Consider the following 55,917-nt stretch of genomic DNA (forward strand, 5'->3'; position numbering starts at 1 on the left):
TGTTTCGAAGGCTGAAAGGATACCGGCGCATCTTCTCAAGGTTCGAAAAGCTGGACGTCATGTACCGCGCTTTCCTGAATTTCGCCCTAATCGTCGATATGATTAAGTGTTAACAGGCCCTAGCTTGTTGAGACGCGCAGTCCATGCCGCAACCCTGTCTGCCTCTTCACGTTCTGCCCGGCGTTTGGCCTCAGTTTCTGTGCGGGCGGCGACTATTCGGGCGGCAGAAATGATCCCCTCAGAAATGCGCGTGGCGTTTTCGGTCGCGGCACGGAGTTCGTCTTGGAAGAGCGCATCGCAATGCTCCCTAAAGGCGGCATTTTCCTCCTCGAATTTGCGACGCTCTGCATCCAAAGTAGCTCGCTCTTCTTCGATCGCTGCCAGGTTTGCCGCCTGTTCTTCTTCCAGATCTTCAAGATGTTGCTTCTTGTGTTTTGGGTCTGGGTACTGAGCTGGCTCAAATGAGGCAAGGGAGTATTCGAGGCCAAGCGGCTTCATTGCGTCGGCATAACACCGGCGTAGACGTTCGAAACTGTTGTATTGGCCGAGCACATTGTTGGACGACCAGCTTAGTGTCTTGGTGCCAATTTCATGTTCCCACTCTTCGCAACGTTGTGCGAATTCATCATCCGTTTCTTCTTTTTTCTTTCGATCCGGCTTTCGCGACTTTTTCAGGTAGGTTGGGCAGATCGCGAGGTGAACATGTGGTGTGGTCTCGTCCCCATTATAGATGGCGGAAACGAGATCATCTCCGAACGTTTCCACGATCCATGTCTTTGTCAGGTCTTTCCAAGCCGCAAGACGTTCGGGGTTTTCATCGCCGGGCGCTTCGCCATTCGGCCGGAAGTATTCCGGTGATGCGCCCAAGATGATGGTGCAGAAAGGGGAGCCGGAGCTGTTCTTGAAGGTCGGTTCAACCACATCTTTCATATAGGTATTTACATCATTCAGAATATGCGCGCCGCTGCCAATCCAGACCTCATTGAGATGTACGCGATCAAGATCGATTGCGGACCAACCATCAGGGTTGCGCTTTGTCTGATGCAGGGTAGCACCTTTTAGGTTGGCCCTTGAGGCCTGACGAAAATTGGTGACGATGGTACCTGTTCCAGCAAGTACGCGCTCCTTCTTCTGGCGGGGGACACGCGCTCCGCGTGGCTGTCTGGTACGTCTCGCCATGTTTCCAACCTCAACAAGAAAGTAGCAAATCAGGGTATCGGAGTTTATTGCTCATAATGAAACTCCGACCAAGTCAAAGTGTCAATGAGGATCATGGGGAACAGCTGCGCAGCCTCCCCCCGACACCCCCAAACAGCGGCAAACAAAGTTTGACTGCTGGTCAGGGCAGGCCCCGACACCTCTGCGTTTCGCGCCGATCCGTGCCAGATCGCAGTTGGCATATAGAGAATATGGAAGGCTAGAAACCACTCACGGTATGTGTCTGCCGGCTGTGAGTCGTTCACACTTCCACCACATAACTTGGATCAAACCCGGTTTCTTCCCCCGGATATCCTCGCTGGTTTATGACAAACCGGATCGACCCGTGATCACCATTGCCGGTCCAATTTTCACCTTCATGCGAATGACCGCAAACCCACGTGTAGATGTCGTAAGCCTTGATTTCCTCCCAAAGATCGCAAGCAAAGCCGTTGTTCATAGCCCGCTTTTGATCGCCGCCGATGGTGCGCCATGGCTCTATGAGCTGTCGCACTGGCAGGTGATGGGTCATGACAATTGTCGGGCCATCGTGGGGTATGCGCAAAGCCTCGATTATCGCGGCCTTGTCTAGGCGGTGGCGCTCCAGCATATCATCAACGGTAAACCGCGTCTTCGGCGCAGTACGGATCGCGCGATAGTCCTGCATGTAGGCAAACACCATTAACCGGGCGAGATACTCGAAGAGTGGATAGAGCGTCAGATCAGTCCAAAGCGTCGCACCGATGATGCGAGTGCCCGCGATTTCTGTCGTCGCGCCATGCAGCACGCGGATATCGAGTCCTTCCGGGCTAAAGGCCTCAAGCTGGCGTTCCTCATCTGCCATCAGCTCTGACCAGACCGAGCCATATGGCTCATGGTTGCCCCAGATCACGACGACAGGGCAGCCGTATTTCCGGGCCGCACATGCAGGAATTTCGAGATGTCGCCCCATCGTATGCGTGTCGCCCGCAATGAGAACCCCGTCCACCGGCGCGGGCAGATCGGGAAGATCAAAGCCTTCCCAGAATTCATCATGCAGGTCGCTCCAGACCAGAAAACGTGCCATGGCTCCTACTTTCGCATGATCGCTGGACAACGCTTTGGGTCGATCCATTGCTTGCCGTCTTTGGGCGCCCCCCACGGGTTGCCAAATTGCTTGTCGGCTGGGACATCATCAATTTCCAGATCACAGGCATTCACAGCACGCCTGGCGCGCTTGTGCTCGGCTTTCTTGAAGGCTTTGTCGCTTGCAGCGGTGGTCATTCCACAGATGGATGTCTTGCGATAGGATCGGGACATCTCAGAACTCCCTCGCATTATGTTCAACATCTGCCCAGTGCTTATTCTGGGGCAGCGATTTGGCCCGTCGTGCGAGATCCTCAAACCGCACGGGCATGTAATCCCAGACATCGACACCTGCGTTGACGCTGTTGCTGGATCCTTTCCAGTTCTTGTGCACATGGCCAAAGATCTGCAGCGCACCACGTCGGGCGCGGTTCCAGGTTATCATGGGATAGTGACACAGGGTGTGCATCTGGTTGTCAGGGCCATCTTTGACCTCGGCCATATGAGAGATGCTGTCCCATGGCAGGGCCAATGTTGGCTCAAGATCGTGATTGCCGACAATCAGGTGCTTCTCCGCGCCGGGCAGTTTGAAGAACAGTTTGGTCAGCCATTCGCGATCCTTTGCCTTCTGTCCAAAGGCGAAGTCACCAACGATCCACAGGGCATCCTTGGGGCCGACCATGGCCCATAGGTTCTGCATCAAAACCGCATCCATGTGGTTTGCTGAACGGAAGGGGCGGTCACAGAACTTGATGATGTTCTCGTGCCCGAAATGTGGGTCTGCGGTATACCAATTGGTCATGTCTTTAACTCCGTCATGTCCGCCCGTTGTGTTTGGTGGCGGCGGCGTCAGAGACAGTGCGAGGATGGGGGATCATCGCGTGGCGAACAGCTCAAAGCCGCCCGCCATTTTTTTGCGGGCGCTAAAATAGGGTGATATCTGCGCATACTTTGATCATGCGGTCCTCATACCGGCTTTGTGCCGGTCTGGCTACGCAAAATCACAGATCCATGTCCGAGGCTTCAACCTCCTCGTCGGTCAGCGCGTCCACAATCTGCCGATCCAATTCTTCGGTGTGCATCCGGCCGAGCTCGTAGTCTTCCAGAGAGAAGTTGATAGAGGTCATGCCGGGCTCGCCACGATAGCTGACCTTGAATATGGCAATGCAGCCCGGTTTGATCAGCTTGTCACGCGGATATTCAAACCGATACTCGACGGTGTTGCGATAGTGCTGAGCTGAGCCGCATAGCTCATATTCAGTGATCAGCTTGCCGCCTGAACGGGTCGTTTCCTCACGCCTGATCGGCCCAAGCGCATCGAGATCAGGAATGAATCCGTCTGTGCTCCAGGCATAGGTCAGCACCATGTCGCGCCCGTTGATCTCGACCCGAGAGGGCGGCCCGTAGGTCTCCTCGATCTGGGCTTTCAACTCCAGCGGTTCTGGCAGTTCATCACTCGGCTGGCGAATGCTGCGATAAATCGCCATGGGACGCTGCTCCATCACATCCGAGGACAGGCGGGCTGTCACCTGATCCTGCGCTGCTTTGGCTAGGCGTCCATTGATGCCGACATCGCCGATCCGGGTGAAGAGCTGATAGGTGAACTCAAACACCGCGCCATCAGGGGATTGAACCCGCAGAACTTCGCTCTCGCTGGTTGGGGCAACGTCGCTGCGTTCGGCGTAGACGGCAAGAACATCATCAAGAGGATCACCCGGCTGCAGACCAAGGATCGCGTAGGGATATGGGCGCTCAGCAGGTGCAGGCATGGCTGTCAGGGTGTCTTCTGCAAAAACAGCGGAAGCAAACGAAAGGCTAAAACCAAGCGCAAATGAAAAGCGGATCATGCAACGGACTTTCTAATATAGGAAAAGGATGAGGTGTCACCTTCAAAGGCTTCAAGGCGCAGGCCTTTCAGAGCCCACTGAACCTCAATGGTCAGTGCAAGCACTTCGGACAAAGCGACTTGCGCTTCGCGACAGCGGGCGTATCCCGGCTGGCCGGAATTGCAGGCCAACATGTAAGTGAAATGTACGACGTCACCATGTAGGATCTGTTCAGCCAATGCTTCGGAAACAGGGAGATCTGAGTGGAATACGGGAAGCGTGCCAAAGGCCTCACGTATCTCTGCAGATTCTACTGCACCGTGACGATGGCCGGTGATCAGGCCAATGATGTGTTCGGGGCAATCAAATTGTTCATTGATGCTCTGTGATGAGAAGCGCGCCTCTATCGAACCTGTTGCGGGCACGACAATCAGATCAGCCTTCGCAAGTGCCATCGAAAGGGCGCCTTCAGGATAGACCTGTGTATCTATGAGAACGATGTCAAAGCCGCGCGTTGCGGCAGCCGCCAGAGAATCTTCCACGCGCTCGTCTGTCGGGCATTCAACCAGCTCCAATTGAGGCGACCGAAACCGGCAAGCCTCCATTGCCGCAATCCATGTTTGCAGTGTGGAAGGGTCCTGACACTTGGGACCCCTACAGACTTGGCTGGTGCAATCCATCACCATCACACGCTGGCCCAAGGCCAGAAATCCCGACGCCAACGCCATAACCGCCGTTGTCCGCCCAGAGCCGCCCCTAGCTGCATGAATGGTGATGGTGTGCATACTGCATGTCCTCAGAGTTGTTTCCAAGGCCAGTATACCACCCCCATTTTGGGGGTAAACCCAAAATGGGGTTAGCGGTTCCGTTGAACCATCAGGCGGAACGAATATTGGCAGGAACTGTGCACACCATCGCCTACAAGCAATTGCTTTCTGAGCTTGTTTCAGCTCGCGCAAGCGTAGGTTTGTCTCAGGCCCAACTGGCTCGGCGCATAGGAAAGCCGGCTTCATATGTGGGTAAATATGAGCTTGGAGAACGGCGTCTCGATGTTATTGAGCTTTTGGTTATCTTGACCGCATTGGAAGTCGATCATAACACCTTCATTTGCAAGCTACGACCAAACTTGCCAGCCATGCTATGAATAGGCGTTTGTACTACTTGATGTTGCGAATGCTCGCGAAATCCAGGATCACAGTATTCGGTTGTCGGAGTTCGAAGCCTACCATGTCGGGGCTTGCATTCGTTTGATACAGGCTTGAAAGAGTTGCAGCATTCATCCGCGCACTGCTTGCTTGATCTGTGATCCGGAAGAATAGGCTCGCAGGTTGCAACCGGTCCAGTCAAGCACCAGAAACCAACAAATCCAATGGAAGATTTGAGGGGACGGCCCTTCTTCTCAACTGCTTGGGTTTTACTGGAAATGAGTGGTTTGAGCGCATTCGCATCGGCTGGAAAACTCCAAGTGTTAACCGTTTGCTTTTGCGTTTTGCCGTCGTGAATAAGGGTCTGAGGCTTGATCCGTCCTCGCATCGCCCAAAACCAGTTCGTGTAAGTGGTCACAAGCTTTGGCGCCACGGTCTCACCCGCCGCTTTTGGTAAGGTGGCCGTCACAGTGCGTAACCCCATTGATTTGCGACGATAATAGTCATACCGCGCACGCATATAGCTATAGGTGGTTGTACGGCGCTGTTCCTCACCCGAGCCGATCCCGCTGTAACGCGTGATCGCATCAACAAACTGTCGCACACCTGGCACCTTGTTGTCGGTGAACCGAGACGATGGCGTGTAGCTGATCCATGTCACACCACCAGACGGATCCTTGATAAGAGGCATCAAGGCAGGATCAGACTGTGGCCGCCTAAACGCAAACAGAAACCGAACCAGAGCCACCGTTGAGAATACCCGGGATCGAGCAAGTCCAGGTTCACGATGAATTTGGGATGGGCTTCGGAAAAGCACTACGTGCCTTTCTCAGGCAAGATCCAAATGTCATCATGGTGGGCGAAATTCGAGACGAGGAGACGGATGAGATCGCCTGCCGCGCTGCACTTGTTGGACGATTGGTGCTCTCTACCCTGCACACAAACTCGCCTGAAGACGCAGAAGCTCGTTTGGTGGATCTCGGCGTTCCGAAATACATTGTCGTGTCTGTTCTACGCGGCGTCCCGGGGCAACGACTTGACGTTGGCGAAGGCGGAGAACGCAGGCTTTCGGCCCGTTTGCATGTACCGGAGCTTTCCCAGAGCTTTCTCTGTATTCGGCACCTCTTGGCCCTTTTTTATCGATCTACTGGAAGGTGTATTGGCGTTTTGCGGGCGTTCTGTCAATTCGGCGAGGCCGAATTTGGTGAGGCGGGCGTCTGGTGGTGGCGCTCAAGAGTCCGACTGTCGATGGTTGTGATTGTTCTTGTTTGCCGCCGGGGTGTATCCATAGACTTTGCCGTTGTTGTTCCACGCGTCTTTGACCAGCATTGTTTAACGTTTACGTAATCAACCTATTCTGTTCCATGGATGCTGATGGCAGACCGGCCATTTTGGACTGGCCGGGTTCCAACAGGCGTAAGCCGGTAGTCTAAGGATTGGGCAAAGTCGTTGAACGTTCGATAATCTTATGTGGTAGAAAGATAGTAGACTTCGTCACTTGGCCGCCCATAAGCGCCAACAACACCTCCATTGCTTTCACGCCGATCGCATACCGAGCCTGGTGCACCGTCGTCAGTTCCGGGCTGAAAATGTGCGAGAAGGAAACATTGTCGAACCCTATCACGGAATAGTCACGAGGGACGTTGTAACCCGCCCCCTCAAGCCCGCGTATCACGCCCATGGCGGATTCGTCATTGGCGCAAAACACGGCTGTCGGCTTGGTGGGTTGGCGCATCAATGCTGTGGCGGCTTCTTTACCGTCCTGAAACTCGAAGCCACCCTGAATTTCACACATATTGCCAGACAACCTGGCGTCCCGCATGGCTCTTTCATATCCTGCACGACGATCATTGGTCAGTTGATTGCCCTCGGGCCCAGTCACATGCGCAATCGAGCTGTGGCCAAGCGAGATCAGATGCTGAGTGGAATCGTAAGCTGCGGCTTCGTTGTCTGTTCCGACATGGGGCAAAGTATACCCGGCAATGCGTTCAGATATCGTCACCATTGGCGTATGTTCGGGCAGCATATCCGCAGGTGGGGCGACGCCGTTCAACAACAGTGCCCCATCCGCGCGCCCATTGCGCAGGTTTTCAAGAATGTTTGTAAACCGTTCGGGCTCATTATTGGTGTTTCCAATCAGAATCGTCAGTTTTTCGTGTGTTGCGATTTTCTCGATTCCAGACAGGATTTCCGAGAAGAACGGGTTAGAGATGTCGGGCAGTATAACCAGCACTGTACCTGACCTGTTTCGACGCAACATTTGGGCGGCTGTGTTGACGCTATAGCCCGTCTGTGTAACCGCGTCGAACACCGCCTTTCTTGTGTTTTCTGTAACAAGTTCAGGTGATTGCAGCGCGCGACTAACAGTTGCCGTCGACACTTTGGCAACGCGGGCAACATCCCTGATGGTCGGTCTTTTGCGAGAAGTTTTTTCCATGGTGCACGGATCGTAGCAGGAGTTTGAGAAATATGTAATGCTTTACATGATCAATGAAAACGATTACAAAAGCCCTCACGCAAATATTCAACGCGTGACCGGGGAGAACTATGAAGCTAGGCGTTAACCTGCTTTGTGTTGGTGGCATGATTGATGGGCAACAGCTCCAAGCCTGCCAGATAGCCGTAGATCATGGCTATGATGGTGTGGAGATACCTGTTCTTGAGGGCACCCCCGACGACTATGGTCAACTGGCAAAAAAGCTTGACGATCTGGCCCTGCAACGGACCTGTACAGCTATTATCCCGCGCGCGGATGCCGATCCGACAAGTGCCGACCGGGAAATTCGTGCACGCGGGATCACGCATCTGAACTGGATTGTGGATTGCGCCTCAGCGCTTGGCGCGGAAATCATCGGGGGCCCGTTTCATGCGCCGATCGGCCGCTTTACCGGCACGGGGCCGACCGAAGATGAATGGCAACGTGGGGCCGAGGCGCATCATAAAATGGCGGAACGCGCGGCCAAACAAGGTATGCGCTTGGCGCTTGAGCCGCTGAACCGCTTCGAAACCCACTTCCTGAACACCGCCGCGCAAGCCCTTCGGTATATCCAGATGATCGACCATCCTGCGTTCGGGATCATGTATGACACTTTCCACGCGCATATCGAAGAAAAGAGCCAACCAGAGGCGATCAATGCGCTGTCAGGGCATATCAATGTGCTTCACGTTTCTGAAAATGATCGGGGCATTCCCGGAACCGGCCAGATTGATTTTGATGCGATTTTCCGCGCGGCAAAGCAGACGGGCTTTGATGGTTGGGTTGTGATGGAGGCGTTTGGCGCAGGTGTTCCCGAACTTGCTGCTGCAATGCGGATTTGGCGACCCATGTTTGAAAGCCATGAAAAACTGTTTCGCGACAGCGCAGCGTTCATCCGAGAAAAATGGGCACGCGCATGACCGAAGAAATCGTTTTTGAGATGCGGGACATCTCCAAAGCATTCCCGGGCATCAAAGCACTAGACTCCGTCAGTTTTGCCGCCCGAGCCGGTGAGGTTCATGCGCTGGTCGGAGAGAACGGTGCCGGCAAGTCAACACTGATGAAGGTGCTATCGGGCGTTTATCAGGCCGATCAGGGCGAGACATTTCTGTTCGGCAAGAAAGTCAAGTTTTCGCACCCGCTTGAAAGTCTCGCCCATGGGGTCGGCGTGATCTATCAGGAGTTCTCCTTGCTACCGGATCGAACCGTGGCAGAGAACATTTTCCTGGGGCGCGAGCCAACGCTGCGTTGGGGCGTGTTGGACTCAAATCGCATGCGACGAGAGACGCAGGATGTGCTCGCCTTGTTTGGCGACCGGCACCAGTTCGAACCAGATACACTGGTCGGCGAACTTGACGTGGCTCAGCAACAGACGGTTGAGATCGCCAAAGCACTATCATTGAATGCGCGCGTTATTGTCATGGATGAACCAACAGCAGCGTTGAACGATACGGAATGCGCGCTGTTATTTCAGTTGGTCGATGATCTGCGCGTGCAAGGCCGGTCCATCGTTTACATCACCCACCGCATGCGCGAGATTCGCAGGCTGGCGGATCGGGTCACGGTCATTAAAGACGGTAAGGTCGCGGCCTCGTTCGATGAGGTGCCTGAAACCGGGAAAATCGTCGAGGCGATGGTGGGGCGAGATATTGGGCACTTTTACCCTGAGCCAGCGAACCCTGACGAGGTGGGTGAAGTGATGTTGGCCGTACGCAACGGTGAAAACGACCGGTTGTTCGACATCAACCTCGACCTGCGTGCAGGCCACATCACCGGATTTGCAGGCGTGCAGGGTGCGGGTCGGACGGCCCTGGCGTTCGCCCTGTTCGGCGCAGAGCCCTTTGTCCGTGGCGATGTTACGATTGACGGGCAGCCTGCCACATTGACCAGCCCTCGGCAGGCGGCAAAAGCTGGTATCGCCATGTTGCCGGGAGATCGGAAAGCGGATGGGTTGGTATTGATGCAGTCGGTGCGTGACAACGGCATGTTGTCTGCGCGCGCGTTTTCGCCCGCGCTTGGGCACCCGGACGAAACGCCGATTTCATCGCTTGATCAGATGGACCGTGCCTTTGATGCGTTTGATCTGCGCGCCGCAAGTTACGACGCCGAAATTCAATCCCTGTCGGGGGGCAATCAGCAAAAAGCCATCGTGGCGCGCTGGCTTTCGCTGAAACCAAAAGTTCTGATTTTTGTCGAGCCAACTCGTGGGATCGACGTCAATACCAAGGCTGGAATTTACGCCCAAATGCGCGAACTCGCGCAAGCGGGTGCTGCTGTCATGGCAATTTCATCGGACCTGCCCGAGGTTCTGGGCATCTCAGATCGTGTGCTGGTGATGAGCGATGGGAAAATCGTTGCGGAATTCGGGCACGGCGCCAGCGAAGCCGAAGTCATGCACGCTGCGACTGAAGCACATTTGGAGCTGGAGGCCTCATGAAGCGCTTTGGACACAAAAACCTGTCGGCTCTTGCGCCATTCCTGTTGTTGTTGGTCGCGATTGCGATCTACGTCACAGTGGCAATCATCACCGATCAAACCCAATACCTGACGGCTGAAAACCTTCTGGGGTTGCTGGGTCGGTCAATTGCCCTGGGGATCACCGCAGTCGGCCAAACCTTCGCCATTTTGATCGCATCAATTGACCTGAGTGTGGCAAATCTGATCTCGGTCTCGGCGGTTTTGGCGTCTGCAATAATGTCCGGCGATCCGGCAATGATGCTGCCTGCTGTTGCCACGGTACTAGTGGTTGGCGTCGTCGTCGGCCTGATCAATGGGCTTGTGATTACCCAGTTCGAGGTCAATCCCCTGATCGCCACCTTGGGAATGGCTTTGGTGTTGCAGGGCCTGCTCAGCGCGGCGTTCAACAACTTTGCCGGTGCCGTTCCCAATGAGTTTCAGACCTTTGCCTATGGGCAGGTCGGCGGCCTGTCAGTCAGCCTGCTGTTCCTTCTTGGTCTGACGATTGCGGCATGGGTTTTCCTGCGATTCACGAAGCCCGGATCGAACATTTATTCCGTTGGCGGCAATCCTGAAGCCGCAAAGCTTGCGGGTATGCGGACAACGCGAGTGGTGATCACGGCACACATCATCTGTTCAGTTTGCGCAACGATTGCCGGGCTCTATCTGGCAAGCCGATTGCAATCCGGCGCCCCTTGGATTGGTCGGGATGGCGTTTACGATCTTGAATCCATCGCGGTGGTGGTGATTGGCGGAACAGCCCTTTCCGGCGGGCGAGGGGGCGTCTGGGGCACGTTGATGGGCGTGATGATTTTCTCGCTGATCGATTCGATTTTCAACCTTGCGGGCGTTGACGCCTTCGCGAAGCAAATCTTGCGCGGGGTTATCATCGTTGCAGCAGTCGCGATCTATGCGATGCGCAGCCGGAGGATCGAAGCGTGATGAACCGGCTTAAACATATAAACCCGGTCTTTCTTGTGTTGTTACTGCTTTTTGTCGCTATCGCGATATTGTCGCCTTATTTCCTGCAACCCGCCGGCTACATGAACTTTTTTAAACGTGCGGCCCCGATAGCGATACTGGCGGTCGGTCAGCTCTATGTCATCAATTCTGGCGGTTTCGATCTGTCGGCGGGCGCTTTGGTAACGCTTACCGTAATTGGCAGTTCGATCCTTCTTGACGGAGATGCCAGTGCGACCTGGTGGGTGATCCTGGTTGTGCTTTCCGCAGGTGTCGTGGTCGGGACAGTAAACGCTCTGGTCGTGTCATGGCTGAAAGTGCCATCAATCATCGCCACACTGGGGATGATGATCACGTTGGGAGGGATCGCCCTAACTTGGTCTGGCGGCGCGCCACGAGGTTACTTGCCCGAAAACTTCCGTTTCTTTGGTCGCTACCTGATAAAAGATCTGCCAGTCATCAAAATATTGCCCGTCGCGGTCATCGTGATGGTGGTGATCTGTGCCGGAATGTGGTGGCTGCTGCACCGCACGAATTATGGCAAGCGACTGGTCGCAATGGGGGACAACCCGAAAGCCGCGATGTTGGCCGGGGTTCCCCTGACGCAAACACGGATCATTGCTTTTGTCATGTCATCGGTTTCTGCCGTTATCGCGGGGATATTGCTTGGCGGCTTTGCAGGCGTCTCGACGGATGTTGGCGTCGGACTTGAGCTGCAAGCCATCACAGCGGCCGTGATCGGTGGCGCTCAGCTGTTGGGAGGGCGCGGGACGGTCGGCGCCACGATTGCGGGCGCACTTGTATTACAAGCCATGTTCACGTTGCTCAATATTCTGGGTTTTCCGAAGCCCATCCGCGATGTGGTGCAGGGGCTAATTCTGATCTCGGCGGTGGTGATCGCCGGATATCGACGACGCCGGTCCGGGGGATAGGCGCCCAAACACACTACAGAGGAGGAAACGAAATGTTTAACAAATTTTCTGCGACAGCCCTAGCGGCGCTAGCGGTGGCACTGCCCGTCCAAGCGCAGAATTTCGACGACCCGGTCGAGTTCGCAAAACAAAACGACATGTTGGCGGCCACTGCCAACGGAGCCGCTGAAACGCCTTGGTTGCAACACTATGGCGACGTCATGGCGGATACGTCCGCGTTCAAGAAAGACGGTCCGCACACGATCTGTTTTTCGAACGCTGGCGTAAACAACCCGTGGCGTGTTGTAGGATGGAACACCATGCAGGCCGAAGTGGATTTGCACGACAACATCGCCGACTTCGTGGTCACCGATGCAGAGGGATCGGACGACAAGCAGATTGCTGACATTGAAGACCTGCTGGCAGGTGGCACATGCGACGCATTGATTGTATCTCCAAACACTACCGCCGCTTTGACGCCAGCCGTTGAAAAGGCCTGCGAGCAACTGCCCGTTATCGTATTCGACCGTGGTGTGAATACCGATTGCCCAGTGACGTTCATCAAACCGGTCGGTGGCTATGGCTTCGGCATTCAATCTGGCGAGTTCATTGCAGCAAACGCGCCCGCTGGTTCGGACGTATTAATGCTGCGGATCTTGCCCGGTGTCGACGTGTTGGAGACCCGCTATTCGGCAGCCAAGCGCATCTTGGAAGAAGCTGGCCTAAACATCGTTGGTGCCGAGTTCACCGACGGCGACCGTGCCAAAACCAAGGCCATTGTCGAAGACTATATTCAACGCGGAAGCCAGTTGGGCGCGGTCTGGATGGACGCGGGCGCAACGTCAGTCGCCGCAATCGAAGCCTTCGAGGATATGGGACTAGATGTGCCGATCGTCACCGGCGAAGATCAGCAGGACTTCTTGCAGAAATGGCAAGAGATCGGGATGAACACCATTGCGCCAACCTACCCGACTTATCAGTGGCGCACGCCAATTCTGGCCGCGCTGAAAATTCTGGACGGCGAAGCGATCCCAGGGCCTGAGTGGAACCTGCCACAACCCGCCATCACAAACGACAATCTTGCAGATTTCGTGAACCCCGCGATGCCACCGCTGCATTACGCAGCGTGCGGCTGTGAAAACATGCCGGACTATCCGGCACGTTGGGGCGGCAAGTAATCGTCTGAACTTGTCGGGGCGTTCTCTGAAGGCCCCGATAAATCACACTTTCATGGGAGAACCATATGCCGGGTGCAATCAAAGGGCCTGCTATTTTCTTGGCGCAGTTCGCTAGCGACGAGGCACCGTTCAACTCTCTTGGTGCGATAACGAAATGGGCAAGCGATCTTGGCTATGAAGGGGTGCAAATCCCTGCGTGGGATGCGCGTTTGTTTGACTTGGACCGCGCAGCCGAAAGCCGCCACTATTGCGATGAGATTTCCGGTATCTGCGCGGACAACAATGTCCAGATCACCGAATTGGCAACCCATCTTCTTGGGCAACTGGTCGCTGTACATCCCGCATATGACAGTCAGTTCGATGCGTTTGCTCCAAAATCTGTTGCAGGAAACCCGGCGGCACGTCAGCAATGGGCGGTCGATCAGATGCTCAAGGCTGCCAAAGCCTCGCGAAATCTGGGATTGGATGTGTCAGCTTCGTTTTCAGGGTCACTGGCTTTCCCCTTTCTGTATCCTTGGCCACAACGCCCCGCCGGTTTGATTGAAGAAGCGTTCACCGAGCTTGCCAAACGATGGCGCCCGATACTCGACCATTACGACGAGCATGGCGTTGATGTCGCGTTCGAGCTTCACCCCGGCGAAGATGTGTTCGATGGTGCGACATTCGAATTGTTCCTGAACGCGTTGAATGATCACAAACGCTGCACCATCAATTACGATCCATCCCATTTTTTGCTGCAGCAGATGGATTATCTGGGGTTCATAGACTTGTACCACGAACGGATCTCCGCCTTTCACGTGAAAGACGCCGAGTTCAATCCAGATGCTCGGCAGGGCGTGTATTCGGGATATCAACCTTGGCTGAACCGGGCAGGCCGCTTCCGTTCCCTAGGCGACGGACAGGTCGATTTCCGAGGCATTTTCTCGCGCCTCGCAACATATGGTTATCAGGGTTGGGCGGTGTTGGAATGGGAATGCTGTCTGAAGCATCCGGAAACCGGAGCTGCCGAAGGCGCGCCTTTCATTCGCGACCACATCATTCACGTCACGGACAAAGCCTTTGACGATTTTGCAGGCGGTGACAACGACCCGGCGCAGTTGAAATCTATGTTGGGAATTTCGCGATGACTGGCGGATATCGTCCCCCCATTCGTTGGGGCATGGTCGGCGGTGGCGAGGGGGCCTTTATTGGTGGCGTGCACCGCATTGCCGCGCGACTGGACGGACAATTCAATCTCGTGGCCGGGGCTTTTTCGTCAGAATCTGAACGAGCAAAAAGATCAGGGGCGGCGCTGGGCGTCGCCGAGGACAGAAACTATGGAAGCTTTGAAGAAATGGCTCGCAAGGAAGCATCCCGTTCCGACGGCATCCAAGCCGTTTCAATCGTTACCCCGAACCATATGCACCTTCCTGTCGCCAGCGCTTTCCTTCGTGCAGGTATCCACGTGATTTGTGACAAACCGCTGACGACCTCAGTCCACGCAGCGCGTGAATTTCAAGACAAACACAAACACGCTGATGCCCTATTCGTGCTGACCCATAACTATCCCGGCACGCCGATGGTGCGGCAGGCCCGCGAAATGGTATCGCAAGGAGCGCTTGGCACGCTGCGCCATGTACAGGTGGAATATGCACAAGACTGGCTGACAGAGCCAGCGAACAGCGACAACAAACAGGCTGCATGGCGCACCGATACCTCTAAATCCGGGGCGGCAGGTGCGTTGGGGGATATTGGAACACACGCCTATCAGCTGGCCTGCTTTGTCACCGGACAGCGCGCCAATCAGGTGGCGGCTGATCTGACCTCATTCGTGCCGGACCGACCTGTCGATGATAATGCCTCGGTCCTTCTGAGGTTTGATAGCGGTGCGAAAGGCATTCTTTGGGCAAGCCAGGTTGCTCCGGGCAACGAAAACGCCCTGTCGATCCGTGTGTATGGTGACAAAGGTGGATTGGAATGGCGTCAGGAAGATCCAAACCGACTGTACTTCACGCCCTTCGGTGAGCCCAAACAAGTTTTGACACGGGGCGGAGGCGGAGCAACCGTTGCCGCAACCTCGGCAACCCGTCTGCCGGGTGGCCATCCAGAAGGCTATCTTGAGGCATTTGCGACGATCTATTCCGATATTGCCGATGAAATACGGCTGCATCGCAGCGGCCCAAGTCTGAGCGAACACTCGTTGCTTGTTAGTCTAGAGGAAGGCGTGCATGGGATGGCGTTTGTGGATGCTTGTTTGCGGTCCCCCACCACAAGCGGCTTGTGGGTCAAAGTCTAGTTGTCCGTTAAGCCGTTCAACGATGCGGTCCGCAAGCTCTCAGGAGTGGTGTTCAAGCGGCGAAGATATGGAATGTCTACACCCGTAAACTAGGGCTTGAATTCTTGCCGTGTACCAACGAATGGCCGCTTTCGAAGCAGCAGTGCGTGGTTCGACAGCCGATCCCCTAACTTCGTAACGAACCAATGGTCGGAATGCTTGGTCACCATAGAACCGTCACCAGGTCGATAGTGAAATGCGCGGATAGGCTCCTTGCACGACATCGGGTGAAAACGGTATCTGCACACCATTGATCTGATTGAAAGACCTGAAAACCTCGTGCCATGCTCGTAGCTAGACGCCAGATTCACCACTGGCCAATCACTGCCAAACAGAACACGGCTGGGGCCAAATTGCCTACAAACATGCGCGAGATACGGCTTCAAGTCTTCGGGCGCCCATCCCTCGCGGGCTTCCGTGGCCAGTCCTGACATCTTACAAAACACGTTTGGAAAGTCGGCAAGCTCAATCATTTGCGAGGCCCAGGGCTCGAACGCATCGTTACGGATCTCTGGTTTGGCGCAGTGGTCAATTACAACCCTCAGTTCGGGATAGCGGGTCAGGAATGCTTTCAGGTGATGAAGATGGCGCGGTGTGACCAGCGCATCGAAAGTCAAATCATTGGCGACCATGGCGTCAATCGCAGGACGCAATGTGTCGCGCAACATCCAAGCTTCGTCCTCGATGTCCTGAATCATTGGCCGCAGACCGACAAGTTTGGGGTGCCGCGCCAATCTCTCGATACTGGCGACAGCGGATTGCGCTTCCAGATCGACCCAACCGACGACGCTGACAATCCATTCATAACGATCCGCAAGTGTCAGCAGATAGTCGGTCTCGGCTTCGCTATCGGCCGCTTGAACGGCGATTGTTGCGTCAATGCCGCAAGCCTTCAGTATGGGTTCAAGGTCTTCTGGCAGGAAATCTCGATAGAGTGGCGTAAGGTCCGGTGTTAACCAGCCATAGTCACCACGATCAAGTTTCCAGAAATGTTGGTGGGTGTCGATCATCATGAGGTGACCTCGACAAAAGGGACTGTGGATGGAACCGGGGCATCGGGATGCAGCAGGTTCCGGTTCTTAAGCTCGTGCCAGAACTCTGTAGGAATGGTTTGCGTGACCCAGTTTATCGTGTCTGCAAGCTCTTTCAGGTTGCGTAATCCCGGGATGACGGAACAGACCTGTTCGTGCCCCAATGGAAACTGAAGCGCAGCCGCGGGAAGTGGGACGTCAAAGCTCTTGCAGATGTCCGAAAGCTCTCGGACGCGTTTCAGTATATGGTTAGGGACCGCGCCATAGTTCCAGGTGTCGCCGCCGACCAAACCGTTCTGACTCTTGCTGGGAGAACAAAAACTTAATGCCGCCACACAAATTCGGCTGTGCCTCCACAAGATGATCTTTGGAAGTTGCGCACTTTGCCAATTCGCTTTCCGCCTCAGGTTGTTGACAATTGTGACCACATCATGCCCCATGATCTCATCAACTATTTTGGCCGTATTTTGACGGTAGTGGAGGTTAACATGGAACAATTGATTGCTCAGATCGTAGGTGGTGCTATTGGCGGATCCGGGGGCGGAAAACTCGTCTCCGGCTCTAACATGGGTGGTCTTGGCAACCTTTTGGCCGGTGCGGTCGGAGGTGTCGGAGGCGGCCAGCTTTTGGGGGGCCTTTTGGGCGCAGCTGGAGGTGATGCGTCAACCGGAATGGATCTGGGCGCGATTGCCGGAAATCTTGTCGGCGGCGGCGTGGCTGGCATGGTCGTTCAGGTTGTCGTTGGAATGGTGGTGAAGAAGCTTCGTGGCTGAGTTTCACGTCTTGAAGGTCGCCATCAACTCGCGCAGGTTGGCGACCTTCATACGCTGATAAGCCTTCTTTCTGTGTGTGATCACGGTTGTTTCCGCAATGCCAAGCCGCGCGGCGATTTCATTGGCAGTGCGCCCCTTGATCGTCATCGCGGCGACCTCGCGTTCGCGATCTGTCAGTTCGGGATAGTTCAGCGCCAGCCGGACCTGAACATCATTTTCCTTCCACACCGTTTCTTTCAAGGTAAAGGCCACATGGCGTTCGGTCGCGCTGAGCATGAGGCCGAGCAACGCGGCCAGGCGGTCATATGAGCTTTCGGAAAATGGCTGGTTTTCTACCGCGCGATATAGGCTTACAGACAGGCCGTAGTCTGGTCGTCGCCGGATCAGCGAGAGGCGGGCGGCAATGCCCGGCTGTTCGTAGCAATCGCGCCGATATGGGAACGAGGTGATGCTGTCCGCAGTTTGTGCCGTCAAAAAATCCCCGGGATTTTCGGGCGAGGTCAACAAGGTCGCATTGCGGTCGGACGCAACGTGGCGCTCGTAATTCTTCGCCGCAAGTTCGGCCCGGCGGTTTCCCAACACGGACGCGGTTCCGATCAGCAAAGGCGTATCACGGTCCCCCATGCAGAAGACGGAAATCAGATCCGCATCTGCGGTGGATTTTCCGAACGCCATAAGAGCATCCAAAAAATCCTGATGACCGATGCAATCCAGCAGCGTCACAACCGCCGAGGTTGGAATCTCGGTGGTTGACACAGCATTGGTGATCTCTTTTTCCATCAACATGCGTTCAGTTTAACGTCAAACATGTCCGGGTTTCACTCGGCAAATGCCTTCTCAATGACGAACTGTCCCGGTTCGGAGTTTGATCCTTCGACAAAGCCGCGATCCTCGCAACAGGATTTCAACATTTGCAGCATTGCCATTGAACCACATATCATCACCCGATCCGTGTCGGGTGTCAGATCGCCACCGGCAAATTCCGCAAATCGCCCGTCTTTGATCCAATCGGTGATCCGGCCCGTGTTCGCAAACGGTTCACGCGTTGCAGAGGGCAGATGGTGTAGTTTGTTCAGCGCCATTTCGCCCAGAAATTCATGGTCATGAACCGATTGCACAAGATCAATTCCATATTGTAGTTCTGCAACTTCCCGGCAGGTGTGAAGCAGGAAAACCTCGTCGAACTTCTCATAAACCTCGGGATCACGGATGATGCTGGCGAAAGGGGCGATCCCTGTGCCGGTTGAGAGCAGAAAGAGCCTCTTTGCAGGCAGCAACGCATCAAACACAAGTGTGCCAACTGGTTTAGAACGCATCAGAATATGATCGCCAACCTTGATGTTCTGAAGGCGCGAGGTGAGCGGGCCGTCAGGCACTTTTATCGAATAGAATTCCAGATGATCCTCCCAGTTTGGCGAAGCGATGGAATAGGCGCGGACGAGCGGTTTTCCATCGACACGCAGGCCTATCATCACAAATTCTCCTGAGCGGAAACGGAATGAAGCCGGGCGCTCGGTTTTGAATGAGAAAAGCCTGTCTGTATAGTGCTTTACCTCTGTCACTTTGACTGCGTTAAAGCCTTTGGGTGGGTTCTGTGGATCAAGGTCCAACCCCGATAAATCATTCATTTTAAGTTTCCATTTTTACATCACGCGCTTTCACAATGAGCGATGAAGTTGTTTTCTCAATCCTCACCAATGAGGAATGCTAGCTGTTGCGAGAATCCTTAACCTCTGGGTGGAAAAGGAGACTCAGATGGTCGAAGAATTATTCCAGGATGTGATCCGCAAGCGCAGAAGCGTACGCAAATTCGAAGCCGGCAAGGTCGTTGATCGAAGCGCACTTGAACGCATCGTCGATTGCGGACGCTGGGCGCCTTCGGGGGCAAATACTCAGTGCTTTGAATTCCTTGTGATCGACAAGCCCGAATTGCGCGATAGTGTCACTGAGGTTTTTCTGCGTCAGGCTCAACGATTGGTGGACCACGCAAAAGGTTTCCCGGCTGTCAAAAAAACCTATCTGGCGAACACGGTTGCCATTGTGATTGTCTTGGGTGATCCGCGCTGGAAAGTTTGTTTTCCCCAACCTACCTCCGATGGCTGGGAAGAAGAATATCGCGACAACAACGAAGCCATCTACCTTTGTTCACTAGGGGCAGCCATTCAGAACATCCAGCTTGGCGTTGCAGCAGAAGGGCTGACCTCTGCTTGGCTCTCGGGTGGAGGTGAAGACATCACCAACAAAGAGCTCTCGGACCTGTTGGGGTACCCTGAGTGGATGAAAGCCTATGGGACCATCCCAATTGGAGTGCCCGCGGCCAGTCAGGACCGCCGTTATCGCCGTCCCTTATCGCAATGCCTGCACTGGAACGGCTATCAGCCCAGTCAGTTCCGGACGCATGAACAGGTAGATTTCTTCGAAAGTACATTGCGGCCTTTTGTCATGTACCGCGATCAGGAACGCCTTCAGGACTGGGACGACCGTGCCGAAAAACTTGGGGATTGGGATGCCGCGTTCACAAGTGGTGCACCAAACCCGACAGGAACACTTCAGCCAGAGGCTAACTTTTCCAAACCGCGCACGGTTGGTCAGGCGACAAAACGAAGACAACAAGACTAAGGAGATCGCGCATGTTTGCACGTGAGAATATCGAGTATGAACCGGTCGATCTGCCCGACCGGGTGTCGTTGACAGATGAAGAGATGCTGATTGAGGCGCAGGCCTTTTATGACAAGATGAAGCGCCGTCACACGGTGCGCGATTACACCGACCGGCCGATCGCGCGCGAGGTGATTGAAGACTGCATCCGAACCGCCGGAACTGCGCCCTCCGGCGCCAATCACCAGCCATGGCACTTCGTCGCGGTCTCGGACCCGGCCTTCAAGAAACGCATCCGGGATGCAGCCGAAGAAGAGGAGCGTCGGTTCTATGATGGTGGTGCCGGGGACGAATGGCTGAAGGCGCTGGAGCCGATTGGCACCAACGATCACAAGCCACATTTGGAAGATGCTCCATGGTTAATCGTGGTTTTTGCTCAGAAATGGGGAGAGTTTGATGATGGTGCCCGCTTTAAGAACTATTATGTCCCGGAAAGCACCGGGATAGCTTGTGGGTTTTTGTTAGCTGCGCTGCATCACGCTGGACTGGTATCGCTTACGCATACACCCAACCCGATGAAGTTTCTCAATGAAATGCTCGGTCGCCCTGCCTCGGAGAAGCCAATTATGATCGTGGCCGTAGGGCACCCGTCAGAGGACGCAAAAGTTCCTGCCGTCGCGAAAATAAAGAAGCCGTTGTCCGAAATACTGACGGTGGCTGAATAGATCCTCCTGATGTGTTTCGGGCTGGTTCCGAATCACATCACAGCCCTGGCCATTTGTGCACAACTTTGTTTCGGAGGATGCGTCTTCCTGGCCAGGGCACCTAATCTACGATTGGAAACTCTGTGACCTATGTGGTGACCGACAATTGCATTGCCTGCAAATACACAGACTGTGTGGAGGTCTGCCCAGTGGATTGTTTCTATGAAGGCGAAACGATGCTGGTCATTCACCCGGACGAATGTATTGATTGTGGCGTGTGTGAACCCGAATGCCCCGCCGACGCGATCCGCGCTGACACAGAACCAGGGACGGAAGAATGGGTGGAACGCAACCGGAATTTTGCCGAAAGCTGGCCCGTGATCACTCAACGTATCGACCCTTTGCCAAATGCAAAACAGATGGACGGCGTTCAGAACAAATTCGAAACCTTCATGACCGAGAAGGCGTAGATTTCTGTAGTGTGATAAGACGAATACGATAAAAATGATCGAGCACCGCGTCATGAACCGGAGAGCAATCGCCTGTCACAAACGCGAAGACTGGCCGGGGAAATAAGCCAAGGAGTGATGGGATGTCTGACAATCACTTAAAAGTTGCAGCGGCGCAGATTGCACCGGTTTGGCTGCAACGTGACGCCACGCTGGCAAAAGTTACAGACTGGGTCAAGAAAGCAGCAGCAGAAGGCTGTGCGCTGGTTGTTTTCGGAGAGGCACTTGTCCCTGGATACCCCTTTTGGATCGAACACACCGACGGCGCGCGATTTAACTCTGATCACCAAAAAGACATCTTTGCGCATTACCTTGATCAGGGCGTGCAGATTGAAGCTGGCCATCTTGAACCAATTTGTAAGATCGCGCAGGATCAAGATATCTCGGTCATATTAGGTATTGTCGAGCGACCCGCCGATCGCGGGGGTCACAGCCTCTACTGTTCCCGCGTCCACATCACAGCCGCAGGTCAAATCGCGTCGGTTCATCGTAAGCTGATGCCCACCTATGAAGAGCGTTTGGTCTGGGCGCCCGGCGATGGCCATGGATTACAGGTCCACGGAGTCGGGGCGTTTACGGTTGGCAGTCTGAACTGCTATGAAAACTGGATGCCCCTGCCGCGTACCGCCCTTTACGCCCAAGGCGAGGATCTGCACGTCGCCCTTTGGCCCGGCGGGCTGCACAACACCGGCGACATCACGCAGTTTTTAGCCAAAGAGGGGCGCAGCTACGTCATCTCGGTCTCAGGCATGCTGCAAAAATCAGACATCCCGCGAGATAATCCCGCCGCTGCGATGCTGAAGAATTGCCCCGACGTTCTAGCGAATGGCGGATCAGCAATTGTCGGGCCCGATGGAGCTTGGATTGTTGAGCCCGTCACCGATCAAGAAGACCTTTTGATCGCGACCCTCGACCACGCGAACGTGCGCCGCGAACGGCAAAACTTCGACTTGTCGGGACATTATTCTAGGCCTGATGTCACGAAGTTGAGTGTGGACACGCGAAGACAATACATACTGCAGAGTGAAGAATAGAGGCGTATCATTTGAGGCTATCAGGCGAACGGTTCGTCAAGCTAGGGCGAGCAGCATGTCGGGTCTCCGCTGAAACTTAGATATCTTGATAACATATCACGTTGCGGGTCTGGCGCTAACTGTGACTGCTACCTCGCCTCATTGGCAGGATGAGTTTGTGGTCGGCAGCACAGTCAATTGCGCTTTCATAGCCTGCATCCGCATGTCGAATGACCCCGGTCGCCGGATCATTCCATAGGGTTCGTGCGATCATCTCGTCGGCTTCAGCGCTACCATCGGCGAGAAGTGCAATACCCGAATGCTGCGAAAAGCCCATGCCCATGCCGCCGCCGTGATGAAACGAAACCCAGGTCGCGCCGTTGGCGGAATTCAGCAGCGCATTCAGGATCGGCCAATCAGAAATGGCATCGGAACCATCCTTCATCCCTTCAGTTTCACGGTTCGGGCTCGCAACTGAGCCGCTGTCCATATGATCGCGGCCGATGACAACCGGCGCGCTCAATTCGCCCGTCCGCACCATCTCGTTGAAGGCAAGTCCCAGCCGGTCTCGATCCCCCAGCCCAACCCAGCAAATACGCGACGGCAGCCCCTGGAATTTGATATGTTTGTGCGCCTTGTCGAGCCAGAGGTGCAGAAATTTGTCATCGGGCATCAACTCGCGCACCTTGGCGTCGGTTTTGTAGATATCTTCCGGCTCCCCCGAAAGCGCGACCCAGCGGAACGGCCCCTTTCCCTTGCAAAAGAGTGGGCGCACATAGGCTTCGACAAAGCCTGGAAAGCCAAACGCATTCTCGGCCCCTGCCTCTTTGGCCATCGCGCGCAGGTTATTGCCATATTCCAGAACGATCGAACCACGATCCTGAAAGCCCACCATCAGCGCGACATGCTCGGCGATTGTGTCTTTGGCTGCATTGGTAACAATCACTGGGTCGGAAACCTGAAGCGTCTCCCATTGCGCTATTGTCCAACCGCGCGGCAGGTATCCGTGCACCGGATCATGGGCCGATGTCTGATCGGTCAGTACATCCGGCACCAGTTCGCGCGCCTTCATCTCTTCCAGAACATCCACCACATTGCCAAGTAGCCCGACGGACAGAGCGTTGCCTTTCTTATTGGCCGCTTCAATCATTGTCAGCGCGTCGTCCAGCGTATCGGCGCTGGTGTCGAGGTAACCCGACCGCAGGCGAAACTCGATCTTCGAAGGCTGGCACTCAACTACAATTGCGTTGAACCCGGCCATGGTTGCGGCAAGCGGCTGTGCGCCGCCCATGCCGCCTAGACCGCCCGTGACAACAAGGCGGCCCGCGGTTTCACCCCCAAAATGGCGGCGGCCGATTTCTGAAAATGTTTCAAACGTGCCCTGAACAATGCCCTGACTGCCGATGTATAGCCATGATCCGGCAGTCATCTGGCCATACATCGTGAGGCCAAGCCGGTCGAGCTCGTTGAATTTTTCCCAAGTCGCCCATCGCGGGACCAGATTGCCATTGGCGATCAGTACGCGCGGTGCTCGTCGGTGCGTGCGCAACACCCCCACAGGTTTGCCCGACTGGACAAGCAGTGTTTCATCATTTTCAAGTACTTTCAATTGTCGAACGATCTCATCGAAGCATTCCCAGTTTCGCGCTGCGCGGCCGATACCACCATAAACCACGAGATCTTGCGGACGCTCGGCCACATCCGGGTCGAGGTTGTTCATCAAAAGACGCAGCGGTGCCTCGGTTTGCCAACTTTTGGCGTTGAGTTCGGTTCCGATTGGCGACCGGATGACCCGTGTATTCTTCATTTCGGTGTTCATACTCTCTCCGATCAGATGATTCCGGCTTCCTTCAGCTCCTCAGTTTCCGCTTCATCAAGGGCCAGAAGGGAGTGAAGAACCTCTTCTGTATGCTCTCCCAATGTGGGGACAAACCCACCGCCGTCATGCGAGATTCCGTCGAATTTCACCGGCTGTGGCACCAGTGGGACGTCGCCGAATTTCGTGTGTCGACCGGAAGTCACCAGCGCGCGACTGGCCGCATGGTCCGAGTGCGTTACATCCTCTAGCGACCATACTGGCCCTGCGGGGATACCAGCGGATTGCAGTGTCTCGACAAGACGATCCCGCTCCTGCGACGCAACCCAGTTGGCAATCAGATTGCGCAGTTCATCCTCATTCTGGTTGCGAGCGTCGTTGGTTTTGAAACGCGGATCGTCGGCAAGCTCGGGTTGCTCCATCAGTTCAGCCAGCGCAGCAAAGGCCGCTTGTGAAAAACAAACCATCACGATATCGCCGTCGCGTGTGGAAAAACTGTCTACTGGATAGGTGACAGGATGGCGATTGCCGACGGGTTTCGGTGTGTCCCCGGAATAAAGCTGCCGCGACAAACCGGTCAGTTGCATGGCCAGCATTGAATCGAGCATGGCCACGTCGATGCTGCCTGCTTTGCCGCTACGTTCGCGCTCAAAAAGCGCCGATACGATACCAAAGGCCGCAAACATACCAGTGCAAACATCCGCTATGGATTCGCCTACGGCGGTGGCGGGGCCACCTTTTGGGCCGGTGAGGCTCATCAGCCCGCTCATTGCCTGAATTACCAGATCAAAAGCCGGCCAATTCTTCAGCGGACTGTCCTGCCCGAAGCCAGATATGCTTGCATAGATAATGTTGGGGTTGAGCGCACGCACCACCTCCACCCCGAGTCCAAGTCGATCCATCACTCCGGGGCGGAAATTTTCGACGATCACGTCGCATACGGGGACAAGCCCCCTGACGATATCCTGTCCGCGCGGATCTTTCATGTCGACTGTCACACTCTTCTTCGAGCGGTTCAGCATCATGAAATAGGTGCTTTCATCCTCCTGATAAGGACCGAAATGCCGGGCCTCATCTCCAACACGGGGCATTTCGATTTTGATCACTTCGGCACCGAGATCGGCAAGCATCGACGTGCAGTAAGGCCCTGACATGACTCGCGTCAGATCCAGTATGCGTATGCCGTGCAGCGGGCCTGATCCGTTCACTTGAATACGCCTCTCATCTACAGACAAAGTACGATCTTGCCGACCGTCTTTCGATTTTCGAGATCATTGAGCGCGCGCGGAAGGTCAGCTAGGCTATAGTCAGCGTTCACGACTGGATTGATTTTACCAGCTATAAGCAGTGTGGTGAGCCGGTCGGTCATAGATGCGATCATCGCAGGATCCTTGTCATGATCCCATAGAACACCGGTCGCGCTCGCGCTTTTCAACAATAGTTGGTTTGTGGGCAATTCCGCGATGTCCCCAGAGGCGAAGCCGACAATCAGCAAGGTGCCGTAGCGTGCGATGCAACGCATACTTTGCCTTGCCACGTCCCCGCCGACTGGATCGACGATGATCGTAGCCCCGTTGTCATTTGTCAGGGACTTGACCCGGTCTTTCCAATCGGCTTCAGTGTAATTAATTGCATGATCGGCACCATGCTTTCGTGCCAACTCGCGTTTGAAGTGACTACTTGCTGTTGCGATGACAGTAGCCCCCGCGGCATGGGCAATTTCGACCGCGGCAAGGCCAACACCACCAGCCGCAGCATGAACAAGCACCGTATCGTCTTCACTTACCGAAACGCTATGATGTAGGGCCACCATTGAAGTTGTGTAAACCACTGGCAATGCGGCGGCATGCTGTAACTGCATACCGGAAGGGACCGGAATCGCCATATCTTCCCGTACCTCTGCATATTCTGCGAACCCGCCCCAATAAACTTTTGTTGTTATGCGATCCCCGACCTTCCAGCGTGATCCTTCATCAACTCGAACCACTACACCGGCGACTTCCTGCCCTGGAACAAATGGTCGCGGAGGCCGGACCTGATAAGCGCTGTTGATCATTAGAATATCGGAGAAGTTAAGCGCAGCAGCGACAACCTTGATTATCATCCTGCCAGGGCTTGCGCAGGGGACAGGGCGGGATGTGAGTTTCAAATTCGCCACACCAGGGGCGTCCTCGGCAACCCAGCACTGCATGATCTTTGGGTGGTCCGTCATTGCTGGTCACCGTTCAATATTCCGGACACCGTACGGGTGGTAATAGAGATTCTGTTGGCGATATCGTCTACCACATCTGACGTCGCCCGGTGCTGAGGCAAGGCAACAGCGATGCTTCCGATTACGATATCAGCAGGGCCAAGGATGGGGGCGGCGATACCAATCGTGCCCTCGTATGTCTCTGCGTCTGACAGAGCATAGCCACGTGCACGGATCTGCAAGATATCGTCTGAAAGCGCTGCTGGCGTGGTCAGCGTGTTAGCAGTGAAACGTTCCAGAACACCTTGAATACAATTGATACGAAGGTCTTCCGGCAAAAACGCAAGTATCGCCTTCGGCCCCGCCCCGGCATGCAGAGGGAAGGTCGATCCGATTCTTTCAAAGACCCGCAACCCTTCTCTTCGCCCTTCGATCTGATCTATGCATGTGGCGACCATCTTGCCTGTATCAAGCGCGCTTAGCACCACGGTTTCATTTACTTCGGCAGCAAGCTCTTCCATCGCTGGCTGACAAATGGCGCGCAGATCGAACCCGGCATTGGCGCGGTTGCCGAGTTCGATCGCGCTTAGCCCCAGAGAATACCGACCAGATTGTGCCATCTGAGTCAAATAACCCTGTACGGCAAGGAAGCGCACTAAACGGTTCACAGTAGAACGATTCAATCCTGTCGCCCGAATGATCTCGGCCTGAGACCAAGTGCGACTATCGGGCTGAAATAGGTCCAAGATCTGGAAAGCTTTAGCGACCAGAGCAACACCTGCTTGAGAATCTGTCTTGACTTCCATCATCTACTGCCCGTTATATGTGCATCATGCCCACAATATGAAATACTATAAATCAGGGCAGGTCAATCGGTTCGTAACAAAAGATCGGGGCTTATCCGAACACCCATCCGGAACGTTTAGGCTTCTAAAGGGAGGATCAGATGAACAAATATATTAGGACCACACTGACGTCGCTGGCGCTTGCTATCGCGTCCACCGCTGCCATTGCACAGGTCGAAAACAAATCCGTCGCAATATCAACGATCGTCGAGGTGCCAGCGTTGACCGAAACGCGAGACGGCATCCTTTCCGCACTGGCGGATCGTGGATACGTCGAGGGTGAAAACCTGACGGTGGACTATCAGAACGCCAACGGGAACATGCCGACCCAACAGCAAATCGCAAAAAAATTCGTGGGTGCTGCACCGGACGTAATCATCCCGATCACAACGCCGACCTCGCAGGCGATGGTTGCAGCCACCTCGGAGATCCCGATTGTTTTTGCAACGGTGACTGACCCCGTCGCCGCAAGCCTGATCGCGCAATATGAGCAACCCGGCGCGAATGTAACCGGCGTGTCCGATGCGGCACCGATCGGTGCCCAATTGGATATGTTTCAGGAAATCATTCCCGGGCTGGCAACGCTTGGCTTTATCTACAACCCCGGATTGGACAATGCAGTCGCAACACTTGGCTGGGTCAAGGAAGAAGGCGCCAAGCGTGGGATCACAGTGGTGGAAAGCCCGGCACCAACAACCAACGAAGTGATCCTTGCCTCGCGCAAGTTGGTTGGCGAGGTGGACGCGATCTATGTTCCCAATGACACAACGATTGTCGCCGCGCTGGAGGCTATTGTGAAGATCGGACAGGATGTTGATCTGCCCGTCTTTGCGGGGGAAACCGGCGCTGTGGAACGTGGCGTGATCGCGTCAGTCGGGCTTGACTATGTTGGCGTTGGCCGTGTGGCTGGCGATATGGCTGCCGACGTTCTGGATGGCAAGCCTGTCGGAGAGATCGACGCTGTCATCGCCTATGAAGTGCTTGACGAGTTCAAGGTTGTGGTCAATCCGGGCGCGGCCGAACGCATGGGCATCTCGCTGCCCGACTCGGTCATGGCGCGGGCGACCGAAGTTATTGAGTAAAGCCATTGGCACTGCCCGCTTGTGGTGGGCGGTATCACTTCGGTGCCTTGCAGGAGAAGCAAAATGCCAGCCTTCGTTGTCTCGCGCGTTGACATCAATGACGCCGAACTGATGACCAGCTATATGGAGGCCGCGCCGGAAACGGTGGCCCAATATGGCGGGCGGTATGTTGTTCGCACTGGCGACATAGAAGTGCTGGAAGGCACTGCGACTTGCGACCGCGTCGTGATCCTAGAGTTTCCAGACAAGGCACAGGCGCTATCGTGGTATAATTCTTCGGAATATGCGGCGCTGCGTGGACAGCGTTGGCGCGCTGCGGATGCCAGCATTCTGCTTGTCAAACCTGATCCGCAGAACTCCGCTTGACCTATCTGACTTTCCTCTCAACGGCGACCAAAGCCCAATTACACGAATGCTCCCCTCATGTCTCTTTATGAAATCCTTGGAACTCTCGAAACCGGTTTCATCTTCGGTATCGTCGCGCTTGGTGCTTATCTCACGTTTCAAATCCTCGACTTTCCCGATCTGACGGTTGAGGGCAGCTTTCCTCTTGGTGCCGCCGTTGCAGCGACGCTGATTGTCGCGGCCAGCTGGAACCCCTGGCTTGCAACGCTTGCCGCTGGTGCCGCCGGGTTTATCGCCGGGTTTGCCACCGCGCTGCTCAATGTCCGGTTCCGGATTCTGCATATTCTGGCCGGTATCCTTTTGGCGATCTCGCTTTATTCGATCAACCTCAGGATCATGGGCGGCCCGAACAAGCCGCTTTTGATGGTGGACACCGTATTTACTTCTTTCGAAGGGTTCGGGCTGCCCGGCTATGTTATCAACCCGATTTTCCTAGGGATCTTTGTGTTCATGGTGAAGCTTGTCCTAGATGCGTTTCTGGCGACAGGCTGGGGCATTTCTATGCGCGCCGCGGGTGCCAACCCGGCGATGGCTGAAGCCAATGGCGTGAATGTCGGCAATATGAAGCTTTATGGGGTTGGGGTTGCCAATGCACTGACTGGGATCGCAGGTGCATTGTTTGCGCAGATATTCGGTGCCGCTGATGCCTATATGGGGATTGGTGTGATCATCGTCGGGTTAGCATCGGTGATTGTTGGTATGTCGATACTGCCTTCGCGTACGATCTTTCTGGCAACCTTTGCCTGCCTCGTCGGGGCGGTTCTTTACCGGCTTGCAGTGGCGCTCGCGCTCAATGCGGATTTCCTTGGGTTTCAGGCATCTGACGTGCAGATGGTCACGGCACTTCTTGTTGCTATTGCCCTGATCGCGCAGCAGAGCGGCTCCCTTAGATCGGCGCGCCGCAAGGGAGGTAAAAAATGATCGAGCTGTCTGAGGTTCATGTCACCTTCAACAAAGACACACCACTGGAAACCCGTGCTTTGCGAGGGGTCGATCTGAAGGTTCCGAAGGGTGAGTTCCTGACGATCATCGGCTCCAACGGTGCGGGAAAGTCCACCTGTCTGAATGTTATTGCCGGGCTGACGCCGATCGAAATGGGCCATGTCACCGTCGATGGGCAGGATGTAACGAAATGGCCCGTCTACAAACGCTCCAAGATGCTGAGCCGGGTGTTTCAGGACCCCAAGATGGGCACCTGCGAAGACCTGTCGATTCTCGAAAACTTCGCGCTGGCGCATGGGCGCACCAACCCGCGTGGGTTACGTTTTGCCGTCGGACCGAACATGCGTGAGAAAACTGCTGAGCAGATTAAAGTGCTTGGTCTCGGATTAGAAAGCCGGCTTGATGACAAAGTGGGTCTGTTGTCCGGCGGCCAGCGTCAGGCGGTTTCGTTGCTCATGGCGGCGACTGGCGACACAAAGGTCCTTTTGTTGGATGAACATACCGCAGCGCTCGACCCCAAAACAGCCGAATTCGTACTCGATCTCACCAAGAAGATTGTTGATGAGCTTAAGCTAACGGCTGTGATGGTTACCCATTCGATGGCGCAAGCGCTTCACACCGGTGAACGGACAATTATGTTCCACCGGGGTAATATTGTGTTCGACGCAGACGGTGCTGAGCGCAGCGCAATGGAAGTTGCCGACCTGCTCGAACTGTTCAGGCGCGAACAGGGTGAAGAGTTGGCCGACGACTCGCTGCTTCTGGGATAGGCAATATGAACAACCAAACGGTGCCAAACATCGAAGTTATCCCGGGTGGGCTCACGCTCGCCGATCTGCGCCGGGTTTACGAGGGACGTATCTCGATCTGCTTCGGACTGGGTGCCGCAGAACGTGTTCGAGCGTGCCAAAAATCAGTCATGGAAATCCTGAATAAAGGAAAGCCAGTTTACGGTGTCAATACGGGCTTTGGCAAACTGGCGCATGTGCGGATCGAAGCGGATCAAATCACCGAATTGCAACGCCGGTTGATCATGTCCCATTCGGTTGGGACGGGGCCGTTGCTTGAGGATGACATTGTGCGGCTCATCCTTGTGCTGAAGGCCAACGCGCTGGGGCAGGGGCATTCAGGCATTCGGTGGTCTGTCATCGAACTGATGCTTGAAATGGCACAAAACGATGTGCTGCCTGCCATTCCATCCAAGGGCTCGGTCGGTGCCTCCGGCGATCTGGCGCCGCTTTCGCATATGGCTGCAGCGATGATGGGCGAAGGAGAGATGCGGGTCAGGGGTACACCTATGCCCGCCGCCGAAGCGCTGGCAACCCTTGGCCGTGAACCCATTACACTTGGGCCCAAAGAGGGCGTCGCCCTGATAAATGGCACGCAGGTATCAACCGCGCTCGCACTTGCAGGGCTTTTCGCCGCCGAAGATCTTCTGCGCTCTACCCTTGTGACCGGTGCGTTGAGTGTTGACGCCTGCAAAGGTTCCACTACGCCGTTTGACGCTCGCATTCACGCGTTACGCCGCCAGGAGGGGCAGAAAACCGTGTCTGCTGTCTATCGACGGCTGCTTGATGGCAGCGAGGTGCGGGCCTCTCATCTGAATTGCGAAAAGGTCCAGGACCCTTATTGCCTGCGCTGCCAGCCGCAGGTGATGGGCGCGTGTCTTGACCAGCTTGACTTCGCGGCACAAGTGATCACGCGTGAGGCCAATTCTGTCAGCGACAATCCCCTTGTTTTTGCCGATACAGGAGAGATCCTGTCGGGTGGCAATTTCCACGCAGAGCCGATCGCAATGGCGGCGGACAATATCGCGCTGGCGCTTGCAGAAATCGGTTCGATCTCGGAACGCAGGCAGGCGATGATGGTCGATGCATCGTTGTCCGGTTTGCCCGCCTTTCTGGCACCGGAGAGCGGGCTGAACTCTGGCTTCATGATGGCGCAGGTTACTTCTGCAGCGCTGGTTTCAGAAAACAAGGCGCTGGCCCATCCTTCAAGCGTTGACAGCATCCCGACCTCAGCCAATCAGGAGGACCATGTCTCGATGGCGACCTATGCCGCACGCCGTCTGGGCGATATGGCCGAAAACTGCCGGAGCATCGTTGCGATTGAGTGGATGACAGCAGCGCAGGGGCTAGAGTTCCACGCACCTCTGAAAACGACGCCAGTGTTGCAAGCTGCCATACGCAGGCTGCGTGAAAAGATACCCTCTTTCGAACAGGATCGCTTCATGGCTCCTGATATCGAAAGAGCCACAAAGCTTCTCAAAGCCAATGCGCTAAGCACGCTCATCTCAGAGCCCATCGGGGCCAGTTATCAGACAGAACAGGAAAACCAAAATGGCATGGATTGAAACGATCGCTTATGATGACGCCGACGGCAAATTGAAGATGCTTTACGACCGGGTCAAAGGCCCCGGCAATAATGTCGACAACATTATGATGACCCACAGCCTGCGACCCCACACGATGGAGGGGCATATGGCGATTTATAAATATGTGCTGCATCATACCGGAAATACCATCCCAAAGTGGTTTCTGGAAACTCTTGGTGTCTGGGTCAGCCGCCTGAATGATTGCGACTATTGCGTCGATCACCACTTTGCTGGGCTGAAACGGCTGTTGGGGGATGACACGAAGGCCGATGGCATCCGCGCGGCGATTGAGGCGCGCGACATTGCCTATGCCCCGCTGGATGAGGCGCAAAAACTGGCGATGGACTATGCGCGCCAATTGACCCGTGACCCCGGCGGCCTGGCCGAAGAGATCATCGGGCGGCTGCGCGCTGCCGGATATTCCGATGGCGAGATCCTCGAGATTAATCAGGTCTCGGCCTATTTCAACTACGCAAACCGCACGGTTCTCGGGTTGGGTTGTTCGACTAAGGGTGATATTCTTGGCCTGTCCCCTAACAAATCCGAAGACCCGGATGATTGGAACCACAGTTGACCGGAGCATCGAATGTCCATTCCTATCAAAAGGATTCGCGACATCACCTTCCCGTCGCCGCCAGCCATCGCCGAACCCGGCGGATGGCCACCAACCGGGGTGTCGCGGCTGAACCTGAACGAAACCTATTTGCCTCCGTCTCCCAGAGCTCTGGATGCAGCTCGGACAGCGCTGACCGAGGCAAATCGCTACCCCGATCACGGATGCACCGCACTGGCGGATGAAATCAGCCATCGGACCGGCATTTCAGTGGAGCGGATCAGTTTCGGCAATGGCAGCGACGAGATACTCGTGGCATTGGCGCTTCTGGCAATCGACGAAGGAAAGACGGCAGTGATGCCGACCCCGAGTTTTCCGACAATTGGTAAAGGCGTGCAGATCGCCGGCGGACGGCTGGTCGAGGTGCCGCTTCGCGCAGATGGTAGCAACGATGTGGCCGCGATGCTGGCCGCAATCACTCCCGACACCCGGCTTTTTTATCTGTGCACACCCAACAATCCGACCGGCGCAATGCTGGGAGCGGAGGATCTCGCCGTTGCCGCGCATGGGGTGCCAGAAGATATCTTGCTGGTCGTGGATGAAGCCTATCACGAATTCGCGCAGGCCGGTGGCGGGCCGGATGTGCTGACTGTCTTGGCTGACCGTGCGGGACCATGGGTCGTCACCCGGACCTTTTCCAAGGCCTATTGCCTTGCCGGGCTGCGGATCGGCTATGCGTTGACCAACGATGGGGCCGTTCACAATGCACTTTGGCGGTTGCGGCCCGGTTTTAATGTCAACCGCCCGGCCATCGCCGCCGCTACCGAAGCTATGCGTGATGATAGCTACCTGAGAAAGGTTCTGAAACAAGTCATCTCGGAACGGGCCAGTTTGGCGCTGCGGGTGCAGGCACTTGGCTTTCGCACACTACCCAGCTTTGCTAATTTCCTGACGATGCGTGGACCGTGGTATTCTGAGAAAGTAGTCGAAGCTTTGAACAGGCAGAATATCTCTGTGCAGCACATACCTTGGCCCGACGGCAAGGGTGCCTTGCGGATCACGGTTGGTTCGGTTAAGGACACCCACCGCCTGGTCGAGGCACTGACTTCATATACATCTCGCTGCGATAGGCTGGGCTTTAGTAACTAGCCAGTTTGGATCCAAAAGCACTAGCGTTAGGCAGCCCACACATCAAAATGGTCGACCTGTGTGAACGGATCAAGGTGCCAAGAGCGGGCGTCGGTGATCACCAAGGGTTGTTGGAAAAGCAAAGGCAGCCTAGCATCTCGGTGCAGATGTAGAAAGAGTAACTCCGACGGAAGAGAATTAAACGTATGCCAATCGAGATTTGGACAGCATATCTGCTAACGGTTCTGGCTTTAATGAGTACACCTGGGCCAAGCCAACTGCTAATGCTATCGAATAGCGGTGCACATGGGTTCAAGCGTTCGCTCGCAACCGCCATAGGCGATCTTTCCGCAAATACGCTTCAAATGCTGGCTGCTGGTTTGGGGCTCGCAGTGATTATTGCGGCTTCAGCAACGGCACTCTCTGTTATCAAATGGGCAGGTGTCGCATATCTGATCTGGCTGGGCATTCGGATGATCCGACACGCCAAACCAGATGAAACAGGTTACCAATCTTCCCGCGAGATACCATCGCTGAAAACCCTATGGCTTCAAGGTTTCCTGGCGTCTGCCGCGAACCCTAAAGCCGTGGTCTTCTTTGCCGCGCTCTTCCCACAATTCATCGCGGCGGATGCCGATTTCTGGTCTCAGTTTCTGATTTTGTCAGCGACTTACCTCATCGTGGATGGTCTGTTTTTAGTGGCCTATGGTCTCGGTTCGAGTTGGATTGTCGCACGATTCAGAGGAAATTCGCGCGTGTGGGTTGAGCGTATCGGCGGCGGTTTTATGATAGGCGCAGCCGTGCTTCTTGGTTTGAAATCAATTTCGCGCCAGTAGCGCGGGTAATCACATTCATATTTCTAAGCGCAGCGGTGGTTTTGTCGACAGCCCGAAGTTTGACCACCTGATAAATTTTGAATGGGTCTGAATACCCGCACTAAAAACCTTTGAGGATTTCGTTACGCCGTGTCGAAACATAGTGCTTGGCCGAAGCCGAAATACAGTCCACTAAACTCACCAGAGTCGGGTCCTTTTGGCGTTCAGACAGGACATAGATACCGACCTCGTTCCTGTCCGGCTCATCTTCCAATAGCAGCGGGACTAGGCCAAGTTCTTCGAGCTTGGCGGCCATGTCCAGAGGAAAGACAATGTAGCCTTGAGTCTGTCGGACCATGTCCGCACAGGTCAGAAGGGAATTGGATGAGTATGTGGGACAACCTGACAAATTGGAGATACGTTCGTACTTGTTGTCCTCGCTCACTGTCAGGATTTCGCTGTACTGCCGGTCCGTCGGCACACTGTTGATCCAGTAGAGTCCAGCCAAATCATCAATAGTGCAATTTCGGGCAAGAAGGGGGTGACCCTTGGCGACGAAATGACCTTCTGTCACACGAAAAAGCGATGTGAACTCAGCACCTACGCCGGGGGCAAGGTTTGGAATGCGATGCCCCACAGATAGCATTACCTCACCCGCAAGAAGCTTCCACATGCAATGGAGGTTGCTGCCGTTTTCCACGCTCACCGATATACTCGGCATGTCATTGGACAAGTTTTCGACCGCCTCACGAACAAACAACGGCCACCAGGCATGCCCACATCCAATCCCGATGAGTTGCCCCGCGCCAAGGCGGCGATTCTCGATCTCTCTTGACGCCTGCGCCTCCAAGCGCGCCATGATCCGGGTTTTTTCAAACAGGATCGATCCGAACGGTGTCAGAACCATGCCACGCGGATTACGTTCAAACAGCGGTACTTGATACTTTTCCTCGAGGTTACGGATATTCACTGTAATTGTAGGCTGGGTTACGTTCAGTCGTTTTGCTGCGGCCGAAATACTACCCGTCTCTGCAACGGCGAAAAATTGATGTAGTCCGCGCTCCATAAACACCGGCCTGCTGTTAGGTATAGATTTTCTCTATACGATAGCCGGAAATTCGTATTTTTCAAGCATAGTGGACTGAAATAGCGTTGGCATGAGCTTGGAAGTTGCAGCCGGTGCAAGAAAGAAAATAGGGAGTATAATAATGGCCAGTTTTACGCGAACCGCCGCTTTAAGGATCACTACCGCCGCCGCCGTTGCTGTGATTGGCGTCACGGCAAGTCTTGCAGATGAAATCACATACGTTTCAGGTGCCACAGGTGCGGCAGTCGACAATTTTAAGGCGCTTGTCGCCCCGTGGGAACAGGCCACCGGCCACAAAGTGACCCTGGTTCCGATGCCGTCATCCACTACCGATCAGTTCGGCCAATACCGTCTGTGGCTGGCCGCGGGCAATGGTGATGTGGACCTCTATCAGACTGATGTGATCTGGGCTCCTCAATTGGCCGACCACTTCGTTGATATGACTGCGGCGGCGGGTGATCTGATGAAATCACATTTCCCATCAATCGTCGAATCACAGACCGTCGATGGCAAGCTGGTGGCTCTGCCGATCTTTACTGATGCTCCCGCATTGTACTATCGGACCGATCTGCTGGCGAAACACGGATATGACGCCCCGCCCAGCACCTGGGAGGAACTGACCGAGATGGCTCAGGCGATTCAGGATGCCGAACGTGCCTCAGGTGATGACGATCTTTGGGGCTTTGTCTGGCAGGGCAATGCCTACGAAGGTCTGACCTGTGACGCGCTGGAATGGGTAAAATCCTTTGGGGGCGGACAGATCATCGAAGCCGATGGCACCATCTCTATCAATAACGAAAACGCCATCGCCGCGATCGACTTGGCCGCAACTTGGCCGGGCACAATCTCGCCCGAGGGCGTCCTAGCCTATCAGGAAGAAGAGGCCCGCGGAGTCTGGCAAACCGGCAATGCTGTATTCATGCGTAATTGGCCTTATGCATACGGTCTTGGCAATGGTGAGGATTCAGCAGTCAAAGGATTGTTTGACGTGACCACCTTGCCGACTGGTCAGGGTCATGACACATCCGCCGCCACATTGGGTGGTTGGAACGTGGCCGTCTCCAAATACTCTGACAATCAGGACGCTGCGATTTCTCTGGCCATGTACCTGGCTGGCCCGGAAGCACAGAAGCAGCGAGCGATTAATGAATCAGCCCTGCCGACGATAGTAAGTCTCTATGAGGATGCAGAGATCGCCGAGGCACAGCCGATCATTCCAGAGTGGAAAGATGTGTTCCTGCAGGCCGTGCCACGACCATCAGCGCCGACGCGTCAGGATTATAACGAAGTTTCGACCTTGTTCTTCACAGCGGTGCATTCTGTTCTTTCTGGCGAAGCAGCGGCTGCTGACGCACTGGCCGATCTGGAAGTTGACCTGGAAGACGTGTTGGAAAACTGATCTTTGTTAAAACTGCGATGCCGGACGGATAATCCGCCCGGCATTTATTTGGCCATTCCGGTTCATGCAAGTAAAATGTGAGGGGCATATGTCGACGTCAGACGCTGGTGGCAGAAGTCGGAGCAGAGACCTGAACCTGCAACAGCAACGAGTTCGCGCCGCCTATATGTTCCTTCTCCCGATGGTAATCATGCTGGCGCTCGTCGCCGCCTGGCCATTGTTCCGTTCGATCAGCTTTTCCTTTACCGATGCCACAGCAAACACAATATTCAACGGACAATCAGAATGGATCGGATTTGAAAATTATCTAGAGCGTCGCGTGCGGTCCAATGGAGAGATCCGCTGGCGTGGTGTTCTCGTCGATGAAGGCTGGTGGAATGCGGTGTGGAACACCGTTCGGTTTTCAGCAATTTCGGTCGCGCTGGAGACTTTCTTCGGCCTACTAATTGCTTTGATCCTGAACATGGAATTCAAGGGCCGCGGACTGGTTCGAGCGGCAATTCTTATTCCTTGGGCAATTCCGACTGTTGTCTCAGCCCGGATGTGGGGTTGGATGCTTAACGACCAGTTCGGAATCATCAACCATATAATGATGGGCGTCGGCTTGATCAGCGAGCCGATCGCTTGGACGGCGTCCTCCGATACTGCGATGCTGGCGGTTCTGATTGTGGATGTCTGGAAAACGACGCCCTTTATGGCGCTATTGATTCTGGCTGGCTTGCAATTGATTCCGCGCGACATGTACGAGGCCGCAAAGCTGGATGGTGTCCATCCGATCCGGGTTTTCTTCAAAATCACTTTGCCACTGCTTCGGCCTGCGATCATGGTCGCGGTGATCTTCCGCACATTGGATGCGTTGCGTATCTTCGATCTGATTTATTTGCTGACTCCACAATCGGAAGCGACCGTCACTATATCGGTGCTCAGCTACCGTGAAATTCAACAGTTCGGCGACTATGGTGAGGGATCAGCCATGTCGACGCTTTTGTTCCTGATTATCACCCTGTTCGTCCTGCTTTACATCAAGCTCAGCAAACTTGATCTGAGCGGGGAGAAAAACTAATGCAACGCACGTTTTTGCAAAGTGTCCTTTTTTACGCCGGTATCATTCTGATTGTCGTGATTGCAATTTTCCCGTTCTACTATGCTGTGATGACCAGTTTTGAGACGGGCACGGCGATCTTCTGTCCGAACCTGCTGCCCGAAACTTTCTCACTTGGAAACTACGAGTCCGTGCTGAGTAAACGCAGTTTTCTGCGATCTGTCGGAAACTCTGTCCTCATCGCGTCGACCACAGTTGGGTTCGCGCTTTTGTTAGCGGTCACAGCATCTTATGCGCTGGCACGTGTCCGGTTCCGCGGGCGGGGGCTGCTGCTGATGACGATACTCGGGGTTTCGATGTTTCCGCAAATTGCGGTGCTTTCAGGGCTATATGAGTTGGTGAATATACTGGGTCTTTATAACCGGCCTTGGTCGCTGATCTTGTCCTATACCATCTTTACCCTACCGTTCACGGTCTGGGTGCTGACCACTTTCATGCGTGATCTGCCTGTCGAGATTGAAGAGGCCGCGATAGTCGATGGTGCCACACCTTGGGTGATCATAACCCGGGTCTTTATGCCGCTCTTATGGCCAGCGCTTGTCACCACCGGATTGCTCGCCTTCATTGGGGCCTGGAACGAGTTTCTCTTTGCTCTGACATTCACAATCTCGGAATCACAACGCACTGTACCCGTGGCTATTGCGTTACTTTCCGGGGCCACGGTGCAGGAAATCCCGTGGGGACCTATCATGGCAGCAAGCGTCATCGTGACGGTGCCTCTGATCATATTGGTCCTGATATTCCAAAGAAAAATCGTCGCGGGCCTAACAGCCGGCGGTGTCAAAGGCTGACCGGAGAGACCTTATGGCAAATATCGAACTCAAAGCTGTGCGCAAGTCCTTTGGCGCGGTTGAAGTCATCAAAGGCGTCGACCTGGAGATCAAAAAGGGCGAATTCATGGTCTTTGTCGGCCCCTCGGGTTGTGGCAAATCCACACTTTTGCGCCTGATTGCGGGCCTGGAACAGATCACAAGTGGGGATCTGACATTCGATGGTGAGTTAATCAACAACATGCTGCCGTCTAGGCGCGGAATCGCCATGGTGTTCCAGAGCTACGCACTTTACCCGCATATGAATGTCTATGACAACATGGCCTTTGGAATGCAGTTGGCCAAGACGTCCAAACAAGAGCAGGACGAACGTGTACGCAAAGCGGCGGCGTTGCTACAGATCGAACATCTTCTGGACCGACGCCCCAAACAGTTATCTGGTGGGCAGCGTCAGCGAGTCGCCATCGGGCGGGCCATCGTTCGTGACCCTCGAGTCTTCCTTTTTGATGAACCCTTGTCGAATCTGGACGCCGCGTTGCGTGTCCAGACGAGGTTGGAAATCGCAAAACTGCATCAGGACATGGATGAAGCAACAATGGTCTATGTGACGCATGATCAGGTGGAAGCCATGACATTGGCAGACCGCATCTGTGTACTGCGCGACGGTATGGTGGAGCAGGTTGGAACTCCAGCGGAGCTTTATGACGCGCCTAACTCCGTCTTTGTCGCTGGGTTTATCGGCTCTCCGAAAATGAACTTCCTGAAGGGGAAGTTTGCGGCAGCCTTCGATTGCACCACTTTGGGCATACGTTCTGAACATCTGGAGATTGTCGACGATGGGAACGGTCTTTGGGCCGGAAAAGTCATCCACGCCGAGGATCTCGGGTCCGACCATTTTCTGTTCATTGATATAGGTGCTGAAGAGCCGGTCATCGTGCGCCAATCTGGGAAAAACCCGGGAAGATTGGGCCAGAATGTCTCACTGGCCCCGATTGACGACCATATCCATAGATTTGGGCCAAATGAAAAACCGCTCTCCTGAATAGAGCGCAATCAACACAATAGCGTGCCCGGCGCGGTGCCGGGTAAAATGGAGTTTGCCAATGAAGATTGTACTTGTCGGTGCAGGTAGCCTGCAGTTCGGGGCTGGGATGCTAGGGGATGTGTTCCAATCATCCTATCTGACCGAAGCCGAGATCATCCTCAATGACATCAACGAAGCTGCTGCCAGGCAGACCGCTGAGGTCGCCAACACCTTCATTTCCGAAAACAATCTGAAGCAGAATGTTAGCGTCGAAAGCGATCTTGCCAAAGCGCTGCGAGGGGCTGATTTCGTTGTCATCTCGATCGAAGTCGGTGATCGTTTCGCGCTTTGGGATATGGATTGGAAAATCCCGCAGCAATATGGCATCGGTCAGGTCTATGGTGAAAATGGTGGGCCGGGTGGGTTGTTCCATTCGCTGCGCATCATTCCCCCGATTCTTGAGATTTGTGGCAAGGTGATGGAGCATGCGCCCGAGGCTACCGTCTTCAACTACTCCAACCCGATGAGCCGGATTACCACCACGGTGCATCGTGCCTTTCCGGGCATCAAATTCATCGGAATGTGCCACGAAATTGCATCGCTTGAGCGCCATCTGCCGCCGATGCTAGAGCAGCCACGCGAGAACATCCACTACCGCGCCGGGGGCCTTAATCACTTCTCGGTAATGACTGAAGTAACCTATCTCGACAGCGGTAAATCGGCCTATAATGACGTACTGGAAAAGGCTGAAAAGTATTTCAGCAAGCTGCCAGGATATTCAGAAATCCTTGCAGCCAGTCGTAAGACCGGCAAGGCACTGGATACGGAAGGTTGGATGGAGCTTGATTTGTCTCACCTCACCGAGGTGCGCCCGTGGTCGGACCGCTGGCTTTTCAAAGTCATTCTTGACCAGTTCAAAACGCTCCCGATCACCTCGGACAGCCATTTCGGAGAGTATATCCAGTGGGCACATGATTGTTCTGATCATCGCGGGATTCTCGATTTTTACACCTATTACCGGAGTTATCTGGGCAACGTAGCGCCTCGGATTGAAACTGAACTGTATGAAAGGGTTGTGCCGATCATGGATGGTCTGGTTAGCGGAAACGCATATGAAGAGGCCGCTGTGAACATTCCCAATGAAGGTTTCATCGCCGATTTGCCCGACTGGATCGCTGTTGAGGTTCCCGCGAGTGTGGATGCTGATGGTGTGCACGGCATCGCCGTCGATCTACCGGTCGGCATACGTGGCTTGCTAACCAATCAGGTAGGTGTGCATAACCTCTCTGCCGAGGCGATCCTCCAAAAGAAGAAAGAGCTTGTGATACAAGCGCTTTTGGTTGATCCGGTCGTGACCGTATCCAAAGGCATCCCTGCACTCGTCGACCACATGATCGCTGAGCAAAGCCCGTGGCTCGATTACCTGCGTTAACCTGTCAGCCGGCCTCCGTCAGGGAAGCTGGCGGAGGCAATTTATCAGGAATGAGCTAAACGGTGTCGATCAAAAAACGGGGCAATGACACGTCGAGTGTAGCGTCGGTTGTATCCTCGACCCGTGCATTCGGCTGACAGGCCTTGCAGCGGAGAGCTTGAACGGATGGTTTTCACGCCAAGCGGTGAGAAAATCTAAGGGCTGCCTTGGGCTCAAGGCAGGTTTCGCGCACTAGTCACGAGGGTTGGTATTCTATCACCCAAGAATTCTGCTTCGCCCTACACCAGAGCCCTACGCGCCTCCCCAAGCAGGATCAGACCAGTTAAAGGTAGTGGACTTACCCTGAACTACTGAAACAGCACTTGAAGTGCGGAATCTATATCATCGCAAACACGTTGCATAATCGATTAAATCAAATGGGTTGTAAGCGCAGCTTAGACCCCACCTTCCGGTGACGTCCGTATTCTGCGATTCCGTGGTCCATGGATTTGAGGGAGTTTCTCCATGGATGGTACGATTGAGTTTCTCACAGATGCAGGCGTTGGTCGTCGGAGATGTCCGCGTTGGCCTCAGGATGTGAAGGCGCGGATCGTGGCGGAGACGCTGGTTGATGGCGCGACTGTGAACGCAGTTGCGCGGCGGTATGGGATGCGGCCCAATCATTTGTCGGAATGGCGTCGTATGGCGCGTGAGGGCAAGTTGATTTTGCCGAACCTGGATGGTGTTTACTTTGTGCCGGTGGCTATTGAGGAACCTGCCGTCACGCTGCCAGACATGATTGAGGCTGAGGTAGGCGTAATCGATGTGTTGAAGGGCGATGTGACGATCCGTTTGGCAGCGGATACGCCAGCGCAGCGTATTGCCGATATCACGGCAGCACTGTGGTCCACCCGTCGCACGGTGTGCAAATATTTGTGGCAACCAAACCGGTGGATTTCCGGAAAGGCCACGATGGTTTGGCGGCATTGGTGCAAAATCACCGGAAGAAGAAGCCCTTTGACGGGGCCGTTTACGTGTTCCGTGCTAACCGCGCTGACCGGCTCAAGATGATCTGGTGGGATGGGACCGGTCTGGTGATGGCGTACAAGCGACTTGAGCAGAACGCGTTTAAATGGCCAGCCATCAGGGATGGTGTTTTGCGGCTCGACGCCGCACAATTTGAGGCGCTGTTTGCGGGTCTCGACTGGCGTCGCGTGACCGCTTTGGAGGCCCGTCCACCGGCTGCGGCAGAATGACTCGGATGACGTTTTGCAAGGGCGGATCACCCCTGATTTTGATAACTCACGGGCATGACTTCAGCTTCTGATCTTCCTACCCATGTTGCTACTTTGCAGGCCGTTTTGATGACCTCAGAAGAGCGCAATGTGCGCAAAGAAGATCGCATCATCCGGCTTGAGAAGCTGCTGGCTGACTTCAAACGTGCGCTCTATGGCGCGAAGTCCGAGAAGGGGCACCCGGATCAGTATCACCTTGCCCTGGAAGATATCGAGACGGCCATGGCCGTTGTCCGTGCTGAAGATGAAGCGATTGGTCCCCCTGAGACGGCCGCCCCAAAGTCTCGTGCAGGACGTGGCGTCTTGCCAAAGCACCTGCCGCGCATCGAATAGGTTATTGCACCCGATGTCACCTGTGGCTGCGGTACTGACCGTCACATCATTGGCGAAGATGTAAGCGAACGACTGGATATCGTGCCCGCCCAATTCCGCGTCATCGTCACCCGCCGCCGCAAGTATGCATGCCGGTCTTGCGAGGGCGGGATTACCCAAGCACCCGCCAAACCGCGTTTGATCGAAGGTGGTATGCCAACGGAAGCAACCATCGCCAGCGTCATCGTATCGAAGTATGCAGACCGTCTGCCGCTATATCGTCAATCCCAAATTTATGCGCGTCAGGGCGTCGATATTGATCGTTCGACCTTGGCATTCTGGGTCGGCAAGGCCGCCCATGAGTTAAAGCCTGTCCATGACGCGCTGCTGGTGCATCTCAAAACATCGTCCAAGCCGTTCATGGACGAGACCCCGGCACCGGTGCTTGATCCTGCGCGCGGCAAGACAAAAAAGGGATATTTCTGGGCACTTGCCCGCGATGATCGCACATGGAACGGGCCGGAACCACCGGGTGTTGCCTTCACCTATGCGCCAGGGCGTTCCGGTAAATACGCATCAAAGATATTGCAGGGCATCTCAGGCATTCTGCAGGTGGACGGTTATGCCGGGTACAATCGCCTGCTTGATTTGCGGGATAATCAACCGATTGGTCTGGCCTATTGCTGGGCGCATGCGCGTCGCAAGCTGTACGAGCTGACCCACAACAATCTGGCTCCTATTGCTGAGGAAGGGCTCAAGCAGATCGCAGCCCTGTACCGGATCGAAGCGCAAGCGCGTGGCGCATCTGCCCAAGAACGCCTGGCAATCCGGCAACAAAAGTCCGCACCCAAAATCGCGGCGTTCAAAAGCTGGCTGGATCAGGCCAGATCGCAGGTATCCGCGAAATCCCCAACCGGCGAAGCCCTCAAATATATCGCCAAATACTGGGACGGGCTGATCCTGTTCCTGACCGATGGCCGCATCGAGATGGACAGCAACGCCGTCGAGCGCACAATCCGCCCCATCGCACTACAAAGAAAGAACGCGCTCTTCGCCGGACACAATGCTGACGCTCAAAACTGGGCAATGCTCGCGTCGCTTATCGAAACCTGCAAACTGAACCAGATCGAACCGCACAGCTACCTCACAGGTGTCCTCTCAGCCATCGTCAATGGCCATAAGCAGAAGGACATCGACGAACTGCTACCCTGGAACTTCAAAGCCTGAAGCAACGCTTACAATGGGTTGAACCCTATCATAGTTTCAGTCGTCATTGGTACCACCCTGACGACGGCCAGCTTCTACTCTATATGCATCCATTCGCCGAGCGTCCTTTTGACGTTATCCGGCCAAGGAATAGATGTGTGCTTGTCAAGATCCGAGGCAGCGAGAATCTGTGTGCTGGTCCAGCGCCCTTCTCCTTCACAACTAATTTCATGTTTGAACGTAACAGAGGATTTGCCTACGCGGACAACTCGTAGCTCAAAGGTCAGCGTTTGACCAAACAGTGACGGGATAGAGAAATCGCAGGTTAGATGGACAGTCGGCGTACCCCATCGGTCTGTCCAGATGATGTGATGCCATGGATAACCGATGTGGCTCCAGAATTCTTCGTTTACGCCGTTAAGGATATCCAGATAGGCTGGAAAATAGGCGGTGCCGGATATGTCGCAATCACCGAAGCGAAGTTCGCGTTGAGTTTTAAAAGTCTTGGTCATATTCTGGCTCTCTTGTCTCACAGAAAAAGGTGCCTACGGATGTATTCCGATTCTGGATGGCGCGAAAATAGCATTCATCGGCGTTGTTGGATTCACCTGGTCAAGCTTCACCCGGCAATGTCACTTCTAACATCTCGAAGTCCTGAGAACAGCCGCTGAATCCGGTATCAAACCCGTGGGGCACAACGAAGGCATCACCAGCCTCGATCGGATGTGACGACCGTCCCTCTGCTTCGAGAATGAAGAAGAAATTGATGTCGGTTTCATGTGTAAGTTTTGTCGGTGCTCCACCATGGGGTCAAATGCCGGACGGGGCAGAATCCTACGCTAAGAGCATAGCGGCCTTTCACGCTCAGCGCAGAGAAGGGCCGGAAAGAGCCCATACTGTGAATTGCGATTTCTCGCTGCGCGCGCTCGCGGCACCGAATATTCTGCGCAGGCGAAAAAATCAGCGCCGCCGTGCAGCGGCGATTTCGGCCATTCGTGAATCGCGCAGCATTTTTTGAGGGGTGAAATTACGGATCGCGGGACTTTGCCGCCGTTGCCCTTCCAGGTGTTTGCTGACGCAGCATCTCCTCGCAGGTGCAGCACACTCACCGCTGCGTTGCAGCCGATTTCGCCAGAGCAGTCATTGAACCCCACCACGAGACACCGCATCCAAATCGCCCTTTCGCAGCGGTTCGTTCCAACAATCCCAACACAGTTCAAACCGGATTTGTGCGACTGCTGCACTGCTTGAATTTGATTTGCACCGTGCACGAGATCCCACTCGTTTGGATCACACAGTGGCTGTGTCTTCGTCTACATTCTCTGCAAGTAGAACGGCCAAGAACCGTGTCTCATCGAAAGCTCCAAGCACGATTGCGATAATTGACGTTAGGGGAACCGCCAAGATTGCACCTGCGACACCCCATAGGCCGCTGAACACGGACAGGCTCAGCAAAACAATAAGTGGAGACATGTTGAGTTGCTTACCGATCAAACGCGGCTCCAGAAAATTGCCGACCCAAAGCTGGGCCGCCAAAAGCAACGCAAGCACTAGAGCGCTTGCCTGCAGGGATCCAAACTGTGCAACGCTCAAGACCACAGGAACCGCGACTCCAAGCATGGACCCGACATAGGGGATGTAGTTGAGAAGGGCGATCAAGATTGCCCAGAACAAGGCAAAGTCGACGCCAAGTGCGAACAGGATCACAAAGGATATTAAACCCAGGATGACGTTGATCGCCGTCTTAGTCGCGAGGTAGTTTGCAATTTGGTCGTTGATCTCGGACACGACACCGATCACTTTCTCGGCTTGCTCTGTGCTGGTTGTTGCGGCGTAGATTTTTTTAACAAAATTCCCCCGCTCGCTCATCAAAAAGAGAGCGTAAATCAAGATTAGAAAAATGCTCCCTCCGGCTGAGGTCAGCGACGACAGGAATGAAAGCACAATGTTTCTGAGATTAATTTGACCCACAGTCGCCTCGTAGATTCCCTCCCAGTTGATGTCGCCGGAGCGCCCGAGAATAGCAAAAGCTTGCTGGATCAGGGTTTCGACATTGCTCTGGTATGCCGGAAGTCGTCTCAGCAGTTCTTGCGCGGTTGAGACCACCACACCAAAGAAGACAACGACGATCACGGCAAAGATGACCAATATCATCAACCGCAATGACCAAACCGGACACCACCGCAATCCTGGAACATGGGACAGGCGATTGGCCGCGTGAACCAACACATAGGCTACGATCGCAGCAATAAAGATCGGGACAACAATCCCCTTGGCAACAACGAAAATTGAGCCAAGAAGGACCGTTAGGAAAACCGCATAGGTCAGCGTCGTGAGGGTGTTTGATTGCATGATCCAGCTTCCGGTTTTGTTTGCCCTCAGTTCAAATGCGCCCCACTCAAAGCAAGGCGGAATAGAATTATGAAGGTTGTTGGTCTTACGCTTGAGGCCCCTACAAGATCGCGTCATGAACCTAGGCTCCCTAGGTCTTAGTCATGTGATCCATTTCAAGCAAAACTTTTTCGTCATCGCCTAAGAAACGGCACGTTCCGTGGTGGGTAAAAAACACGACTAGCTCGCTCTTGGCGGTGATCTTGTCATACTCACCGTTCTCTTCGCGCACGTAGTCGCCACGTTGAAACGCTGTTCCATCGGCAAAGGTACCATTGCCACGCACCACAAAGACCTCGCACATCCCGTCGTGCTGGCGTTTGGGTAGGCAAGCACCGGATTCAATGCGCATGACGGCGGACCAAATCGGCGTGTCTTCCTTAATGTTCATCGGTTTAAGGCCAATGCCGGGGAGGTTCGCAAGTGGCAGGTAAGGCCGATTTTCCGTCGGCACCATAAAGTTTGTCGCTACAGTCATTGGCTTACTTCTTTCCTTTGAATAGGGTCCAAACCGTGATGAAGAAGAAACGTTTCAGCGCCCTTCTGAACGGGCTGAGTTCCATTTGCGATTTCATATATTTTCCGTCGCTGACATACAGCGTATCACCGGATGGCTTGGTAAAGACGCCGGGACCATAGCTGGTCATGTAGAGCACAATATCATCTTCGGCATGCACAGGGCTGTGCACCGCATCTTGTGGCTCATAGGCGTAAGTGCCGGGTTCAAAATCCCCAGCCTCTTTGTGTGTGCCCTGGCCTTCGATAATGTAGAATTCGGAGGCTCCAACATGCTTGTGCGGGGGCAACGTGCTGCCCGCATGCATGAAAATCTTCACAGTCCAGACACCGCTTTTTTCGTCAGCGTGAAAGATTTGCATTTCAATTCCCGGCGCAAGCGGCGTCCACGGGGTTTCGCGATTTCTGCGTATGATAGGCGCGTTCATGGCTATTTTTCCTGAAAAATGCGAAGGAGAAAGTGACACGGCCCCAGCAACGTTACATGTTGATGGGGCCGCCTTGATCACCCCTGCAATGGGGCGTTATTGATCGCGCTGACATCTTCCATGATGTCAAAGATATGATCAGCTGTCACCGTGATCCCAATCCCTTCAAGACGCTTTACATGCATTGCCTTGTAGGTTTCGAGGTATTCGCGATTGCGGAAAAGGTAGGTGGAACCAAAATGGGTGGTGCCTTCCTCGGCCGTCCAGATTTTCCAGATCACACCGGGTTCTTGCGCGATACTCACGGCCAGTTCCTTTGTGCCTGCCAGAAATTCATCGGTGATAGGGCCATCGTATGTCATGTGAAGGTCCCAGATTTTCAAAGTGCTCATTTTAGTCTCCAGCTTTGATATCAGTTTTTAATTGTAGAAGGGTTAGCGATTCTTGCCGAGTTGCACGAAGCTGAGGACAGCCAACAACGCAAAGAAGATTGGATCAGACCAGCCAAAGCCGGTGAAGATGCCAGTGAAACAGGCGTAAAGCGTGATGATCACACCCAGAATGTTGGTCCACATCAGGCCTGTAAGGATTTTACGCGCTGTATCACTGCCGTGATCGGCATCACGAAACAACAGGCTGATGATGCCGATCCCGCCCAGAAAGATGCTGTTATGCTGCGATAGGAACACGGCATATTCGTCGTTCAATTGCAGTCCGTAGTTCGGCCACAGGATTGTCGGAATGAAGAAAAGTGCGGCGGCAAAGAAGGCGTAAATTATACTGTGGGCGGTCAGGAAGGTGCGGTTGGTCATTGTTCAATCTTTCTTGGATTGCGGAAGCTTTTTGCGAAGCCTGTTGAGTGTTGAAATGGTTTGGCGCTTTTCTTCGCTGGTCAGTTGACCGAAGATTTTGTCCAGCGCCTCGTTGTGCACCGGCATGAAGGTATCAACCTTCGCCCTTCCGGCCTCTGTGAGGCGAAGAACGCGCGCGCGGCGGTCTTGTTCGTCCACGGCCTTTTCGACCAGTCCTGCTTGGATCAGGTTCTTAATCACCACGTCCAGATTGCCCGAGGTGCTTAGGGTCAAACCCATAAGATCATTGATCGACAACGCGCCTTTATGGCTTAGCGTTTCCAGCGCATCCCATTGCGAGGCTGTCAGACCTGCGGCCCGAAACACCGGTCCCATGGCACGCATGAACAGTTGCTGGCTTCGCAGCAATGCCAGGACAAGAGTTTGGTTTTTCCGGTTTTGATTCTCAAAGTTCATACGAGACATATATCCCTAACTAGGGATATATACAAGGTGGCGGTTTCATGTTTTCTTTCTATGTTCATCGAAGGAACGAAACTTGTGCTGATGCCGACCGCGTCATTGTGTGTGTTTGCGGCACCCGAACCACTGTAAACTACCTGATTGACTGCTTTCGCATCCGCAACACAACAACAGATAAGCGGCGGTGCCATGGGCTATCGTGCTGCGAGCGCGCGCAGCGAGATTTTGTCACTTCCGTTATGGGCTCTTTCCGGCCCTTCTCTGCGCTGAGCGTGAAAGGCCGCTATGCTCTTAGCGTAGGATTCTGCCCCGTCCGGCATTCGACCCCACCATCGAAACGCACTACTTTGATGCTGGCCACACCTTTTGTCCCCTCCTCGACGCCTGTGTCGCGGCAGGAGAAGGCGGCCATACGGTAGGATTGCCAAATAGCTTTGGCCATTCTGTGGTGGACAAACTTCTGCCCCCGCCATTCGCGGTCGCCCTTGCCCCTCGGCTGCGTCATCTCATGATCGATGGTTGTGACATGCTGGGCAGGAACGCCGATCTCTATCACCTCTATATCCGGTGACGCATGACACACCTGTGGCGGATTTCAGGGGGTTGGATCATACAATCGCCAGCCGTCAGTTGCAACATATCGCCTTGATCCTCGTAAAGCACGTCAACCCAGCCCCGGTAGCAATAAATCAGCTGAAACCCCACTGTGTGGTAGTGTACCGTGTCGGGAACCGGTCCACCGTCAGGAATGCGGATATGACTCGCGATGATCGAGCCTCCGTGGCGCGAAGGGATCAGGTCACGGTAATACATACCCGCGCGCTCGATGGTCGATGGGGCTTGGTCCCGCAATCGGCGTACCATAAACTCATGCTGGGTGGCGCGCTGTATCAATCGAGGTGTTAACGGCGCAAAGCGAATACGTGTCCCATTCGAAGCGAAAATTTCGGTCCCGCCATCTGAAAGCTGGCTGGGATTGTCCGTTAAAACTTGCAGGCGGGGGGCGGGCCCTCTGCCTTGCGATCCAGACAAAGCCGAAACCCGTGGCCCATTAGAATAGCATGTGTAGGATCGTCGGCAGGAAAAATGGACTCCAAGTGCATGCCAAGCGTCTTAGAAAAGAAATCCAAGTCCTCGCTTAAGTCATTTGTCGGAAGCACGACTTCGATTTTGCTTTTATCATTTAGCACTTGTGGTGCCTTTCACTTTTCCGAAATCAAATAAGGGTGCCCGCGCATAGATTGCGTTTTCGAGAAACTGCCGATGGTCCTAATCGCTCCTTCTAGTGCGGTGCCGGCCTCATCCTGTAAAGCAGCTTCGCGTAGACGTCGCACCCACTCTGCCGCGTCTCTCCGTCCCGCGAGAAGAGGAAGTGCTCCAATCACTTTATCAAATTTGGTGAGCCCGCGTGCATGCGTGTCAGAGTATCCTTTTATGAGGCGTCTGCATCGAAGAACTTCGACGCCAAGGGCATAATCCGTTTGTGCTGTTTCCGCTGCAAGAGCAAGCCAGCGATTCAGATGCTCCTGTTCAATTGTATGTCGATAGGTGTGTCGGCGGTATCGTTGTAGTCCCCCGAGCAAGTGCAGCAGTAGAAAAGGTAGAAACCGGTCGATACGTAATCTGCGGCCCTTAGAAAACAAGTGACCCAACAACGACAGAGCTCGTGGGCTTCTTGACAGCCGGCCTCCTATACCTGATGGCATGATGCCAACAATCTCTTCAACCCGAGGTCGCAGAAAATCCGTGATACGGAGGAGTTGCTCCTCTTCGGCTCCCATTTCACCTGCAATCCGCACTACTCGGGCGGCTCGCGTTTTCAAATCTGCGACCCGGATCACATCGTCATATGCCATTGCGTTCGCAATGTGCTTTGCCGCTTCGGTGGTCAGGTCAAATTGGAGCCGCTCGCTGTCCAGAGCAGCGAATACTGCCACCCGATCAAGATACTCCGCGCCATAGTCGCAATCCATGAAGTCGATAGTTTTGTGTAATCCCGCTTTAGCCATACACCGTACAGATTCCGGTAAAGTGCTGACCTGGGCATTCAGTTTTTCGAACTCAGCGGTTGACTTTGATTGGGTCCGTTCTGAATACCCCTCATTCTCGGGGGCCGTTCTGTCGACTAGTTCCAATCTTACTGATGCGTTGGTTTGCTCATAGGCGGACTGAAAAGCGCTCAGGCTCGCTTCAACTCCTTTGTTACCTATCCTAATAGCGTCTTCAAAAGCTGACTTGGTAAATGGTAGCTTTCCCGAGGCAGCCAAAGCGCCGAACAGTGTTGCGGAAACGACCGATCCGTGTTGCGCAGCAAGCGCGTCCATGTCGAAGCTTATCAGTCGGTCAGACATCAACTCGGCGGCGCTTTGCACGCCTGTCGGGTCGGATATTCCGTCTCCCGGCCTCATCTTTTCCGACATTGCCAGTGCTCGGTGAGTGGAGGCGATCAACGTCGTGCGATCTGGTGTTACAAACCCTCGTTGGATGGCCCGTCCTGCCTCCATCCATTCTGCTGCGATTAGGAGATCCACATCGCCTGCGGCCGGTGCTAGAGAGAAAATCGGTAGTTTCTTAGTCAGAGGGGCCATTTCGATATAGTAGATCGTGGCCCCGGTCCGTTGTGCAACACCCGCCACAGAGGTAGCCTGACATACGTAGCCTTGGGTTCGGGCAAGAGTTTCAATCCAGTTGGTCAGTACACCACCGCCCTGACCACCAACTGCCATGATGGCAAGTTTGATGATCTGTCCTGAATTACTTAAGTTCTGTTTCTGAGTTTGTTTCCCGGATTCACTCATTTTCACCCTGTAGTTTCTATTCGACGACGTTGGCGTCGTGATTGAAGCCACCGGATCATCATGGATCGCTGCTTTGCACACCAACGTTCAAAACGAGAGGGATTGTGGACAACATCTGCTCGGTAAAAACTGGGGCATAGAGTGGCCGCATCAGCAACTTCGCCGCAATTTCCGCAACCAACACAGGTCTGGTCAATATGGGCGACAGGGTCGTCTCGTAGCGGGTCATCCAACTTTCTGAGCGACAGCGAAGGACAGCCAGACAGACGGATACAGGCATGATCACCTGTGCAGATCGCTTCATCCACGCCAAAACGGGGCACCTCAACGCGACGCCCATCTTGCAAAGCACTGGCTTGCAGTGGTTTTTCCCGGCGTTGCCTATTCAGCATACATTCAGATGAGGCGATGATAACCTTGGGGCCGTTGTATGCAGTTGTCAGCGCCTCACGAAAGACCTCCGCCATGCGTGGCACATCATAGGTCCGATCGATCTCACGCACCCAACCCACCCCAATTCCATACACAGCCTTGGCGATCGGATTGTTGGTGGCCTTGGTCGGATTGCTGGCCCGACTAGAGAGGAGATCTTGCCCACCTGTCGCCGCGGAGTAATAGTTATCCACGATCACCGCCACGCCATCAGATTTGTTGAACACCATGTTCCCAATCGAGGAACTTAGTCCATTGTGCCAAAAACCTCCATCGCCAAGGATCGAAATAGGGCGACGCTTTCCGCCGCCGTCGAAGGCGGCATTTGATGCGGGACCGAGGCCGTAGCCCATTGTGGCGCCACCAATCTCGAAGGGAGGCAGGCTCGCAAAGAGGTGACAACCAATGTCGGCACTGATTTGATGTTCACCCAGCTCTTGCTGAACCAGTTTCAAAGCTGCGAAAATGGGTCGTTCTGGGCACCCGGTGCAAAATCCAGGTGGTCGTATTGGGACCGACTGTGAAAGATCGGGTATCGCGGGCGGGTTTTGGTTCGGTGCGCGAACCTTGCTAGGCAAAAGATCAGGTGCAGTTTCATGTAGAAAAGCAGTGATCCCGTCCAGCATCACCTGGCCGGTATATTCCCCACCCATCGGTAACACGTTCTTGCCCATTAGTCGCGTCTTCGCGTCGGCCTTGAATAGGTAGGCACTAATTGCCTGCTCGATGAAATCCGGCTGACCCTCTTCGATGACAAGTAATGCCTCTTTGCTTTGGGCGAACTGCAATACTTCGGACCGGACCAACGGGTAGGTCACGTTCAGGACATAGAGAGGCACGTCGGTTTTCCCATAGAGGTCGGCCAAACCGAGCCGCTGGAGCGCACGGATAACTCCGTTATACATGCCGCCCTGCATAACAATGCCGATCATACCATGATCTGGCCCAAAAAACTCGTTGAGCTTTCTGTCGAGGATGAACGCCTCGGCCGTGGGCCAGCGGTTTTTGATCTTGTCTTGCTCATGCGCAAAGGACATCGGGGGCAAAACAACGCGGTTGAAATCCTTGCGTGGCGCACTCAGTGCGTCGTGAACCGTGAGCGGCGGCGATTGGTTGTCTCGCGTCTGAAACTGGCCTGTCACATGGCAGGACCGGATTCGGAGCATCAGCATGACAGGGGTGTTGGATGCTTCGGATAGCTCAAATCCGTCCTTTACCGCCTGTGTCATCGACGGCAAATTTGGCCGCGGATCTAGGAGCCAGAATTGCGATTTCATTGCGAAAGCATGGCTGCGCTCCTGCATGATCGATGAGCCTTCGCCGTAATCCTCACCCACGACCACAAGGGCGCCACCATTGACACCTGATGATGACAGGTTTGCTAAAGCATCAGAGGCGACATTGACGCCGACCGGACCTTTGAATGTCACTGCCCCCCGGATCGGGTAGTGAACCGAAGCTGCCAACATGGCGGCGGCGGCGGCCTCAGAGGCATTGGCCTCAAAGCGCACGCCAAGCTCTTCCAGAATATCCTGAGCATCGGCCAACACGTCCATCAAATGACTAATAGGAGCACCCTGATAGCCGCCCACATACCCGACACCGCTCTCCAAAAGCGCTTTGGTGATGGCTAGAATGCCCTCACCGGTGAAAATTTCACCCTCTCCAAGCCGTAGGTACTCGACCTCGCTTTTGAAGGACCGTTCTGCCATGATGCTCTAGCCTTTCGGCACTAGCGCTAATGCCCTGATAGGCGAGCCCGTCCCGCTCTCGATCTTGAGCGGCGCAGCCATCAAGATCGCCCCCTTTGGCGGCAGCTGATCGAGATTGACAAGAGAAGCCAGCCCAAAGCAATTGTCGCGGTGCAAGTAGTTATGCGCAGGGTAAGGTGGACTCATCTTACCAGCCATACCCGCATCGGTCCCGATACACTGGCTGCCCCAGCCAACAATACCCTTGGATAGAAGGTAGTCGACACATTCGGTGGTGGGACCAGGGCTATGCGATCCATCCTCATGCGGGTCAGGGTCCATGTTCAGAAACAGCTCTTCATCATGTGACCGCTTGTCCCAGTCCGTGCGCATGACGACCCATTCACCGGGACTAATCTCCCCATGTTCAACCTCCCATGCCTTCACATGGTCCGCCGTCAAAAGGAAATCCGGGTTTTCCGCTGCTTCCTTTGAACAATCAATCACATTGACCGGCGCGACCAAGCGCTGCACGTCCAGCGTGTCGGTGTACCCATCCTCGAAATCCTTGCCGGTGATCCAGTGATGTGGCGCATCGAAATGGGTACCGGAGTGTTCGCCCAATTTCAACCAATTCCATGCAAAGAATGGCCCATTGACATCATACTCACTGATCCGGTGAATCTCGACCTTTGGTGTGTTCGTCGCAAAATCTTCAGGCAGGCGCAGGATAGGTGTATCAGGGCCCAAAGTAGCGGTACAATCCACCACTTTGATCTGACCGGACATGAGCATCGCGCCGAAATTGGCAAGCACATCGTTGGAAGACATGGACATTCCTTTCGTGTTTGAAACGGGCGCAGATACACCTGGGTAGCGGCGGCGGCGGCGTGCGAGAACCTCTCCGGTGATGTCGAACACCGTATCGATGGTTTCTTCTTTGGTCACATTTCCCGGCGACAAGCGTACCAATGATCCGCGAAAGTCGACGGAGTAGCCCTCGACGCCCAATGCACCAACCACCGCCGCCGCTTCAGGTTTGTCGGGAAAGCGCAGCATTACAGATCCGCCCCGTTGAGTTGCCTCGCGCGGCGAGTGCAGTGGCAGATCAAGTGCATCAGCTCGCACAATGATCTGGTCCACTAGCTTCCGATTCCATGCTGCAAATTCCGCATGGTTTTGGTTGGCGTGCCAGCGCAGTGCGGGCAAAGATGCCAATGCGGGCACCACCGCCGGAGTGCCACCATCAAATCTGCGGATGTCTGGTGCGTACTCGAATTTTCCCAAGTCCCAGGAAAACGGGTTGTTTTGCGAAAACCAGCCACGCCCTTCTGGTACCAGATCTGGAATACGATCCTTATCAATGTAAAGTATACCGGCACCCGGTGTCCCACACATCCATTTGAGACTGGTTGACAGTACGAAGTCGACTTGGGGGTTCATCGCGTCGAAGGGAATCAACCCAGCAGCTTGAGTGATATCGACCCCAATCATGCTGCCCATCTCTCGCCCATGGGCAACAAGCGGTGCAAGATCCACACGTGCCGAGGCTGTAGACGTAACCCATGTCAGCAAAGACAATCCAACATCACGACCCCAATGCGCGATAAAGTCTTCAGTCTCGACCCAAGTTTTGCCGTCGCTCATGGGAACCGTGTCCAGAGTGAAACCCATCTTAGGGGCGAGCCCCGCCAACAGAAAGTGTATCGAAGGGAAGCAATCGGCCGAAACCAGCACCCGCTTACCTTTGAGTTGGCCCTCTGGCAACGAGCGCATAAGCTTGTGCATCCCGTCGGTCACGCTTTCACATGTTGTAGTTGAGCCTTTGGGGACATTGATAATACGACGCCAGAAATCGATAAAATCCTGCCGCTTCAAAAGTATATAGCCCCACTGTTTATCATTCGGAGCCGCCCAAACATTTGCAAACTCGCTCATGGCATTGGAGAGTTCCTCGTCTTTACTGGGATAAAGCCCGATGGAATGATAGAGAAAGTAGCCAGCGTTCTTTGAGTTTGACAGCATTTTAGGTTTTCCGAATCTAGTGTTGATAGGCGCGCTGCGCGCGTTTTTCGAGCCAACCTGTCAGCCTCACGAGCGGCAGGAGAATAACGATGTAGAGGATTGCCGCGCCGATGAGTGGAGTGGGGTTGGCGAAAAGCGCCTGCGCATCAGTTGCTTGCTTGAGAAGATCGGACATCGCCACTACCGAGGCGAGTGCTGTGTCTTTGATGACGGAAACACAATTCGAGGCGTGGGGTGGAATAACAATTCGAATTGCCTGTGGAACGACAACCTTTCGCATGGCCACCCAAAAACCGAGGCCAAGCGCCGCCGCCGCTTCAAACTGGCCTTTCGGAATGGCCTGAAGCCCCGCCCTCATCACCTCAGCAGTGAACGCTGCGAGAACCATGGTGAGAGCCGCTGCAGCCGCTGTGAAAGAGTTTAGTGTCAGCCCTGCAAAGGGTAAAGC

General features: G+C 54.6%; 59 protein-coding genes and 3 pseudogenes (1 of these 62 only partly in view). 31 read left to right on the top strand and 31 right to left on the bottom strand.

Going from position 1 to position 55,917, the window contains the following annotated elements:
* A pseudogene (locus tag V6N04_RS15675) lies at nucleotides 1-113 on the top strand (IS5-like element ISCARN85 family transposase); the annotation flags it as partial.
* Here V6N04_RS15675 and V6N04_RS15680 read toward each other — a convergent pair.
* The 6 genes from V6N04_RS15680 to V6N04_RS15705 form a co-directional block, all read right to left on the bottom strand.
* Entirely contained in the window at nucleotides 103-1,179 is a 1,077-nt protein-coding gene (locus V6N04_RS15680; RefSeq protein WP_371171139.1) for a plasmid recombination protein, read from the bottom strand. The pseudogene V6N04_RS15675 and the gene V6N04_RS15680 sit on opposite strands and share 11 nt — an antisense overlap.
* Nucleotides 1,180-1,459: 280 nt before the next feature.
* Nucleotides 1,460-2,263 (bottom strand): metallophosphoesterase, encoded by an 804-nt coding sequence (locus tag V6N04_RS15685; protein WP_371171140.1) that lies wholly within the window; start codon nucleotides 2,261-2,263, stop codon nucleotides 1,460-1,462.
* Between the two features lie 5 nt (nucleotides 2,264-2,268).
* Nucleotides 2,269-2,496, bottom strand: coding sequence for a hypothetical protein (locus V6N04_RS15690; protein ID WP_371171141.1), 228 nt, complete (start codon nucleotides 2,494-2,496; stop codon nucleotides 2,269-2,271).
* Nucleotide 2,497: 1 nt separating this feature from the next.
* Nucleotides 2,498-3,064 carry a metallophosphoesterase gene (locus tag V6N04_RS15695; RefSeq protein ID WP_371171142.1) on the bottom strand — a complete coding sequence of 189 codons (567 nt, stop codon included), beginning with the start codon at nucleotides 3,062-3,064 and terminating at the stop codon, nucleotides 2,498-2,500.
* Nucleotides 3,065-3,263: 199 nt separating this feature from the next.
* Nucleotides 3,264-4,109: a hypothetical protein gene (locus tag V6N04_RS15700; RefSeq protein WP_371171143.1), complete on the bottom strand. Its 846-nt coding sequence runs from the start codon at nucleotides 4,107-4,109 to the stop codon at nucleotides 3,264-3,266.
* Nucleotides 4,106-4,873: a ParA family protein gene (locus V6N04_RS15705; protein ID WP_371171144.1), complete on the bottom strand. Its 768-nt coding sequence runs from the start codon at nucleotides 4,871-4,873 to the stop codon at nucleotides 4,106-4,108. Before V6N04_RS15705 ends, V6N04_RS15700 begins: the two co-directional genes overlap by 4 nt.
* A 65-nt stretch (nucleotides 4,874-4,938) precedes the next feature.
* On the opposite strand from V6N04_RS15705, the gene V6N04_RS15710 reads away from it, so the two are divergent.
* Complete coding sequence (locus tag V6N04_RS15710; protein ID WP_371171212.1) at nucleotides 4,939-5,232, top strand: helix-turn-helix domain-containing protein; 294 nt, start codon at nucleotides 4,939-4,941, stop codon at nucleotides 5,230-5,232.
* On the opposite strand, the gene V6N04_RS15715 is transcribed toward V6N04_RS15710, so the two are convergent.
* Nucleotides 5,181-5,927 (bottom strand): hypothetical protein, encoded by a 747-nt coding sequence (locus V6N04_RS15715; protein WP_371171145.1) that lies wholly within the window; start codon nucleotides 5,925-5,927, stop codon nucleotides 5,181-5,183. The genes V6N04_RS15710 and V6N04_RS15715 overlap by 52 nt on opposite strands.
* Nucleotides 5,928-5,983: 56 nt before the next feature.
* Here V6N04_RS15715 and V6N04_RS15720 point away from each other — a divergent pair, with 56 nt between their 5' ends.
* A complete protein-coding gene (locus V6N04_RS15720; RefSeq protein ID WP_371171146.1) occupies nucleotides 5,984-6,580 on the top strand; it encodes an ATPase, T2SS/T4P/T4SS family in 597 nt (198 codons plus the stop codon).
* An 82-nt stretch (nucleotides 6,581-6,662) separates the two neighbouring features.
* Here the strand turns inward: V6N04_RS15720 and V6N04_RS15725 are convergent, their stop codons facing one another.
* Nucleotides 6,663-7,670, bottom strand: coding sequence for a LacI family DNA-binding transcriptional regulator (locus tag V6N04_RS15725; protein ID WP_371171147.1), 1,008 nt, complete (start codon nucleotides 7,668-7,670; stop codon nucleotides 6,663-6,665).
* Between the two features lie 110 nt (nucleotides 7,671-7,780).
* Between V6N04_RS15725 and V6N04_RS15730 the strand changes: the two genes are divergently transcribed.
* The 7 genes from V6N04_RS15730 to V6N04_RS15760 all read left to right on the top strand — a co-directional run bounded on the left by V6N04_RS15730 (nucleotide 7,781) and on the right by V6N04_RS15760 (nucleotide 15,490).
* Complete coding sequence (locus V6N04_RS15730) at nucleotides 7,781-8,629, top strand: sugar phosphate isomerase/epimerase family protein (protein WP_371171148.1); 849 nt, start codon at nucleotides 7,781-7,783, stop codon at nucleotides 8,627-8,629.
* Nucleotides 8,626-10,146, top strand: coding sequence for a sugar ABC transporter ATP-binding protein (locus tag V6N04_RS15735; protein WP_371171149.1), 1,521 nt, complete (start codon nucleotides 8,626-8,628; stop codon nucleotides 10,144-10,146). The genes V6N04_RS15730 and V6N04_RS15735 overlap by 4 nt, the downstream gene beginning before the upstream one ends.
* On the top strand, nucleotides 10,143-11,108 hold the full coding sequence (locus tag V6N04_RS15740; protein WP_371171150.1) for an ABC transporter permease: 966 nt from the start codon (nucleotides 10,143-10,145) through the stop codon (nucleotides 11,106-11,108). Before V6N04_RS15735 ends, V6N04_RS15740 begins: the two co-directional genes overlap by 4 nt.
* On the top strand, nucleotides 11,108-12,058 hold the full coding sequence (locus V6N04_RS15745; RefSeq protein ID WP_371171151.1) for an ABC transporter permease: 951 nt from the start codon (nucleotides 11,108-11,110) through the stop codon (nucleotides 12,056-12,058). The genes V6N04_RS15740 and V6N04_RS15745 overlap by 1 nt, the downstream gene beginning before the upstream one ends.
* Nucleotides 12,059-12,090: 32 nt before the next feature.
* Nucleotides 12,091-13,215: a substrate-binding domain-containing protein gene (locus tag V6N04_RS15750; protein ID WP_371171152.1), complete on the top strand. Its 1,125-nt coding sequence runs from the start codon at nucleotides 12,091-12,093 to the stop codon at nucleotides 13,213-13,215.
* 65 nt (nucleotides 13,216-13,280) lie between these two features.
* Nucleotides 13,281-14,342, top strand: coding sequence for a sugar phosphate isomerase/epimerase family protein (locus V6N04_RS15755; protein ID WP_371171153.1), 1,062 nt, complete (start codon nucleotides 13,281-13,283; stop codon nucleotides 14,340-14,342).
* Entirely contained in the window at nucleotides 14,339-15,490 is a 1,152-nt protein-coding gene (locus V6N04_RS15760; RefSeq protein ID WP_371171154.1) for a Gfo/Idh/MocA family protein, read from the top strand. Before V6N04_RS15755 ends, V6N04_RS15760 begins: the two co-directional genes overlap by 4 nt.
* Before the next feature lie 89 nt (nucleotides 15,491-15,579).
* Here the strand turns inward: V6N04_RS15760 and V6N04_RS15765 are convergent, their stop codons facing one another.
* Together V6N04_RS15765 and V6N04_RS15770 are read right to left on the bottom strand one after the other, a co-directional pair.
* The gene (locus V6N04_RS15765) at nucleotides 15,580-16,542 is read right to left on the bottom strand and encodes an amidohydrolase family protein (RefSeq protein WP_371171155.1); all 963 of its coding nucleotides are present in this window, start codon (nucleotides 16,540-16,542) and stop codon (nucleotides 15,580-15,582) included.
* Nucleotides 16,539-16,850 (bottom strand): aldo/keto reductase, encoded by a 312-nt coding sequence (locus V6N04_RS15770; protein ID WP_371171156.1) that lies wholly within the window; start codon nucleotides 16,848-16,850, stop codon nucleotides 16,539-16,541. The genes V6N04_RS15765 and V6N04_RS15770 overlap by 4 nt, the downstream gene beginning before the upstream one ends.
* A 198-nt stretch (nucleotides 16,851-17,048) precedes the next feature.
* On the opposite strand from V6N04_RS15770, the gene V6N04_RS15775 reads away from it, so the two are divergent.
* On the top strand, nucleotides 17,049-17,333 hold the full coding sequence (locus V6N04_RS15775) for a hypothetical protein (protein ID WP_371171157.1): 285 nt from the start codon (nucleotides 17,049-17,051) through the stop codon (nucleotides 17,331-17,333).
* 3 nt (nucleotides 17,334-17,336) lie between these two features.
* Here the strand turns inward: V6N04_RS15775 and V6N04_RS15780 are convergent, their stop codons facing one another.
* Together V6N04_RS15780 and V6N04_RS15785 are read right to left on the bottom strand one after the other, a co-directional pair.
* Nucleotides 17,337-18,113 (bottom strand): helix-turn-helix domain-containing protein, encoded by a 777-nt coding sequence (locus V6N04_RS15780; RefSeq protein ID WP_371171158.1) that lies wholly within the window; start codon nucleotides 18,111-18,113, stop codon nucleotides 17,337-17,339.
* 38 nt (nucleotides 18,114-18,151) lie between these two features.
* A complete protein-coding gene (locus tag V6N04_RS15785) occupies nucleotides 18,152-18,961 on the bottom strand; it encodes a ferredoxin--NADP reductase (protein ID WP_371171159.1) in 810 nt (269 codons plus the stop codon).
* Between the two features lie 127 nt (nucleotides 18,962-19,088).
* Between V6N04_RS15785 and V6N04_RS15790 the strand changes: the two genes are divergently transcribed.
* The 4 genes from V6N04_RS15790 to V6N04_RS15805 all read left to right on the top strand — a co-directional run bounded on the left by V6N04_RS15790 (nucleotide 19,089) and on the right by V6N04_RS15805 (nucleotide 22,178).
* Entirely contained in the window at nucleotides 19,089-19,952 is an 864-nt protein-coding gene (locus V6N04_RS15790; RefSeq protein WP_371171160.1) for a nitroreductase family protein, read from the top strand.
* A gap of 11 nt (nucleotides 19,953-19,963) precedes the next feature.
* Entirely contained in the window at nucleotides 19,964-20,656 is a 693-nt protein-coding gene (locus V6N04_RS15795) for a nitroreductase family protein (protein WP_371171161.1), read from the top strand.
* 122 nt (nucleotides 20,657-20,778) lie between these two features.
* On the top strand, nucleotides 20,779-21,105 hold the full coding sequence (fdxA, locus tag V6N04_RS15800) for a ferredoxin FdxA (protein ID WP_371171162.1): 327 nt from the start codon (nucleotides 20,779-20,781) through the stop codon (nucleotides 21,103-21,105).
* A gap of 122 nt (nucleotides 21,106-21,227) precedes the next feature.
* Complete coding sequence (locus tag V6N04_RS15805; RefSeq protein WP_371171163.1) at nucleotides 21,228-22,178, top strand: carbon-nitrogen hydrolase family protein; 951 nt, start codon at nucleotides 21,228-21,230, stop codon at nucleotides 22,176-22,178.
* A 115-nt stretch (nucleotides 22,179-22,293) separates the two neighbouring features.
* On the opposite strand, the gene hutU is transcribed toward V6N04_RS15805, so the two are convergent.
* Genes hutU through V6N04_RS15825 form a run of 4 tightly spaced genes read right to left on the bottom strand, consistent with a single transcriptional unit; the run spans nucleotide 22,294 to nucleotide 26,973 of the window.
* Nucleotides 22,294-23,976 (bottom strand): urocanate hydratase, encoded by a 1,683-nt coding sequence (hutU, locus tag V6N04_RS15810; RefSeq protein ID WP_371171164.1) that lies wholly within the window; start codon nucleotides 23,974-23,976, stop codon nucleotides 22,294-22,296.
* A gap of 11 nt (nucleotides 23,977-23,987) precedes the next feature.
* On the bottom strand, nucleotides 23,988-25,208 hold the full coding sequence (locus tag V6N04_RS15815; RefSeq protein WP_371171165.1) for a CaiB/BaiF CoA transferase family protein: 1,221 nt from the start codon (nucleotides 25,206-25,208) through the stop codon (nucleotides 23,988-23,990).
* Nucleotides 25,199-26,185 (bottom strand): NADPH:quinone oxidoreductase family protein, encoded by a 987-nt coding sequence (locus tag V6N04_RS15820; protein WP_371171166.1) that lies wholly within the window; start codon nucleotides 26,183-26,185, stop codon nucleotides 25,199-25,201. Before V6N04_RS15820 ends, V6N04_RS15815 begins: the two co-directional genes overlap by 10 nt.
* Nucleotides 26,182-26,973 (bottom strand): IclR family transcriptional regulator, encoded by a 792-nt coding sequence (locus V6N04_RS15825; protein WP_371171167.1) that lies wholly within the window; start codon nucleotides 26,971-26,973, stop codon nucleotides 26,182-26,184. The genes V6N04_RS15820 and V6N04_RS15825 overlap by 4 nt, the downstream gene beginning before the upstream one ends.
* 137 nt (nucleotides 26,974-27,110) lie before the next feature.
* Here V6N04_RS15825 and V6N04_RS15830 point away from each other — a divergent pair, with 137 nt between their 5' ends.
* From V6N04_RS15830 to V6N04_RS15865, 8 genes are all read left to right on the top strand, one after another.
* Complete coding sequence (locus V6N04_RS15830) at nucleotides 27,111-28,091, top strand: ABC transporter substrate-binding protein (RefSeq protein WP_371171168.1); 981 nt, start codon at nucleotides 27,111-27,113, stop codon at nucleotides 28,089-28,091.
* A 63-nt stretch (nucleotides 28,092-28,154) separates the two neighbouring features.
* On the top strand, nucleotides 28,155-28,457 hold the full coding sequence (locus V6N04_RS15835) for a DUF1330 domain-containing protein (RefSeq protein WP_371171169.1): 303 nt from the start codon (nucleotides 28,155-28,157) through the stop codon (nucleotides 28,455-28,457).
* A 57-nt stretch (nucleotides 28,458-28,514) separates the two neighbouring features.
* Nucleotides 28,515-29,417, top strand: coding sequence for an ABC transporter permease (locus tag V6N04_RS15840; protein ID WP_371171170.1), 903 nt, complete (start codon nucleotides 28,515-28,517; stop codon nucleotides 29,415-29,417).
* The gene (locus V6N04_RS15845; protein WP_371171171.1) at nucleotides 29,414-30,208 is read left to right on the top strand and encodes an ABC transporter ATP-binding protein; all 795 of its coding nucleotides are present in this window, start codon (nucleotides 29,414-29,416) and stop codon (nucleotides 30,206-30,208) included. The genes V6N04_RS15840 and V6N04_RS15845 overlap by 4 nt, the downstream gene beginning before the upstream one ends.
* A 5-nt stretch (nucleotides 30,209-30,213) precedes the next feature.
* The gene (gene hutH, locus V6N04_RS15850) at nucleotides 30,214-31,791 is read left to right on the top strand and encodes a histidine ammonia-lyase (RefSeq protein ID WP_371171172.1); all 1,578 of its coding nucleotides are present in this window, start codon (nucleotides 30,214-30,216) and stop codon (nucleotides 31,789-31,791) included.
* Entirely contained in the window at nucleotides 31,778-32,386 is a 609-nt protein-coding gene (locus V6N04_RS15855; RefSeq protein WP_371171173.1) for a carboxymuconolactone decarboxylase family protein, read from the top strand. The genes hutH and V6N04_RS15855 overlap by 14 nt, the downstream gene beginning before the upstream one ends.
* Before the next feature lie 12 nt (nucleotides 32,387-32,398).
* On the top strand, nucleotides 32,399-33,514 hold the full coding sequence (locus V6N04_RS15860; RefSeq protein WP_371171174.1) for a pyridoxal phosphate-dependent aminotransferase: 1,116 nt from the start codon (nucleotides 32,399-32,401) through the stop codon (nucleotides 33,512-33,514).
* 233 nt (nucleotides 33,515-33,747) lie between these two features.
* The gene (locus V6N04_RS15865; protein WP_371171175.1) at nucleotides 33,748-34,329 is read left to right on the top strand and encodes a LysE family translocator; all 582 of its coding nucleotides are present in this window, start codon (nucleotides 33,748-33,750) and stop codon (nucleotides 34,327-34,329) included.
* A 100-nt stretch (nucleotides 34,330-34,429) separates the two neighbouring features.
* Here V6N04_RS15865 and V6N04_RS15870 read toward each other — a convergent pair whose 3' ends face one another.
* Entirely contained in the window at nucleotides 34,430-35,374 is a 945-nt protein-coding gene (locus V6N04_RS15870) for a LysR family transcriptional regulator (protein WP_371171176.1), read from the bottom strand.
* A 142-nt stretch (nucleotides 35,375-35,516) separates the two neighbouring features.
* On the opposite strand from V6N04_RS15870, the gene V6N04_RS15875 reads away from it, so the two are divergent.
* From V6N04_RS15875 to tnpC, 8 genes and pseudogenes are all read left to right on the top strand, one after another.
* On the top strand, nucleotides 35,517-36,794 hold the full coding sequence (locus tag V6N04_RS15875) for an ABC transporter substrate-binding protein (protein WP_371171177.1): 1,278 nt from the start codon (nucleotides 35,517-35,519) through the stop codon (nucleotides 36,792-36,794).
* Between the two features lie 190 nt (nucleotides 36,795-36,984).
* Entirely contained in the window at nucleotides 36,985-37,857 is an 873-nt protein-coding gene (locus tag V6N04_RS15880) for a carbohydrate ABC transporter permease (RefSeq protein WP_371171178.1), read from the top strand.
* The gene (locus V6N04_RS15885) at nucleotides 37,857-38,687 is read left to right on the top strand and encodes a carbohydrate ABC transporter permease (protein WP_371171179.1); all 831 of its coding nucleotides are present in this window, start codon (nucleotides 37,857-37,859) and stop codon (nucleotides 38,685-38,687) included. Before V6N04_RS15880 ends, V6N04_RS15885 begins: the two co-directional genes overlap by 1 nt.
* A gap of 13 nt (nucleotides 38,688-38,700) precedes the next feature.
* Entirely contained in the window at nucleotides 38,701-39,708 is a 1,008-nt protein-coding gene (locus V6N04_RS15890) for an ABC transporter ATP-binding protein (protein WP_371171180.1), read from the top strand.
* 61 nt (nucleotides 39,709-39,769) lie between these two features.
* Nucleotides 39,770-41,122: a family 4 glycosyl hydrolase gene (locus V6N04_RS15895; protein WP_371171181.1), complete on the top strand. Its 1,353-nt coding sequence runs from the start codon at nucleotides 39,770-39,772 to the stop codon at nucleotides 41,120-41,122.
* Between the two features lie 504 nt (nucleotides 41,123-41,626).
* The gene (locus tag V6N04_RS15900) at nucleotides 41,627-42,172 is read left to right on the top strand and encodes a transposase (RefSeq protein WP_371171182.1); all 546 of its coding nucleotides are present in this window, start codon (nucleotides 41,627-41,629) and stop codon (nucleotides 42,170-42,172) included.
* Nucleotides 42,088-42,357 (top strand): IS66 family insertion sequence element accessory protein TnpB, encoded by a 270-nt coding sequence (tnpB, locus tag V6N04_RS15905; RefSeq protein WP_371171183.1) that lies wholly within the window; start codon nucleotides 42,088-42,090, stop codon nucleotides 42,355-42,357. Before V6N04_RS15900 ends, tnpB begins: the two co-directional genes overlap by 85 nt.
* Before the next feature lie 54 nt (nucleotides 42,358-42,411).
* Nucleotides 42,412-43,935 (top strand): annotated as a pseudogene (gene tnpC, locus V6N04_RS15910) (IS66 family transposase).
* Between the two features lie 74 nt (nucleotides 43,936-44,009).
* Here the strand turns inward: tnpC and V6N04_RS15915 are convergent.
* From V6N04_RS15915 to V6N04_RS15980, 14 genes and pseudogenes are all read right to left on the bottom strand, one after another.
* On the bottom strand, nucleotides 44,010-44,426 hold the full coding sequence (locus V6N04_RS15915) for an acyl-CoA thioesterase (RefSeq protein WP_371171184.1): 417 nt from the start codon (nucleotides 44,424-44,426) through the stop codon (nucleotides 44,010-44,012).
* A 778-nt stretch (nucleotides 44,427-45,204) separates the two neighbouring features.
* Complete coding sequence (locus V6N04_RS15920) at nucleotides 45,205-46,266, bottom strand: AI-2E family transporter (RefSeq protein ID WP_371171185.1); 1,062 nt, start codon at nucleotides 46,264-46,266, stop codon at nucleotides 45,205-45,207.
* A gap of 130 nt (nucleotides 46,267-46,396) precedes the next feature.
* Nucleotides 46,397-46,783: a cupin domain-containing protein gene (locus V6N04_RS15925; protein WP_371171186.1), complete on the bottom strand. Its 387-nt coding sequence runs from the start codon at nucleotides 46,781-46,783 to the stop codon at nucleotides 46,397-46,399.
* Nucleotides 46,784-46,787: 4 nt separating this feature from the next.
* Nucleotides 46,788-47,288, bottom strand: coding sequence for a cupin domain-containing protein (locus V6N04_RS15930; protein ID WP_371171187.1), 501 nt, complete (start codon nucleotides 47,286-47,288; stop codon nucleotides 46,788-46,790).
* Between the two features lie 38 nt (nucleotides 47,289-47,326).
* Nucleotides 47,327-47,641, bottom strand: a complete 315-nt coding sequence (locus V6N04_RS15935) for a monooxygenase (RefSeq protein ID WP_371171188.1) — start codon at nucleotides 47,639-47,641, stop codon at nucleotides 47,327-47,329.
* 42 nt (nucleotides 47,642-47,683) lie between these two features.
* Nucleotides 47,684-48,061: a hypothetical protein gene (locus V6N04_RS15940; protein WP_371171189.1), complete on the bottom strand. Its 378-nt coding sequence runs from the start codon at nucleotides 48,059-48,061 to the stop codon at nucleotides 47,684-47,686.
* Nucleotides 48,062-48,064: 3 nt separating this feature from the next.
* On the bottom strand, nucleotides 48,065-48,517 hold the full coding sequence (locus V6N04_RS15945) for a MarR family winged helix-turn-helix transcriptional regulator (RefSeq protein ID WP_371171190.1): 453 nt from the start codon (nucleotides 48,515-48,517) through the stop codon (nucleotides 48,065-48,067).
* Nucleotides 48,518-49,081: 564 nt separating this feature from the next.
* Nucleotides 49,082-49,387, bottom strand: coding sequence for a cupin domain-containing protein (locus tag V6N04_RS15950; protein WP_371171191.1), 306 nt, complete (start codon nucleotides 49,385-49,387; stop codon nucleotides 49,082-49,084).
* 119 nt (nucleotides 49,388-49,506) lie between these two features.
* On the bottom strand, nucleotides 49,507-49,626 hold the full coding sequence (locus V6N04_RS15955) for a hypothetical protein (RefSeq protein WP_371171213.1): 120 nt from the start codon (nucleotides 49,624-49,626) through the stop codon (nucleotides 49,507-49,509).
* Nucleotides 49,627-49,725: 99 nt separating this feature from the next.
* Entirely contained in the window at nucleotides 49,726-51,321 is a 1,596-nt protein-coding gene (locus tag V6N04_RS15960) for an indolepyruvate oxidoreductase subunit beta family protein (RefSeq protein ID WP_371171192.1), read from the bottom strand.
* Nucleotides 51,322-51,323: 2 nt separating this feature from the next.
* On the bottom strand, nucleotides 51,324-53,465 hold the full coding sequence (locus V6N04_RS15965) for a thiamine pyrophosphate-dependent enzyme (RefSeq protein WP_371171193.1): 2,142 nt from the start codon (nucleotides 53,463-53,465) through the stop codon (nucleotides 51,324-51,326).
* A gap of 6 nt (nucleotides 53,466-53,471) precedes the next feature.
* On the bottom strand, nucleotides 53,472-54,281 hold the full coding sequence (locus V6N04_RS15970) for a cyclase family protein (protein ID WP_371171214.1): 810 nt from the start codon (nucleotides 54,279-54,281) through the stop codon (nucleotides 53,472-53,474).
* Between the two features lie 222 nt (nucleotides 54,282-54,503).
* Nucleotides 54,504-55,469: pseudogene (locus V6N04_RS15975) on the bottom strand (aminotransferase class V-fold PLP-dependent enzyme); the annotation flags it as partial.
* A gap of 16 nt (nucleotides 55,470-55,485) precedes the next feature.
* A protein-coding gene (locus tag V6N04_RS15980; RefSeq protein WP_371171194.1) for an amino acid ABC transporter permease crosses the window boundary here: on the bottom strand, nucleotides 55,486-55,917 show its 3' portion. It continues 243 nt past the right edge of the window; the window shows 432 of its 675 coding nt (coding positions 244-675); the start codon falls outside the window, past its right edge; it ends in the stop codon at nucleotides 55,486-55,488.

The sequence above is a fragment of the Aliiroseovarius conchicola genome (assembly GCF_041403445.1).
Taxonomy (GTDB): Bacteria; Pseudomonadota; Alphaproteobacteria; order Rhodobacterales; family Rhodobacteraceae; genus Aliiroseovarius; species Aliiroseovarius conchicola.

Bases quoted from the DNA above. Each gene is read 5' to 3' on its own strand.
- V6N04_RS15830 (WP_371171168.1), top strand. From the start codon at position 27,111: ATGAACAAATATATTAGGACCACACTGACGTCGCTGGCGCTTGCTATC.
- V6N04_RS15690 (WP_371171141.1), bottom strand. From the start codon at position 2,496: ATGTCCCGATCCTATCGCAAGACATCCATCTGTGGAATGACCACCGCT.
- V6N04_RS15765 (WP_371171155.1), bottom strand. From the start codon at position 16,542: ATGATGATCGACACCCACCAACATTTCTGGAAACTTGATCGTGGTGAC.
- V6N04_RS15785 (WP_371171159.1), bottom strand. From the start codon at position 18,961: ATGAATGATTTATCGGGGTTGGACCTTGATCCACAGAACCCACCCAAA.
- V6N04_RS15945 (WP_371171190.1), bottom strand. From the start codon at position 48,517: ATGAACTTTGAGAATCAAAACCGGAAAAACCAAACTCTTGTCCTGGCA.
- V6N04_RS15730 (WP_371171148.1), top strand. From the start codon at position 7,781: ATGAAGCTAGGCGTTAACCTGCTTTGTGTTGGTGGCATGATTGATGGG.
- V6N04_RS15925 (WP_371171186.1), bottom strand. From the start codon at position 46,783: ATGACTGTAGCGACAAACTTTATGGTGCCGACGGAAAATCGGCCTTAC.
- V6N04_RS15885 (WP_371171179.1), top strand. From the start codon at position 37,857: ATGCAACGCACGTTTTTGCAAAGTGTCCTTTTTTACGCCGGTATCATT.
- V6N04_RS15760 (WP_371171154.1), top strand. From the start codon at position 14,339: ATGACTGGCGGATATCGTCCCCCCATTCGTTGGGGCATGGTCGGCGGT.
- V6N04_RS15895 (WP_371171181.1), top strand. From the start codon at position 39,770: ATGAAGATTGTACTTGTCGGTGCAGGTAGCCTGCAGTTCGGGGCTGGG.
- hutH (WP_371171172.1), top strand. From the start codon at position 30,214: ATGAACAACCAAACGGTGCCAAACATCGAAGTTATCCCGGGTGGGCTC.
- V6N04_RS15880 (WP_371171178.1), top strand. From the start codon at position 36,985: ATGCTGGCGCTCGTCGCCGCCTGGCCATTGTTCCGTTCGATCAGCTTT.
- V6N04_RS15680 (WP_371171139.1), bottom strand. From the start codon at position 1,179: ATGGCGAGACGTACCAGACAGCCACGCGGAGCGCGTGTCCCCCGCCAG.
- V6N04_RS15915 (WP_371171184.1), bottom strand. From the start codon at position 44,426: ATGACCAAGACTTTTAAAACTCAACGCGAACTTCGCTTCGGTGATTGC.
- V6N04_RS15955 (WP_371171213.1), bottom strand. From the start codon at position 49,626: ATGCACTTGGAGTCCATTTTTCCTGCCGACGATCCTACACATGCTATT.
- V6N04_RS15735 (WP_371171149.1), top strand. From the start codon at position 8,626: ATGACCGAAGAAATCGTTTTTGAGATGCGGGACATCTCCAAAGCATTC.
- V6N04_RS15900 (WP_371171182.1), top strand. From the start codon at position 41,627: ATGGATGGTACGATTGAGTTTCTCACAGATGCAGGCGTTGGTCGTCGG.
- V6N04_RS15795 (WP_371171161.1), top strand. From the start codon at position 19,964: ATGTTTGCACGTGAGAATATCGAGTATGAACCGGTCGATCTGCCCGAC.
- V6N04_RS15920 (WP_371171185.1), bottom strand. From the start codon at position 46,266: ATGCAATCAAACACCCTCACGACGCTGACCTATGCGGTTTTCCTAACG.
- V6N04_RS15970 (WP_371171214.1), bottom strand. From the start codon at position 54,281: ATGTCCATGTCTTCCAACGATGTGCTTGCCAATTTCGGCGCGATGCTC.
- V6N04_RS15705 (WP_371171144.1), bottom strand. From the start codon at position 4,873: ATGCACACCATCACCATTCATGCAGCTAGGGGCGGCTCTGGGCGGACA.
- V6N04_RS15725 (WP_371171147.1), bottom strand. From the start codon at position 7,670: ATGGAAAAAACTTCTCGCAAAAGACCGACCATCAGGGATGTTGCCCGC.
- V6N04_RS15855 (WP_371171173.1), top strand. From the start codon at position 31,778: ATGGCATGGATTGAAACGATCGCTTATGATGACGCCGACGGCAAATTG.
- V6N04_RS15935 (WP_371171188.1), bottom strand. From the start codon at position 47,641: ATGAGCACTTTGAAAATCTGGGACCTTCACATGACATACGATGGCCCT.
- V6N04_RS15890 (WP_371171180.1), top strand. From the start codon at position 38,701: ATGGCAAATATCGAACTCAAAGCTGTGCGCAAGTCCTTTGGCGCGGTT.
- V6N04_RS15965 (WP_371171193.1), bottom strand. From the start codon at position 53,465: ATGGCAGAACGGTCCTTCAAAAGCGAGGTCGAGTACCTACGGCTTGGA.
- V6N04_RS15685 (WP_371171140.1), bottom strand. From the start codon at position 2,263: ATGGCACGTTTTCTGGTCTGGAGCGACCTGCATGATGAATTCTGGGAA.
- V6N04_RS15790 (WP_371171160.1), top strand. From the start codon at position 19,089: ATGGTCGAAGAATTATTCCAGGATGTGATCCGCAAGCGCAGAAGCGTA.
- V6N04_RS15755 (WP_371171153.1), top strand. From the start codon at position 13,281: ATGCCGGGTGCAATCAAAGGGCCTGCTATTTTCTTGGCGCAGTTCGCT.
- V6N04_RS15960 (WP_371171192.1), bottom strand. From the start codon at position 51,321: ATGAGTGAATCCGGGAAACAAACTCAGAAACAGAACTTAAGTAATTCA.
- V6N04_RS15745 (WP_371171151.1), top strand. From the start codon at position 11,108: ATGAACCGGCTTAAACATATAAACCCGGTCTTTCTTGTGTTGTTACTG.
- V6N04_RS15820 (WP_371171166.1), bottom strand. From the start codon at position 26,185: ATGACGGACCACCCAAAGATCATGCAGTGCTGGGTTGCCGAGGACGCC.
- V6N04_RS15805 (WP_371171163.1), top strand. From the start codon at position 21,228: ATGTCTGACAATCACTTAAAAGTTGCAGCGGCGCAGATTGCACCGGTT.
- V6N04_RS15840 (WP_371171170.1), top strand. From the start codon at position 28,515: ATGTCTCTTTATGAAATCCTTGGAACTCTCGAAACCGGTTTCATCTTC.
- V6N04_RS15695 (WP_371171142.1), bottom strand. From the start codon at position 3,064: ATGACCAATTGGTATACCGCAGACCCACATTTCGGGCACGAGAACATC.
- V6N04_RS15950 (WP_371171191.1), bottom strand. From the start codon at position 49,387: ATGGTACGCCGATTGCGGGACCAAGCCCCATCGACCATCGAGCGCGCG.
- V6N04_RS15870 (WP_371171176.1), bottom strand. From the start codon at position 35,374: ATGGAGCGCGGACTACATCAATTTTTCGCCGTTGCAGAGACGGGTAGT.
- V6N04_RS15845 (WP_371171171.1), top strand. From the start codon at position 29,414: ATGATCGAGCTGTCTGAGGTTCATGTCACCTTCAACAAAGACACACCA.
- hutU (WP_371171164.1), bottom strand. From the start codon at position 23,976: ATGAACACCGAAATGAAGAATACACGGGTCATCCGGTCGCCAATCGGA.
- V6N04_RS15940 (WP_371171189.1), bottom strand. From the start codon at position 48,061: ATGACCAACCGCACCTTCCTGACCGCCCACAGTATAATTTACGCCTTC.
- V6N04_RS15780 (WP_371171158.1), bottom strand. From the start codon at position 18,113: ATGGAAAAAGAGATCACCAATGCTGTGTCAACCACCGAGATTCCAACC.
- V6N04_RS15875 (WP_371171177.1), top strand. From the start codon at position 35,517: ATGGCCAGTTTTACGCGAACCGCCGCTTTAAGGATCACTACCGCCGCC.
- V6N04_RS15750 (WP_371171152.1), top strand. From the start codon at position 12,091: ATGTTTAACAAATTTTCTGCGACAGCCCTAGCGGCGCTAGCGGTGGCA.
- V6N04_RS15835 (WP_371171169.1), top strand. From the start codon at position 28,155: ATGCCAGCCTTCGTTGTCTCGCGCGTTGACATCAATGACGCCGAACTG.
- V6N04_RS15700 (WP_371171143.1), bottom strand. From the start codon at position 4,109: ATGATCCGCTTTTCATTTGCGCTTGGTTTTAGCCTTTCGTTTGCTTCC.
- V6N04_RS15865 (WP_371171175.1), top strand. From the start codon at position 33,748: ATGAGTACACCTGGGCCAAGCCAACTGCTAATGCTATCGAATAGCGGT.
- V6N04_RS15860 (WP_371171174.1), top strand. From the start codon at position 32,399: ATGTCCATTCCTATCAAAAGGATTCGCGACATCACCTTCCCGTCGCCG.
- V6N04_RS15775 (WP_371171157.1), top strand. From the start codon at position 17,049: ATGGAACAATTGATTGCTCAGATCGTAGGTGGTGCTATTGGCGGATCC.
- V6N04_RS15710 (WP_371171212.1), top strand. From the start codon at position 4,939: ATGGGGTTAGCGGTTCCGTTGAACCATCAGGCGGAACGAATATTGGCA.
- V6N04_RS15740 (WP_371171150.1), top strand. From the start codon at position 10,143: ATGAAGCGCTTTGGACACAAAAACCTGTCGGCTCTTGCGCCATTCCTG.
- V6N04_RS15825 (WP_371171167.1), bottom strand. From the start codon at position 26,973: ATGATGGAAGTCAAGACAGATTCTCAAGCAGGTGTTGCTCTGGTCGCT.